The organism is Actinomadura macrotermitis, from assembly GCF_009604375.1.
Classification (GTDB): domain Bacteria; phylum Actinomycetota; class Actinomycetes; order Streptosporangiales; family Streptosporangiaceae; genus Spirillospora; species Spirillospora macrotermitis.
Genome location: NZ_WEGH01000003.1, coordinates 1,236,064 through 1,289,971, shown reverse-complemented (window position 1 = coordinate 1,289,971; position 53,908 = coordinate 1,236,064). Strand labels below are relative to the sequence as shown.

The 53,908-nt window shown below is 72.2% G+C and carries 58 protein-coding genes (2 of these 58 running past the window's edge); 37 read left to right on the top strand and 21 right to left on the bottom strand.

What is annotated here, in order from left to right:
- Window positions 1–1,064: the 3' portion of an amidohydrolase gene (locus tag ACRB68_RS27340; protein WP_153537135.1), read on the top strand. Its footprint begins 562 nt before the window's first position; the window shows 1,064 of its 1,626 coding nt (coding positions 563–1,626); its start codon lies off the left edge, out of view; its stop codon occupies window positions 1,062–1,064.
- Here ACRB68_RS27340 and ACRB68_RS42170 read toward each other — a convergent pair.
- The 5 genes from ACRB68_RS42170 to ACRB68_RS27320 form a co-directional block, all read right to left on the bottom strand.
- Window positions 1,061–1,189 (bottom strand): hypothetical protein, encoded by a 129-nt coding sequence (locus tag ACRB68_RS42170; RefSeq protein ID WP_268890451.1) that lies wholly within the window; start codon window positions 1,187–1,189, stop codon window positions 1,061–1,063. The two genes, ACRB68_RS27340 and ACRB68_RS42170, sit on opposite strands and share 4 nt — an antisense overlap.
- Window positions 1,190–1,201: 12 nt before the next feature.
- The gene (locus ACRB68_RS27335) at window positions 1,202–1,450 is read right to left on the bottom strand and encodes a hypothetical protein (protein WP_153537134.1); all 249 of its coding nucleotides are present in this window, start codon (window positions 1,448–1,450) and stop codon (window positions 1,202–1,204) included.
- Window positions 1,451–1,460: 10 nt separating this feature from the next.
- A complete protein-coding gene (locus ACRB68_RS27330; RefSeq protein WP_153537132.1) occupies window positions 1,461–3,116 on the bottom strand; it encodes a phospho-sugar mutase in 1,656 nt (551 codons plus the stop codon).
- On the bottom strand, window positions 3,116–3,916 hold the full coding sequence (locus ACRB68_RS27325) for a purine-nucleoside phosphorylase (protein WP_328594842.1): 801 nt from the start codon (window positions 3,914–3,916) through the stop codon (window positions 3,116–3,118). The genes ACRB68_RS27330 and ACRB68_RS27325 overlap by 1 nt, the downstream gene beginning before the upstream one ends.
- A gap of 78 nt (window positions 3,917–3,994) precedes the next feature.
- A complete protein-coding gene (locus tag ACRB68_RS27320) occupies window positions 3,995–4,447 on the bottom strand; it encodes a gamma-glutamylcyclotransferase (RefSeq protein WP_328594841.1) in 453 nt (150 codons plus the stop codon).
- 108 nt (window positions 4,448–4,555) lie between these two features.
- Between ACRB68_RS27320 and ACRB68_RS27315 the strand changes: the two genes are divergently transcribed.
- A complete protein-coding gene (locus ACRB68_RS27315; RefSeq protein WP_328594840.1) occupies window positions 4,556–5,941 on the top strand; it encodes an NAD(P)H-quinone dehydrogenase in 1,386 nt (461 codons plus the stop codon).
- Here ACRB68_RS27315 and ACRB68_RS27310 read toward each other — a convergent pair.
- From ACRB68_RS27310 to ACRB68_RS27295, 4 genes are all read right to left on the bottom strand, one after another.
- Window positions 5,938–6,261, bottom strand: a complete 324-nt coding sequence (locus tag ACRB68_RS27310; RefSeq protein ID WP_153537125.1) for a DUF5313 family protein — start codon at window positions 6,259–6,261, stop codon at window positions 5,938–5,940. The two genes, ACRB68_RS27315 and ACRB68_RS27310, sit on opposite strands and share 4 nt — an antisense overlap.
- A 22-nt stretch (window positions 6,262–6,283) precedes the next feature.
- Complete coding sequence (locus ACRB68_RS27305; RefSeq protein WP_153537123.1) at window positions 6,284–7,624, bottom strand: hypothetical protein; 1,341 nt, start codon at window positions 7,622–7,624, stop codon at window positions 6,284–6,286.
- A 137-nt stretch (window positions 7,625–7,761) separates the two neighbouring features.
- Window positions 7,762–8,847 (bottom strand): hypothetical protein, encoded by a 1,086-nt coding sequence (locus tag ACRB68_RS27300; protein WP_153537121.1) that lies wholly within the window; start codon window positions 8,845–8,847, stop codon window positions 7,762–7,764.
- Window positions 8,848–8,975: 128 nt separating this feature from the next.
- Window positions 8,976–10,742, bottom strand: a complete 1,767-nt coding sequence (locus tag ACRB68_RS27295) for an acetyl/propionyl/methylcrotonyl-CoA carboxylase subunit alpha (RefSeq protein ID WP_328594838.1) — start codon at window positions 10,740–10,742, stop codon at window positions 8,976–8,978.
- A 141-nt stretch (window positions 10,743–10,883) separates the two neighbouring features.
- Between ACRB68_RS27295 and ACRB68_RS27290 the strand changes: the two genes are divergently transcribed.
- Both ACRB68_RS27290 and ACRB68_RS27285 read left to right on the top strand, forming a co-directional pair.
- Window positions 10,884–11,876: an SPFH domain-containing protein gene (locus tag ACRB68_RS27290; RefSeq protein ID WP_153537119.1), complete on the top strand. Its 993-nt coding sequence runs from the start codon at window positions 10,884–10,886 to the stop codon at window positions 11,874–11,876.
- 10 nt (window positions 11,877–11,886) lie between these two features.
- Window positions 11,887–12,174 (top strand): hypothetical protein, encoded by a 288-nt coding sequence (locus ACRB68_RS27285; protein ID WP_153537117.1) that lies wholly within the window; start codon window positions 11,887–11,889, stop codon window positions 12,172–12,174.
- Window positions 12,175–12,225: 51 nt separating this feature from the next.
- Here ACRB68_RS27285 and ACRB68_RS27280 read toward each other — a convergent pair whose 3' ends face one another.
- Entirely contained in the window at window positions 12,226–12,468 is a 243-nt protein-coding gene (locus ACRB68_RS27280) for a type B 50S ribosomal protein L31 (RefSeq protein WP_153537115.1), read from the bottom strand.
- A gap of 128 nt (window positions 12,469–12,596) precedes the next feature.
- Between ACRB68_RS27280 and ACRB68_RS27275 the strand changes: the two genes are divergently transcribed.
- The 5 genes from ACRB68_RS27275 to ACRB68_RS27255 all read left to right on the top strand — a co-directional run bounded on the left by ACRB68_RS27275 (window position 12,597) and on the right by ACRB68_RS27255 (window position 16,637).
- Window positions 12,597–13,136, top strand: a complete 540-nt coding sequence (locus ACRB68_RS27275) for a hypothetical protein (RefSeq protein ID WP_153537113.1) — start codon at window positions 12,597–12,599, stop codon at window positions 13,134–13,136.
- Between the two features lie 268 nt (window positions 13,137–13,404).
- A complete protein-coding gene (locus ACRB68_RS27270; protein WP_153537111.1) occupies window positions 13,405–13,677 on the top strand; it encodes a WXG100 family type VII secretion target in 273 nt (90 codons plus the stop codon).
- A 154-nt stretch (window positions 13,678–13,831) separates the two neighbouring features.
- Window positions 13,832–14,065 carry a YciI family protein gene (locus tag ACRB68_RS27265; RefSeq protein WP_153537109.1) on the top strand — a complete coding sequence of 78 codons (234 nt, stop codon included), beginning with the start codon at window positions 13,832–13,834 and terminating at the stop codon, window positions 14,063–14,065.
- A complete protein-coding gene (locus ACRB68_RS27260) occupies window positions 14,065–16,062 on the top strand; it encodes a hypothetical protein (RefSeq protein WP_153537107.1) in 1,998 nt (665 codons plus the stop codon). Before ACRB68_RS27265 ends, ACRB68_RS27260 begins: the two co-directional genes overlap by 1 nt.
- Window positions 16,059–16,637, top strand: a complete 579-nt coding sequence (locus ACRB68_RS27255) for a hypothetical protein (RefSeq protein ID WP_153537105.1) — start codon at window positions 16,059–16,061, stop codon at window positions 16,635–16,637. Before ACRB68_RS27260 ends, ACRB68_RS27255 begins: the two co-directional genes overlap by 4 nt.
- On the opposite strand, the gene ACRB68_RS27250 is transcribed toward ACRB68_RS27255, so the two are convergent.
- Together ACRB68_RS27250 and ACRB68_RS27245 are read right to left on the bottom strand one after the other, a co-directional pair.
- Window positions 16,634–17,347, bottom strand: coding sequence for a hypothetical protein (locus ACRB68_RS27250; protein ID WP_153537103.1), 714 nt, complete (start codon window positions 17,345–17,347; stop codon window positions 16,634–16,636). The genes ACRB68_RS27255 and ACRB68_RS27250 overlap by 4 nt on opposite strands.
- Entirely contained in the window at window positions 17,344–17,841 is a 498-nt protein-coding gene (locus ACRB68_RS27245) for a hypothetical protein (RefSeq protein WP_153537101.1), read from the bottom strand. The genes ACRB68_RS27250 and ACRB68_RS27245 overlap by 4 nt, the downstream gene beginning before the upstream one ends.
- A gap of 120 nt (window positions 17,842–17,961) precedes the next feature.
- Between ACRB68_RS27245 and ACRB68_RS27240 the strand changes: the two genes are divergently transcribed.
- The 5 genes from ACRB68_RS27240 (at window position 17,962) to ACRB68_RS27220 (ending at window position 21,907) form a co-directional block, all read left to right on the top strand.
- Entirely contained in the window at window positions 17,962–18,372 is a 411-nt protein-coding gene (locus ACRB68_RS27240) for a nuclear transport factor 2 family protein (protein ID WP_153537099.1), read from the top strand.
- A gap of 67 nt (window positions 18,373–18,439) precedes the next feature.
- Entirely contained in the window at window positions 18,440–19,243 is an 804-nt protein-coding gene (locus ACRB68_RS27235; protein ID WP_153537097.1) for an alpha/beta fold hydrolase, read from the top strand.
- Complete coding sequence (locus tag ACRB68_RS27230; RefSeq protein ID WP_153537926.1) at window positions 19,243–20,535, top strand: PP2C family protein-serine/threonine phosphatase; 1,293 nt, start codon at window positions 19,243–19,245, stop codon at window positions 20,533–20,535. Before ACRB68_RS27235 ends, ACRB68_RS27230 begins: the two co-directional genes overlap by 1 nt.
- Window positions 20,532–20,861, top strand: a complete 330-nt coding sequence (locus ACRB68_RS27225) for an STAS domain-containing protein (RefSeq protein ID WP_153537095.1) — start codon at window positions 20,532–20,534, stop codon at window positions 20,859–20,861. Before ACRB68_RS27230 ends, ACRB68_RS27225 begins: the two co-directional genes overlap by 4 nt.
- Before the next feature lie 56 nt (window positions 20,862–20,917).
- Window positions 20,918–21,907: a hypothetical protein gene (locus ACRB68_RS27220; RefSeq protein WP_153537093.1), complete on the top strand. Its 990-nt coding sequence runs from the start codon at window positions 20,918–20,920 to the stop codon at window positions 21,905–21,907.
- Here the strand turns inward: ACRB68_RS27220 and ACRB68_RS27215 are convergent.
- Window positions 21,904–22,875, bottom strand: a complete 972-nt coding sequence (locus tag ACRB68_RS27215; RefSeq protein WP_153537091.1) for a helix-turn-helix transcriptional regulator — start codon at window positions 22,873–22,875, stop codon at window positions 21,904–21,906. The genes ACRB68_RS27220 and ACRB68_RS27215 overlap by 4 nt on opposite strands.
- Before the next feature lie 99 nt (window positions 22,876–22,974).
- Here ACRB68_RS27215 and ACRB68_RS27210 point away from each other — a divergent pair, with 99 nt between their 5' ends.
- Window positions 22,975–23,370: a RidA family protein gene (locus ACRB68_RS27210; protein ID WP_153537924.1), complete on the top strand. Its 396-nt coding sequence runs from the start codon at window positions 22,975–22,977 to the stop codon at window positions 23,368–23,370.
- A 97-nt stretch (window positions 23,371–23,467) separates the two neighbouring features.
- The gene (locus tag ACRB68_RS27205; RefSeq protein ID WP_153537089.1) at window positions 23,468–24,682 is read left to right on the top strand and encodes an MFS transporter; all 1,215 of its coding nucleotides are present in this window, start codon (window positions 23,468–23,470) and stop codon (window positions 24,680–24,682) included.
- On the opposite strand, the gene ACRB68_RS27200 is transcribed toward ACRB68_RS27205, so the two are convergent.
- Complete coding sequence (locus ACRB68_RS27200) at window positions 24,669–25,685, bottom strand: beta propeller repeat protein (protein WP_153537087.1); 1,017 nt, start codon at window positions 25,683–25,685, stop codon at window positions 24,669–24,671. The two genes, ACRB68_RS27205 and ACRB68_RS27200, sit on opposite strands and share 14 nt — an antisense overlap.
- 123 nt (window positions 25,686–25,808) lie before the next feature.
- On the opposite strand from ACRB68_RS27200, the gene ACRB68_RS27195 reads away from it, so the two are divergent.
- Window positions 25,809–26,528, top strand: coding sequence for a hypothetical protein (locus ACRB68_RS27195; RefSeq protein WP_153537085.1), 720 nt, complete (start codon window positions 25,809–25,811; stop codon window positions 26,526–26,528).
- 4 nt (window positions 26,529–26,532) lie between these two features.
- Here the strand turns inward: ACRB68_RS27195 and ACRB68_RS27190 are convergent, their stop codons facing one another.
- A complete protein-coding gene (locus ACRB68_RS27190; protein WP_328594835.1) occupies window positions 26,533–30,777 on the bottom strand; it encodes an FtsK/SpoIIIE domain-containing protein in 4,245 nt (1,414 codons plus the stop codon).
- A 552-nt stretch (window positions 30,778–31,329) separates the two neighbouring features.
- Between ACRB68_RS27190 and ACRB68_RS27185 the strand changes: the two genes are divergently transcribed.
- Genes ACRB68_RS27185 through ACRB68_RS27145 form a run of 9 tightly spaced genes read left to right on the top strand, consistent with a single transcriptional unit; the run spans window position 31,330 to window position 37,710 of the window.
- Window positions 31,330–32,151 carry a hypothetical protein gene (locus ACRB68_RS27185; protein WP_328594834.1) on the top strand — a complete coding sequence of 274 codons (822 nt, stop codon included), beginning with the start codon at window positions 31,330–31,332 and terminating at the stop codon, window positions 32,149–32,151.
- 2 nt (window positions 32,152–32,153) lie between these two features.
- Window positions 32,154–33,041 carry a hypothetical protein gene (locus ACRB68_RS27180; protein WP_235959896.1) on the top strand — a complete coding sequence of 296 codons (888 nt, stop codon included), beginning with the start codon at window positions 32,154–32,156 and terminating at the stop codon, window positions 33,039–33,041.
- Complete coding sequence (locus tag ACRB68_RS27175) at window positions 33,042–34,343, top strand: CpaF family protein (RefSeq protein WP_328594833.1); 1,302 nt, start codon at window positions 33,042–33,044, stop codon at window positions 34,341–34,343.
- Entirely contained in the window at window positions 34,340–35,299 is a 960-nt protein-coding gene (locus ACRB68_RS27170; protein ID WP_328594831.1) for a type II secretion system F family protein, read from the top strand. The genes ACRB68_RS27175 and ACRB68_RS27170 overlap by 4 nt, the downstream gene beginning before the upstream one ends.
- On the top strand, window positions 35,296–36,213 hold the full coding sequence (locus tag ACRB68_RS27165) for a type II secretion system F family protein (protein WP_153537081.1): 918 nt from the start codon (window positions 35,296–35,298) through the stop codon (window positions 36,211–36,213). The genes ACRB68_RS27170 and ACRB68_RS27165 overlap by 4 nt, the downstream gene beginning before the upstream one ends.
- A gap of 16 nt (window positions 36,214–36,229) precedes the next feature.
- A complete protein-coding gene (locus ACRB68_RS27160) occupies window positions 36,230–36,451 on the top strand; it encodes a hypothetical protein (RefSeq protein WP_328594830.1) in 222 nt (73 codons plus the stop codon).
- Window positions 36,448–36,876: a TadE/TadG family type IV pilus assembly protein gene (locus ACRB68_RS27155; RefSeq protein WP_153537079.1), complete on the top strand. Its 429-nt coding sequence runs from the start codon at window positions 36,448–36,450 to the stop codon at window positions 36,874–36,876. Before ACRB68_RS27160 ends, ACRB68_RS27155 begins: the two co-directional genes overlap by 4 nt.
- Window positions 36,873–37,301, top strand: coding sequence for a TadE family protein (locus tag ACRB68_RS27150; RefSeq protein ID WP_235959894.1), 429 nt, complete (start codon window positions 36,873–36,875; stop codon window positions 37,299–37,301). The genes ACRB68_RS27155 and ACRB68_RS27150 overlap by 4 nt, the downstream gene beginning before the upstream one ends.
- On the top strand, window positions 37,291–37,710 hold the full coding sequence (locus ACRB68_RS27145; RefSeq protein WP_235959892.1) for a TadE/TadG family type IV pilus assembly protein: 420 nt from the start codon (window positions 37,291–37,293) through the stop codon (window positions 37,708–37,710). The genes ACRB68_RS27150 and ACRB68_RS27145 overlap by 11 nt, the downstream gene beginning before the upstream one ends.
- Here ACRB68_RS27145 and ACRB68_RS27140 read toward each other — a convergent pair.
- Complete coding sequence (locus ACRB68_RS27140; protein WP_153537077.1) at window positions 37,707–38,081, bottom strand: hypothetical protein; 375 nt, start codon at window positions 38,079–38,081, stop codon at window positions 37,707–37,709. The genes ACRB68_RS27145 and ACRB68_RS27140 overlap by 4 nt on opposite strands.
- Before the next feature lie 222 nt (window positions 38,082–38,303).
- Entirely contained in the window at window positions 38,304–38,555 is a 252-nt protein-coding gene (locus ACRB68_RS27135; RefSeq protein WP_153537075.1) for a hypothetical protein, read from the bottom strand.
- A 193-nt stretch (window positions 38,556–38,748) separates the two neighbouring features.
- Between ACRB68_RS27135 and ACRB68_RS27130 the strand changes: the two genes are divergently transcribed.
- The 3 genes from ACRB68_RS27130 (at window position 38,749) to ACRB68_RS27120 (ending at window position 40,091) form a co-directional block, all read left to right on the top strand.
- Window positions 38,749–39,564 (top strand): DUF5753 domain-containing protein, encoded by an 816-nt coding sequence (locus ACRB68_RS27130; RefSeq protein ID WP_153537073.1) that lies wholly within the window; start codon window positions 38,749–38,751, stop codon window positions 39,562–39,564.
- Window positions 39,561–39,752: a DUF397 domain-containing protein gene (locus tag ACRB68_RS27125; protein WP_153537071.1), complete on the top strand. Its 192-nt coding sequence runs from the start codon at window positions 39,561–39,563 to the stop codon at window positions 39,750–39,752. The genes ACRB68_RS27130 and ACRB68_RS27125 overlap by 4 nt, the downstream gene beginning before the upstream one ends.
- 150 nt (window positions 39,753–39,902) lie before the next feature.
- Window positions 39,903–40,091, top strand: a complete 189-nt coding sequence (locus ACRB68_RS27120) for a DUF397 domain-containing protein (RefSeq protein ID WP_153537069.1) — start codon at window positions 39,903–39,905, stop codon at window positions 40,089–40,091.
- A gap of 252 nt (window positions 40,092–40,343) precedes the next feature.
- On the opposite strand, the gene ACRB68_RS27115 is transcribed toward ACRB68_RS27120, so the two are convergent.
- A complete protein-coding gene (locus ACRB68_RS27115; RefSeq protein WP_207709828.1) occupies window positions 40,344–40,832 on the bottom strand; it encodes a hypothetical protein in 489 nt (162 codons plus the stop codon).
- Between the two features lie 178 nt (window positions 40,833–41,010).
- A complete protein-coding gene (locus ACRB68_RS27110; protein WP_153537067.1) occupies window positions 41,011–42,384 on the bottom strand; it encodes an HNH endonuclease signature motif containing protein in 1,374 nt (457 codons plus the stop codon).
- Between the two features lie 535 nt (window positions 42,385–42,919).
- Here ACRB68_RS27110 and ACRB68_RS27105 point away from each other — a divergent pair.
- The 6 genes from ACRB68_RS27105 (at window position 42,920) to ACRB68_RS27080 (ending at window position 48,509) form a co-directional block, all read left to right on the top strand.
- Window positions 42,920–43,042, top strand: coding sequence for a DUF397 domain-containing protein (locus ACRB68_RS27105; RefSeq protein ID WP_153537065.1), 123 nt, complete (start codon window positions 42,920–42,922; stop codon window positions 43,040–43,042).
- Window positions 43,043–43,434: 392 nt separating this feature from the next.
- Entirely contained in the window at window positions 43,435–44,256 is an 822-nt protein-coding gene (locus ACRB68_RS27100) for a hypothetical protein (RefSeq protein ID WP_153537063.1), read from the top strand.
- A gap of 303 nt (window positions 44,257–44,559) precedes the next feature.
- Window positions 44,560–46,017, top strand: coding sequence for an FAD-dependent monooxygenase (locus tag ACRB68_RS27095; RefSeq protein WP_153537061.1), 1,458 nt, complete (start codon window positions 44,560–44,562; stop codon window positions 46,015–46,017).
- Window positions 46,018–46,177: 160 nt separating this feature from the next.
- Complete coding sequence (locus ACRB68_RS27090; RefSeq protein WP_153537059.1) at window positions 46,178–46,588, top strand: VOC family protein; 411 nt, start codon at window positions 46,178–46,180, stop codon at window positions 46,586–46,588.
- Between the two features lie 296 nt (window positions 46,589–46,884).
- Window positions 46,885–47,562, top strand: a complete 678-nt coding sequence (locus ACRB68_RS27085) for a hypothetical protein (RefSeq protein WP_153537057.1) — start codon at window positions 46,885–46,887, stop codon at window positions 47,560–47,562.
- Between the two features lie 641 nt (window positions 47,563–48,203).
- The gene (locus ACRB68_RS27080; protein ID WP_194293457.1) at window positions 48,204–48,509 is read left to right on the top strand and encodes a DUF4288 domain-containing protein; all 306 of its coding nucleotides are present in this window, start codon (window positions 48,204–48,206) and stop codon (window positions 48,507–48,509) included.
- 45 nt (window positions 48,510–48,554) lie between these two features.
- Here ACRB68_RS27080 and ACRB68_RS27075 read toward each other — a convergent pair whose 3' ends face one another.
- On the bottom strand, window positions 48,555–49,673 hold the full coding sequence (locus ACRB68_RS27075; protein ID WP_153537053.1) for an alkene reductase: 1,119 nt from the start codon (window positions 49,671–49,673) through the stop codon (window positions 48,555–48,557).
- Between the two features lie 56 nt (window positions 49,674–49,729).
- Between ACRB68_RS27075 and ACRB68_RS27070 the strand changes: the two genes are divergently transcribed.
- On the top strand, window positions 49,730–50,095 hold the full coding sequence (locus ACRB68_RS27070; RefSeq protein WP_153537051.1) for a MerR family transcriptional regulator: 366 nt from the start codon (window positions 49,730–49,732) through the stop codon (window positions 50,093–50,095).
- A 51-nt stretch (window positions 50,096–50,146) separates the two neighbouring features.
- On the opposite strand, the gene ACRB68_RS27065 is transcribed toward ACRB68_RS27070, so the two are convergent.
- Window positions 50,147–51,091, bottom strand: a complete 945-nt coding sequence (locus ACRB68_RS27065; protein ID WP_153537049.1) for a hypothetical protein — start codon at window positions 51,089–51,091, stop codon at window positions 50,147–50,149.
- Window positions 51,092–51,238: 147 nt separating this feature from the next.
- Here ACRB68_RS27065 and ACRB68_RS42165 point away from each other — a divergent pair, with 147 nt between their 5' ends.
- Window positions 51,239–53,908: the 5' portion of a BTAD domain-containing putative transcriptional regulator gene (locus ACRB68_RS42165; protein ID WP_153537046.1), read on the top strand. The gene runs 351 nt beyond the window's last position; 2,670 of the gene's 3,021 nt are visible here — the first part of the coding sequence; the start codon lies at window positions 51,239–51,241; its stop codon lies beyond the right edge, outside the window.

The following is a 53,908-nucleotide window of genomic DNA, read 5'->3' as shown; positions in this document are numbered from 1 at the left end:
CCGCGCTCGTCGGCCGGCACGCGCCGCAGGCCACGCAGGAGGAGCTGGTCGCCGCCCTGCTGCGGGCCCAGCAGCTGCTGCACTCGCTCGGCGTCACCGGCTGGCAGGACGCCATCCTCGGCGAGTTCGGCGGCCACCCCGACGTGTCCGGCGCCTACCTGGAGGCCGCCGGGCGGGGGCTGCTGACCGCGCGCGTCAACGGCGCCCTGTGGTGGGACCGCGAGCGCGGCGCCGAGCAGATCCCCGAGCTGGTGGAGCGCCGCGCCCGGCTGCGCGCCGGCCGCTTCCGCGCCGGCACCGTCAAGATCATGCAGGACGGCATCGCGGAGAACTTCACCGCCGCGATGTCGGTCCCCTACACCGACGGCTGCGGCTGCTCCACCGCCAACGCCGGGCTCAGCTTCGTCGACCCCGATGCGCTGAAGGGGCACGTCACCGCCCTGGACGCGCTGGACTTCCAGGTCCACTTCCACGCCCTCGGCGACCGCGCCGTCCGCGAGGCCCTGGACGCGGTGGAGGCCGCGCTGGCCGCCAACGGCCCGCGCGGCAACCGGCACCACCTGGCCCACCTGCAGGTGGTGCACCCGGACGACGTGCCGCGCTTCGCCCGGCTCGGCGCGATCGCCAACCTGCAGCCGCTGTGGGCCGCGCACGAGCCGCAGATGGACGAGCTGACCATCCCGTTCCTCGGCGGCGACCTCGCGCAGTGGCAGTACCCCTTCGCCGACCTGCTGCGCGCGGGCGCGGAACTGGCCGCCGGGAGCGACTGGCCGGTCAGCTCGCCCGTCCCGCTGGAAGGGATCCACGTCGCGGTGAACCGCGTCGCGCCCGGGGAGGACCTGCCGCCGTTCCTGCCGCACCAGCGGCTCGCCGTGGACGTCGCGCTGGCGGCGTACACGGCCGGTTCCGCCCACGTCAACGGCCACGACGACACCGGGACGCTGCGCCCGGGCATGCTCGCCGACCTGGTCGTGCTCGACCGCGACCCCGCCGCGGTCCCGCCGGAGGAGATCGCCGCCACGCGGGTCGGGGCCACCTACGTGGCGGGCGGCCGGGTGTTCTAGGTGGCGCGCCCGCTCGCGGCGCACTGGACGCCCTTGCCGCCGAGCACCCGGTTGTGGGTCTGGATCTTGCCGTTGACGACGGAGACGGTCTGGTTGCACTCGGGGCAGCGGGTCACATCGCCCATGGACTGGACTCCTTACCGGTTCGGGGGCCGCCGGCGTTCCTCGCCGGTGGCGCCGCAGGCGGTGCACGCGAACCCGAGCCACCGCCCGCACTCGGCGCACCGGGGCGCGCCGAGTTCGGCGGTGCCCAGGTGCGTCACGCGCTGCTCGGTGGCGGCCGCGCAGCGGCCGCACCAGAGCGTCACCGTGCTGTCGGCGCGGACGGCAGCACTCGCGGGAAGGCGGGGCGGATGGTCCTCGAACTCCGTGCCGCGCTCGGTCATGCCCCCAACCCTATGAGCGCGGCAGCCCCAGGACACTGGAGAGCGAGTTTTTCAAAGCGTCCAGGTCAGCGGCTGCGCGCGCGCGGGCCGGAGCCACATCTTCGGCCACCGGCAGCACGACCTCCAGGTAGCACTTCAGCTTGGGTTCGGTGCCGGACGGCCGGATCACCACCCGCGCCGGACCGTCGCCGCCGAGCCGCAGCCGCACCCCGTCGGTGGGCGGCAGGCCGTCCACACCGGCGGTGAGGTCCTCGAACGCCTCCACCGGCCGCCCGGCCAGCTCGGCGGGCGGGGCCGCGCGCAGCCGCGCCATCGCGCCCGCGATCAGCGCCAGGTCCGCGACGCGGAACGACAGCTGCGAGGTGGCGTGCAGGCCGTAGCGGCGGGCCTGGTCGTCGAGCAGGTCGCCCAGGGTGCGGCCGTCCCGCTTGGCCTCGGCGGCGAGGGCGGCGGCGGTCAGCGCGGCGCCGACGCCGTCCTTGTCGTGCACCACGTCGCCGACGCTGTACCCGAGGGCCTCCTCGTAGCCGAACACGCGCCGGTCGCCCGGCCCGCCCGCCTTCATGATCCACTTGAAGCCGGTGAGCGAGGTGGCGAACCGGGCGCCGTGCGCCTCGGCGATCCGGGCCAGCAGCGACGACGACACGATCGTGGTGACCACCAGGCGGTCGTCACCAGAGGTGTGCCGCAGCACGTGCTCGGCCAGCAGCCCGCCCAGCTCGTCGCCGGTGAGCGCGCGCCAGCCGTCCGGGCCCGGGACGGCCACCGCGCAGCGGTCCGCGTCCGGGTCGTTGGCGATCACCAGGTCGGCGCCGGAGTCGGCCGCCAGCGCCAGGACCAGGTCCATCGCGCCCGGTTCCTCCGGATTGGGGAACGCCACCGTCGGGAACTCGGGGTCGGGCTCGGCCTGCGCGCCCACCACGTCCGGCGCCGGGAACCCCGACCGCGCGAACGCCTCCAGCAGCACGTCCCGGCCGACGCCGTGCAGCGGCGTGTACGCCACCCGCACGTCCCGCTCCGCGCCGAGCGGCAGGCCCGCCAGGGCGTCCAGATAGGCGTCCACCGCGTCGTCGCCGAGAACGGTCCAGTCCTTGCCGAGCGGCAGCCCGTCCACCCGCCCGACCGCGTCGATCTCCGCCGAGATCTCCGCGTCCAGCGGCGGGACGATCTGCGCCCCGTCGCCCCAGTACACCTTGTAGCCGTTGTCGCGCGGCGGGTTGTGGCTGGCGGTGACGACCACCCCGGCCGCCGCGCCGAGATGCCGCACCAGGAACGCCACGACCGGCGTCGGCAGCGCGCGCGGCAGCAGCCACGCGCGCAGGCCCGCGCCGGTGACGACGGCGGCGGTGTCCAGCGCGAACTGCTCCGAGCCGTGCCGGGCGTCGTAGCCGATCACCACGCCCGCGTCCGGGCGGCCCTCGCGCAGCACCCGGGCGGCCAGGCCGGCGGCGGCGCGCATGACCGTCACCCGGTTCATCCGGTTCGGGCCGGCGCCGAGCTCGCCGCGCAGGCCCGCGGTGCCGAACTCCAGCCGCGCCGCGAACCGGCCGGCCAGCGCCGCCTCGTCGTCCAGGATCGCCCGCAGCTCCGCGCGGGTCTGCGGGTCGGGGTCCTGCTCCAGCCACGCCAGCGCGGCCGCGCGGTACCCGGCGGTGTTCCCGGCCATCAGATCTTGGGCAGGACGGTGCCGAGCAGCGCGCCCATCCGGGAGGCGGCGGCCTTGCCCGCGGCCAGCACCTCCTCGTGGTCCAGGTGCTGGTCCGACAGGCCCGCCGCGACGTTGGTGACCAGGGAGATGCCGAGCACCTCCGCGCCGCCCTCGCGGGCCGCGATCGTCTCCAGCACCGTCGACATGCCGATCATGTCCGCGCCCATCGTGCGCAGCATCCGGATCTCGGCGGGCGTCTCGTAGGTCGGGCCGCGGAACGCCGCGTACACGCCCTCGGCCAGCGTCGGGTCGGCCTCCTTGGCCAGCGCCCGCAGCCGCCCCGAGTACGCCTCGGACAGGTCCAGGAACGTCGCGCCGGTCAGCGGGTTCGCGCCGGTCAGGTTCAGGTGGTCGCTGATCAGCACCGGGTCGCCGATCCGCTGGTGCTCGGGCCGCAGCCCGCCCGCCGCGTTCGTCAGCACGAACGCGCGCACCCCCGCGGCCAGCGCCGTGCGCACCCCGTGCACGACCGGGTCGACGCCGCGGCCCTCGTACAGGTGCGTCCGGCCGAGCAGCACCAGGGCGCGGCGGCCGCCGACCTCCACCACGCGGATCCGGCCCGCGTGGCCCTCCACCGCGGGCGGCGCGAAGCCGGGCAGGTCGGTGACGGGCAGTTCCGCGACGGGGTCGCCGAGCGCGTCGGCGGCCGGGACCCAGCCCGACCCCATCACCAGGGCCACGTCGAACGCGTCGAAGCCGGTCCGGGCGCGCAGCCGGTCCGCGGCCTCCTGGGCGAGTGCAAAAGCGTCGTTGCTCACGCACCCGACATTACCGGGCCTGATCAGCGTCACTCTGGGGGGACGACCCCCCAGGCCCCCCGCCGGCCTGCGGCCGGATCAGTCACCCAATGAGGCGCAGGGCCGGTTGCGCAGCTCCTTGACGTAGTCGTCGGGCGCGCCCGCCGCCTCGGCGGCGTCGGCGAGGATGCCCAGGTAGCGGGCCGAGGGCAGCCCGCCCTCGTAGTCGTCGAGGACGTACATCCAGCAGAGCGGCTCGCCGTCCAGCGTCTGCACCCGCACCCGGATCTTGCGGTAGACGCCGAGCGCGGCGCCCTCCCAGGCGTCCAGCTCCTGCTCGTCCCAGTCGGGCACGTCGTACATGACGACGAAGACCTGCTCGTCCCGGTCCTCCACGACCGTGGCGAGGGCGCCCTCCCAGCCCTTGTCCTGCCCGCCGAAGGTGAGCCGCCAGCCGGTCAGCCACCCCGTCCCGCGCATGGGGGAGTGGGGCGCCCGGAGAGCCATCTGCTCGGGGTCCATGTTGGAGGCGTACGCCGCGTACAGAGCCACGATCGTCAAGCGTACGGCACGCGGCCGCCGGGGGCCCGCTCCGCCCGCCGCGACACCGCGCCGCCACCGGCGGCCGGGTCACCCCCGCGCGTGATGAACAATGGAGGGGTGATGCGCATTGTGATCATCGGAGGAGGCCCCGGCGGCTACGAGGCCGCCCTCGTCGCGGCGCAGCTCGGCGCGGACGTGACGGTGGTGGAGCGCGACGGCCCCGGCGGCGCCTGCGTGCTCACCGACTGCGTGCCCTCCAAGACCCTCATCGCCACCTCCACCCGGATGGCGGTGATGAGCGAGTCGGCCGGGCTCGGCCTGCGCTTCAACGGCGGCCCCGACGGCATCGTCGGCGGCCTGGAGGCCGACATGGCCACCGTGAACAAGCGCGTCAAGGACCTGGCCCGCGCGCAGTCCTTCGACGTCGCCGAGCGGCTCGCCTACGAGGAAGTCAAGATCGTCCGCGGTGAGGCGCGCCTGGTCGAGCCGCACGTGGTCGCCGTCGGCGACCGGCACATCCGCGCCGACGTGATCCTCATCGCCACCGGCGCCACCCCGCGGGTGCTGCCCGGCGCCGAGCCCGACGGCGAGCGCATCCTGAACTGGCGCCAGCTCTACGACCTGCCCGAGCTGCCGCAGGAGCTGATCGTGGTCGGCTCCGGCGTGACCGGCGCCGAGCTCGCCGGCGCCTACCTGTCGCTCGGCTCCAACGTCACCCTGGTCTCCTCGCGCGACCGCATCCTGCCGTCGGAGGACGCCGACGCCGCCTCGGTGCTGCAGGAGGTCTTCCTGCGCCGCGGCATGAACGTCATGTCCCGCTCCCGCGCCGCCGGCGTGGAACGCTCCGGCGACGGCGTGATCGTCTCGCTGGAGGACGGCCGCAAGGTGCACGGCTCGCACTGCCTGATGACCGTCGGCATGGTCCCCAACACCCGCGGCATCGGCCTGGAGAAGGCCGGCGTCAAGCTGAGCGCGCACGGGTTCGTCGAGGTCGACAAGGTCTCGCGCACCTCGGTCCCGCACATCTACGCCTCCGGCGACTGCACCGGCATCCTGATGCTCGCCTCGGTCGCCGGCATGCAGGGCCGCATCGCGATGTGGCACGCGCTCGGCGAGGCCGTCCAGCCGCTGAAGCTCGGCTGGGTGTCCTCCAACATCTTCACCGACCCCGAGGTCGCCTCGGTCGGCGTCACCCAGCACATGGTCGACTCCGGCGAGGTCAACGCCCGCACCGTCATGCTGCCGCTGTTCACCAACGCGCGCGCCAAGATGCAGGGCTTCGAGGACGGCTTCGTGAAGCTGTTCTGCCGGCCCTCCACCGGGATCGTCCTCGGCGGCGTCATCGTGGCGCCGCGCGCCAGCGAGCTGATCCTCGGCGTGTCGCTGGCGGTCCAGCAGCACCTGACCGTCGACCAGGTCGCGCACACCTTCGCGGTCTACCCGTCCCTGTCGGGCAGCATCACCGAGGCGTCGCGGCGCCTGATGACCGAGCACGCGTACTAGCGGCGGTCCTCCGGCGGGGTGAGGCCGTGGCGGCGCAGGCGGGAGCGGCGTAGGTCGTCCGAGCCGATCGCCACCACGAACATGCTGGTCAGCAAGGCGAGCAGGGCCACCATCAGCCGGACCGGCCAGGACGCCGGCAGCAGTGCCGGCAGCAGGCAGAACGGCACCATCAGCATCAGGTGCCGCAGCAGCAGCCGGCCCCGCCAGCCCGCGTCGGTCAGGTCGTGCCGGACCCAGTCGCGGTTCTCCGGCGGGAGCCGCAGGCCGAGGACGTACCCGGTCCGCCGCAGCGGACCGGGATCGCCCGGCAGCCGGGTCATGCCGGCTCGGCACCCGCGAAGATCACCAGTCGCCGCCGCCTCCGCCGAAGTCGCCCCCGCCGCCGAAGTCGCCGCCGCCGAAGTCCCAGCCTCCGCCGCCGCCGTCACCGCCGCCGTCGAAGCCGCCGCCTCCGTCGAAACCGTCCCCGCCGCCGTAGCCGCCGCCCCAGCCGCCGCCCATCATCGACCCGAGCATGGTGCCGATCATCATGCCGCCGATGAGGTCCGTGCCGCCGTAGGAGGAGTAGTAGCCGCCCGCGTAGGGCGCGTAGGCGGGCCCGGCGTCCCAGTACGGGCGGCGCCCGCCTTCGTAGGGCACCATCCGGAAGTCGGGGGTCGCGCCGCTCAGCACCGCCTGCGCGTCGGCCGCGCACGCCGGCACCGACCGCGCCACGCCGCCGGGCGGCGCCCAGGTCACGTCCTGCACCGACGGGCCGTGCTGCGGGTTGAAGAAGCAGGGCGCCCGCCGCTCGGGCACCGGCTCGCCGGCGAGGCGCGCGCGGGTCGCCGTCATGTAGTAGCGGCCGTCCTCCAGCGCCGTCGTGACGGCCGTCATGTCCTCGGGCCGGGCCGCCTTGTCGGTGGCGGACTTGGCCGCGTCGTAGGAGTTCAGCGCCCGCTCGTAGTCGGTGCGGGCCGCCGGGTCCAGCTCGGGGTCCATCACGTTCAGGTCGAGCGCGGCGATGTCCTCGCCGAGCATGGTCACGTCCTCCTGGACGCCCTCGCGCAGCTCGGCCATCCGCCGCTCCTCGCGGGCGCGGCGGCGCCTGCGGGCCACCAGCAGCGCGGCGACGACGCCGCCGGCCACCAGCACCAGCACGCCGACGACCACGAACCCGCCGATCATGCTGCTCTGGGCCTTGTCGTCGGCCTTCTTCTCGGCCTGGTCGGCGAACGCGATGATCCGGTCCTTCAGCGGGTCGCCGTTGGACCGGGTGGTGATCTGGGAGATCTCGCTGCCCGAGATCGGGCCGTCCTTCTTGACGATGCCGCCGAGCCGCTTGCCGTCGGCGGTCGCGGCCAGGTAGATCTTCCCCTTGCCGACCCGCTCGGCGACCTGCGCCAGCATCGGCCGCACGCTGGACGCCTTCACGTCGGAACCGACGACGACCACGCGGATGTCGGCGTCCTTGGCCTTGTCCAGCGCGCTGCGGACCGCCGCCTGGTCGCCGGGCGACAGCGCCGGCCCGGCCTCGCTGGTCAGGTAGAGCCGGGAGCCGAGCAGCCCCTTGGCGATCTGCCCGGGATTGTCGTCGGCCTGGGCGGGTGCGGCGAAACCGAACAGCAGCACGGCGATGGCGGCCAAAGCCGCGGCCAGGGCTCCACCGCGCGCCATCCGGGTGGGCCGGGATTCGGTTCTCATGATTACAGTCTGCCTCCTCAGCTGTTAGGACGGCTGAGTCGGATGCCCCGTTCCCTGCCGGAACATTCCGGATGCGGAGATCACCGCCGGACGCCGGACGCCCCCGGCCGGCGGCCGGGGGCGTCCGTCATCGTGGGTCAGCGGCCCTGCGAAGCGGGGCCCGCGGCGGGGGCGGTCAGCGGCGCCGGGCGGACCACCGCGCCCGGGAAGGCGGCCGAGGTCGCGCGGACGCCGCTCGAACGCAGCCGGCCGTAGGTGTTGACGTAGGTGTCGGCGGTGTCCGTCGACCAGGTGTCGGTGGCGCCCCAGAACACGACGGCCCAGTAGCTGTCGCAGTAGGTCTTGGAGTACCGGGTGTAGTGACCCTTCTTGTCGGTCTTCGCCCAGCCGCCGTTGTACCAGGTCTTGGCGCCCTTGCAGCGGAAGACCAGCTGGACCTTGCGGCCCGCGTACCCGACGTGCTTGCGCTTGGAGGGCGAATAGCGCAGCAGGGTGCCGGTCGCCTTCACCTTCTTGCCGACGTGCAGTTTGCGCGGCGAGAACTTGGCGGAGAGGCGGGTGTTCCACCGCAGCACGCTCTTGCTGCTGCTGGCGGCGGCCTTGAAGTCGCTGTCGCCCTTGTAGTACAGGCGATAGGAGCCCGAGTCGGCGTAGTAGTAGTTCTTGAGCTCGGCGGTCACGCTGCGGGCCGGGAACCTGCGGACGGTCTTCCAGGTGCTGCTGCCCCGGTAGGCGTGCTGGAGCTCCAGGCTGCCCCACGGGACGTCGCCGGCCCGGCCGCTCACCGAGAGCAGGCCGGACGGGGGCAGGGAGAACTTGCTCATGGTCAGCGTCAGCGGCCGCAGCGCGGTGGGCAGCGCGGTGACCTGGGCGTCGGCGGACTTGCCGTCGGCCGACGCGTGCACCTTGAACCTGGTGGTGCGGGTGAAGGCGAACGTTGTGGAGAACCGGCCGTCGGCGTCGTTGACCGCCAGGCCCCCGGACATGGTCTGGGTGAGCGCGTCGGCCTCGAAGCCCAGGCCGATGGAGTTGTCGCCGGGTTTCCAGACGCCGTCTTCGAGCTTCTCGACCTTGCCCGCCAGGACGGCCTGGGCGCCGGGGGCGGAGCGGGCGATCGGGTCGAGGGTGATCCTGAGGCCCTGGACGTCCGCCGACGCGGCGGGGACGGGGAGCAGGAGCATGGCCGGCGTCAGCAGGAGGACGCCGAGGGAGGTACGCCGCATGCGGCCGCCTTCGATGATCAAGAGGATGGGGACGCCTGATCGTAGGGCACCGGGCCGACACAACGGTCACAGGCTGCGAAAACGGCGGACGGCGCCCGTTCGGGCACCGTCCGCCGTCCGGCGTCCGGTCAGGCGTCCTTGATCTCGCAGATGACGGCGCCGCTGGAGACGGTCTGGCCGACCTCGGCGGACAGGCCGGTGATCGTCCCGGCCTTGTGCGCGGTGAGCGGCTGCTCCATCTTCATGGCCTCCAGGACCACGATGGCGTCGCCCGCCGCGACGGTCTGGCCGTCCTCGGCGACCAGCTTGACGATCGTGCCCTGCATCGGGCTGACCAGCGAGTCGCCCGACGCCGCCGCGCCGCCGCCCTTCTTGCCGGTGCGGCGCCTGGCCGGGCCCGCGGCCTTGCCGGCGCCGGCCGCGGCGGAGGCGCCGAGGCCCGCGGGCAGCACGACCTCGATGCGGCGGCCGCCGACCTCGACGGTGACGCGCTCGCGCTCGCCCTGCTCCTCCTCGTCGGCCACGGCGGCCTGGTAGGGGGCGATGGTGTTGTCGAACTCGGTCTCGATCCAGCGGGTGTGGACCGAGAACGGCTCGTCGCCGTCGGGGACGAACGCCTTGTCGTCCAGCACCACCCGGTGGAAGGGCAGCACGGTCGGCATGCCGTCGATGACGAACTCGTCCAGCGCCCTGCGCGCGCGCTCGACGGCCTGGCGGCGCGTCGCGCCCGTCACGATCAGCTTGGCGATCAGCGAGTCGAACTCCTGCGGCACCGTCTGCCCCGAGACGTAGCCCGAGTCCAGGCGGACGCCCGGACCCGACGGCGGCTCCCAGGCGGCCAGGGTGCCGACCGCCGGCAGGAAGCCCCGGCCGGCGTCCTCGGCGTTCAGCCGGAACTCGATCGAGTGGCCGCGCAGCTCGGGGTCGCCGTAGCCGAGCTCCTCGCCATCGGCGACCCGGAACATCTCCCGGACCAGGTCGACGCCGGCGACCTCCTCGGTGACCGGGTGCTCGACCTGCAGGCGGGTGTTGACCTCCAGGAAGGAGATCGTGCCGTCCTGGCCGACCAGGAACTCGCACGTCCCGGCGCCGACGTACCCGGCCTCCTTCAAGATGGCCTTGGAGGAGGTGTACAGCAGTTCGACCTGCTCGTCGGTCAGGAACGGCGCCGGGGCCTCCTCGACCAGCTTCTGGTGGCGGCGCTGCAGCGAGCAGTCGCGGGTCGACACCACCACCACGTTGCCGTGCTTGTCGGCCAGGCACTGGGTCTCCACGTGCCGGGGCCGGTCCAGGTAGCGCTCGACGAAGCACTCGCCGCGGCCGAAGGCCGCCACGGCCTCGCGGACCGCCGACTCGTACAGCTCGGCGACCTCCTCCAGCTTGCGGGCGACCTTCAGGCCGCGGCCGCCGCCGCCGAACGCCGCCTTGATGGCGATCGGCAGGCCGTGCTCCTCGGCGAACGCGATCACCTCGTCGGCGCCCGACACCGGGTCCTTGGTGCCGGCCACCAGCGGCGCGCCCACCTTCTGCGCGATGTGGCGGGCCTGCACCTTGTCGCCCAGCGCGGTGATCGCGGCGGGCGGCGGACCGATCCAGGTCAGCCCGGCGGCGCCGACGGCCTCGGCGAACGCGGCGTTCTCGGCCAGGAAGCCGTAGCCGGGGTGCACCGCGTCCGCGCCGGACTCCACCGCGATCTTCAAGAGCTTCTCGATGTCCAGGTAACTCTCGGCCGCCGTACGCCCGCCGAGCGCGTACGCCTCGTCCGCGACCCGTACGTGCAGCGCGTCGAGATCCGGCTCTGCGTACACCGCGACACTGGCGAGCCCGGCGTCGCGGCAGGCGCGGGCAATACGGACCGCGATCTCGCCACGGTTTGCGATCAGGACCTTGCGCACGTTGGGTCTCCTCCCTCAACCTCGCACGCAGTCTAGATAACCGCCCTCCGACGTAATGTAAGCCCCTCCTGAATTAGATGATCCGTACAGGCGGGCACCAGGCCGGGGCGCCTGCGGACGGCCGAAAGGAAGTACGGGCCCATGGTTTTGACAAGGATGCCGAGCCGGCGCACCGCCATCATCGCGGCGGTGCTGCTCGTCGTCGTCGGCGTGCCGGTGCTGACCGCCCTGCTCGGCGGCTTCTCCCGGACGGGCGGCGGCGAGGTCGCGGTGGTGCGCAACGGCGGCTTCTTCGACAACAACAAGATCCGCCAGCTCATCGACCCCGGATCCGGCCGCACCTGGGTCGGGCTGTACTCCACCGTGCACAAGTACCCGGCGCAGCAGCGCTTCTACACGATCACCTCGGACGCCAAGAAGGGCGAGCGCACCGGCGTCGACGTGGTCACCGTGCCGAGCTCCGACGGCGTCAGCATGGGCATCGAGGGCACGCTGTACTTCACCCTCAACCTCGACCACCAGGCGCTGCGGGCCTTCGACGACAAGTACGGCACCCGCAAGTTCCGCGGCGGCGACGGCGAGACCCGGTACGCCTGGGAGGGCGACGAGGGCTGGTCGGGCTTTTTGGACCAGATCGTCCGGCCGGTGATCGACAACGACCTGCGCGGCCAGATCAACAGCTTCCGCTGCGCCGAGCTCGTCTCCTCCTGCGCGCTGGTGCAGAACACCGCGCAGCAGCGCCCGGCCAAGGGCCCGCAGAACAACCAGCCGCAGAGCAACAACGGCAACATCGCCAAGGTGCAGGACGCGATCAACACCAGCCTGGCCGCGGACCTGGAGACCACGCTCGGCGGCAAGTTCCTCACCAACCTGCACTTCAACCTGGTCCGGGTCACCCTGCCGGACAAGGTGCAGGACGCGGTGGACCGCGCGCAGGCCGCGTTCGCGCAGGTCAGCGAGGCGCAGGCGAAGGTCGCCTCGGCCAAGGCGGAGGCCGCGGCCAACAAGGCCCGCCAGGACGGCTACAACAAGTGCCCGACCTGCGCGAGGATCGAGGAGCTGAAGGCGCTCCCGCAGGGGATCACCGTCTACGCGCCGGGCAACCCCAACGGCGCGCTCCTGCCCAAGAACTAAGGAGGGGAGCGTGCGGTTCCTGATCGTCCTCGCCATGCTGGCGGTGCTGGCCGTGGTCGTCGTCCTGGTGGTGTACGCGGTGCGCGGCAGGCCCGCCGCGGCGCGCTGGGAGACCCACACCGTGTCCGCCGGCGGCGTCACCACGGTGGCCGTCCGGCAGCTCACCGGGGAGCGTGAGACGGGGCGTCAGACGATCGCCGAGATCCCCGACGACGACGCCGACTGGGAGGCCAGGTACCACGAGGCGATGGCGCAGGCCCGCTCCCGGGTCGCGGCGCTGGAGAGCCAGCGGGACTGAGAAACGGCGAGGCCCCGCAGCGCGTGCGCTGCGGGGCCTCGCCGTGCTGTCTCAGCGGCCGTACCGCCGGTTGAACTTCTCGACGGCGCCGGTGGTGTCCATCAGGCGGCTCTTCCCGGTGTAGAACGGGTGGCTCGCCGCGGACACGTCCACGTCGACGACGGGGTAGGTGTTGCCGTCGGTCCACTCGACGGTGCGGTCGGTGACCGCGGTCGAGCGGGTGAGGAAGGCGTAGTCGGCGCCGCGGTCGCGGAAGACGACGGGGCGGTACTGCGGGTGGATGTTCTTCTTCATGAGGTCCTCCGTAGGTCTCGCGTCGTCGTACGGTGGGTGTAACACAGTGATAATCGTTTCCATTCCCGGTCCGGTCGCCGGGCCGGTGTATCTTCGCCACTGATCGGTCCGACCCCCGCGGGAGAGGCATGAGACTCCGCATCTGGGCGGCCTCGGCGGCCGTCGTCACCGCCTGCGGCGCGCTGCTGCCGTCCTCGGCCGTCCACCCGGGCCGCCCCGTCGTGGACGCCGAGACCACCCGGCAGCTCACCGCCGCCGCCCGCACCCTGATCCAGCTGCGCTCGGCCGCCCTGGTCCAGCGCGGGCACCGCGACCGCCGCCCGCCGGCCGAGATCCTCGGCGTGCTGATCTCGCCGGGCGTCGCGCGCGGGCAGGAGCGGGCCGTCCAGGAGCTGGAGAACCGCAACCGCGCCCCGGTCGCGGGCGGGCCCGTCTACACCGCCGCGCGCACCCGGCTGGACCCCGACCGGGCCGTCCGGCTCGGCGACCGGATCACCCTGGACGCCACCGAGCACACCGAGGTCCGCTACGAGACCGGCGCGCTCACCCAGTCGGTGCGGCGGCGGTTCGAGTTCACCGCCCTCGGCCCGCGGATCGTCCTGGTGCGCGAGGGCGTGCTGGACCCGGCCGCGCACCCGCTGAACGATCCGGCGGACCCGAACCGCTGAGCCCGCGTTTTTTCGGAACGCGCCGATTCGGTCCTGCGAATTCCTTGACGCGCCGTTATTAACGAGGGTAAGAGCGCTGCGCACAGTGACGTCCGCCCCTGCCCGTGGCCGGATCCGGCCACGTCACCAACACGTCAATCCGCCCATGACGCCGCGGCCGCATCTGGATTCTTGTGATCGGTGAGGCGTAGGCTGGCGCCATTCTGCGAAAGTGCAAGACCAGTCATGAGACGCCCGCCGAGCGGGCGGGGATCGGAAGGTCGAAGCGATGAGCGGTGACAAGCGGGGCGCGAACATCGGAGAGCTCGAGGACCTCTCCCGGATGTTCAGCAAGCACTCCAAGAACCTGGACGCCCTCATCAAGGACCTCAACGGCCGCACGGTGAGCAGCAGCGCCGCCTGGTGGGGGCCCGGCGCCGACCGGTTCCGCTCCGCCTGGGCCGAGGCCAAGACGGCCTTCGACAAGATGGCCCTCGCGCTGGAGCAGGGCAGCCAGGACATCAAGCGCTCCCAGCAGAACATCGAGGCCGCCACGCGCTGACGCCCTCCCCTGGACCGCGGGTCCCGGCCCATCCCCCCGAGGCCGGGACCCGCGCCATTTCCGGGCCTTCACCGTTGAGTCACGAATCGGCCACTGTCCGTGACTCCTCTCTCGCGCGATGGCAGGCTCGCCTCCACCAGGACACGGAGGCGACGTGGACGAGAAGTTCCGGCTGCAACTGCTGCTCACCCGCATACAGACCCTGTCGGACCAGCACCGGCACGTCCTGACCGGGCCGCGGCGGGCGATGGACGACCACGCGTGGGTCGGGCCGTCCGCGACCGGCTTCGCCGGCCGGCTCGCCGGCGCCGACCGGGACCTGCAGGCCCAGCTCGGCCAGGCCCGCGCACTGGTGGAGGCCAGGCTGCACCGGGCCACGCCGATCTGATGGGCGGCACCTGGCCCGGCCCGGGCACCTGCGGCGTCAGGCTCGCCGAGTTCGACCGGCTCACCCGGCAGATGACCAAGGCCGGGCCGGAGCTGGCCGACCTCGCCGACCAGCTCTGGCAGGCCCTGCACGGCGCGGGCGTGGACACCGGGCCCGCGCTGCGGATCCGGCGGCTGGCGTCCTGGGCGGCCGAGGCGTCGGCCGACCTGCGGCGCCGCAACCTGCTCGCCCACGACCTGGACCGGCAGCACCCGGCCTTCGGGATCTCCACGCCGGACGGCACCTACCTCACCCTGCCGGACCGCTACGGCGACCAGGCGGCCTACGCGGACGGGCTGCTGTTCGCCGCCCGCCTCAAGAAGGGCGGGCTTCCCCCGGTCCCCGCCGCCGACGTCACCCCCGCCTTCGCCCAGGCGCTGCTGGAGTCGCTCGGGCCGCGCGACCTGCTCCGGCTGCCCATGACGCTGTCCCTGCACATGCGGGCGAACCCGGACGACGCCCGCCTCGCCCGGCGGACCAAGGACGTCTTCGCCCTGCTCGGCCGCGGCCTCGCGCTGACGACCGACCCGTCCCGCCCGGCGTACCTCGGCCGGTCCTTCGTCCACGACCTCCTCGTGCTGGGCCGGACGAACACGCCGGAGCTGAGCCGCCCGCCGCACGGCACGGCGGGCTACCAGTCCCTCGCCACGCTGATCGGCGCGTCGGACACCCGCTTCTCGGCCTACTTCCTGGTGACCGCCGGCAGCGACATGATCGCCTTCGACAGCACCCTGCACACCCCGCGCCCGCTCCCGGACCTGACCGGGACCGGGGACTACCTGGCCCACCTGCTGAACGCCGCGGCCGCCTCGGGGCGCGAGGCGGCGCAGGCGCTCCTGGCGCACCGCCCGATGGGGCCGCACCCGCCGGGCCGGCCCGCCGAGGTCACCGGGTCGAACCTGCAGTACCTCCTGCACGACCGCCGCGACCTGTGGGCGCTCACCGACCACGGCACCGCCCTCGGCCGCACCGTCCAGGCGGCCACCTCCGGGCAGGACGCCGAGTCGATCCGGCTGGCCTTCCTCGCCGGCAAGATCGTCGCGGACGACACGCGCCCCTGCTACCAGGTCACCCAGGACCGGAAGCTGGAGATCAAGGACGTCGCGTCCCTGGACGCCCTGTCCGGCCTGCGCCCCGCCCTCGCCGAGGCCCTCGCCGCCCACATCGCCAAGGTCAACGACATCCACCAGTCGTTCCGCTTCGGCACCCGCGCGGGGAGCACCGCCATGAACGACCACGACCTGGACTACCTGCTGCTGGACATCACCCGCGACGCCGCCTCCTACACGGCGCTGCTGAAGGCCCAGATAGCCCACTCCCGTGTGGTGGTGGACCAGGCCATCGCGCACGGCTCGTCCCACCTCGACAGCGTGATCGTCGCCGAGGGCTGGATGTTCGGCCACCTGCTGGAGGCGCGCAACCAGAACCTGCCGGCCGAGGAGAGCCGCCTGGAGGCGTCCAACGAGGAGCTGCGCAACTGGGTGGAGAAGGGGGTGGGCCAGATCCCGGCGATGGAGGACAAGATCGGCGGCGCGCCCCTGGCGGGGGAGGCGTACTCCCTGCTGATCGAGAAGCTGCGGGCGGAGGTCTCGGCCTGGATCACCGAGCGGATGGCGGAGCGGCCGGACGAGTCGGTGATGGCGCCGACGACGAGCACGGAGACGCTGGAGAGGCTGTTCAACCAGATGATCGCCACCTCGCTGGTCACGCATGGCCGCTACAGCCACCAGGACTTGAAGGGACGGTCCTTCGTGACGCCGGGGCCCCATCCCAAGATCCGCCCCATCGCCTCGATGACGCCTGAGCAGCGGGAACTCTTCTTGCGCTGGGCGACCACGCATGCCGGTCTGAGCGACCTGCGGGATCGAGTGGTCTCCTCGACGCAGAACGGAATGATCGAGACCGCAGGGCACTATCGGAACGAGCACACCAACGTGATTCCGAGTTTCCGGCGATGATTGACTTCCGTATCGCGCGCATTGCGTTCTTGGCGGCCGCCCTGTTGCTCGCCGGCTGTGATCACCGCCAGCAGCGCCCTCCGCGCCGCCCGGACCTCATCGCGGTGGCCGAATCGGCGCCATACTTGTGCGATTTGGTTCCTGAGCAGGCCTTTCGTCGTGTTACTGGCTTGTCGATCCCTCTGAGGGGCAAGTGGGATGGTCCTCAGAGGGGCAACGGGCTCTGCCTGGCTTACGCGTCAGGGCGTGAAGCTCCGCTTGGGCTGGATTGGTCCTTCAATGCGGGTGAGCAGGCGCTTCGTCGGCAGGAGCGGATGTGGGAGGACAATTCGTCGCGTAAGCTCCCGGCCGATCTCGGGCGGGGACTTGCGGTGATTCGACCGACCGCAGGCGCGGACCCAAGACCCAACTTCGTCATTGCGCTCTTTCGCTGCGGCAAGCGGCAGCCGTGGATCAGCATCGACTTCGCCCCCGTCGTCAGGGGCCGCGACGCGCTCACGGACCTGGTGGGCTTCATCCGCATCGCCGAGCAGCGCTTCGGTCGGCTCCACAAGTGCGCCCCCAAGCCGTCCTAAGGCTGGTGGTTCCCCTGGCGGTAGCACTCTGGGGCGGCCGCGGCGATCCGGGCGGCCGCCTCCACCTCGGCATGCGCTTCAGGCGGGTAATCGGCGGGGTCGAGCGTGAACCGATAGGAGAGGTACAGGCGTTCCCCCGGGGCGTTGGAGGCGATGAACGCCCGCAGGCAGCCGATCCGGAAGCGTGGTTCCAGTTCGCGGTGGAGGGCGTGGGCTTCCGCGTTGGCGTCCGCTGGAGTCGGTGTCCCCGGGCTGAGGGAGATCCGGAGCGGGCCCTCGCCGGAATCCCGGTCGGCGCGTAACTCCTCCATCGTCGCGTACCGCACGGAAGGCGACGCCCAGTACCAGGCCATCGCCGCGCCCAGTTTCTCGGCGGACGAGCCGGTTTCGAGGTAGCAGAGGACGCGCTCCATGACCTGCCGCGCGCCGATGCCCAGCACGAGCGGCTCGATCAGCCGGCGATTGCCGCTGGGGCAGTGGTCGTGGGCGATGGCGTACATGATCTGGTCGGCATGTTCGCGCACGGCCTCCGGGGCGCTCCCGCACGCCTCGCCGATCTTGAAGCGCATGACCCCGCAGCGGTGGTAGGCGTTGAAGGCGGGGTCGTCGCTCGGGTCGGCGGGCCGCTCCTCGCCGGGCAGGAACACGGCCGCCAGGTCGTCGAGCAGCGGTTCGAACAGCCGCAGGCGCTCGGCGAGCTCCGTCGTCATCGGCCGTCCTTCGCGGCGTTCCCCGGGGCGTCCGGGCAGTCGGTCTCGGTCCAGGTGGCGGTGAGGTCCCGGCAGACGACGTGCAGCGTCCCCTCCCAGAAGGCGATCTCGTGGGCGCAGCCGTCCTCGTGGGGCAGCACCTCGTCGAGGATCACGCTCCCGAGTCGCTGCCAGACCGACCCGTCGGCGAGTTCGATGCCGAACCCGGTCACGCCCTCGTAGCGGATGGTCAGGTCCTCGTCGTGCTTCCAGCAGTTGTGGCGGAAGCGGAGCTCGATCCCGGAGTCCCGCTGCTCCTCGGAAATGATGTGGCTGAGTTTCAGGTCCTTGACGCAGCGCTTGGCCGTGAAGTCGTAGTGATCGCGGTCGGTGGCGAAGGCGCGGGCACCGGGGGGAAGGGACGCGGCCAGCTCGGGCAGCCGGTCCAGGTAGCCGGTCGGGTCGATGACGCCGGTCAGGTCGCCCAGCGTCGCGTTGAGATCGACGTACTCCATCGCCACCCCTGCCGTCGGGCCACCGGATCCACGGAGATCACCCTATATCGTTGGCGCGACCAATGAAGTTGCGTATAGTTGGCGATACCAATGTTGGAGTGCCCAACGAAAGAGGTCGCCATGCCCACGGACACCCTGCTCGCCGACCGCGTCGAGATCGCCGACCTGTTCGCCCGCCTCGCGCACCTGCTCGACGAGAAGCGGTGGGACGACGCGGCCACCGTCCACGCCGACGACGTGGCGATCTACTCGCCGCGCGGCGAGATCCACGGCATCGACGAGGCCGTCGGCCGGCTGCGGCGGTCCGAGGCCGCGGGGGAGCACACCCAGCACCTGACCACCGATCTGCTGGTGGACGTCGACGGGGACCGGGCGGCCGTCTCGGCGAACTCGATCGTGCACTTCTATCGCGACGGCCAGGCGCCCTACCTGACCAACGGCCTGCGGCTGGCCTGCGTCGCGGTGCGGACGCCGGCGGGCTGGCGGCTCCGCGAGTACCGGATCACGCTCGCCTGGTCGCAGCGGAACTGAATTTCCCGCCGGCATTCGGTGATCGTGAATACCGGAGCATGTTCGCCCAGGTGGCAGTATGACAAATATGGATATTCGTAGCAGGAACAACGTGACGATCACCGGGCTCGCCGATGCGCCGACGGTGATCCTGGCGCACGGGTTCGGCTGCGACCAGAACATGTGGCGCCTGATCGTGCCGGCGCTGGAGGAACGGTACCGGGTGGTGCTGTTCGACTATGTGGGGGCGGGCGGCTCGGAACCGTCGGCCTGGGATCCGGAGCGGTACTCCTCCCTGGAGGGCTACGCCCGCGACGTGGTCGAGGTCTGCGAAGAACTGGACCTCAAGGAGGCGGCGTTCGTCGGGCACTCGGTCAGCGCCATGGTCGGGGTGCTGGCGGCCCGGACCGTGCCGGAGCGGATCGGGGCGCTGGTGATGGTGGCGCCCTCGCCCTGCTACCTCGACGACGACGGCTACCGCGGCGGGTTCAGCGCGGCCGACATCGACGAGCTGCTGGAGTCGCTGGAGTCGAACTACCTCGGCTGGTCCTCGGCGATGGCGCCGGTGATCATGGGGAACCCGGACCGGCCGGAGCTGGGACGGGAGCTGACCAACAGCTTCTGCGCCACCGACCCCGACGTCGCCCGCGTCTTCGCCCGCACCACCTTCCTGACCGACAGCCGCGCGGACCTGGCGGACGTGACGGTGCCGACGCTGGTGCTGGAGTGCACCGAGGACGTCATCGCGCCCCGCGAGGTCGGCGCCTACGTGCACGCCGCCATCCCCTCCTCCCGCCTGGTCACGCTGGAGGCCACCGGGCACTGCCCCCAGCTGAGCGCCCCCGAGGCCACCGCGGAAGCGATATTGGACTTCCTCGCGGCGTGGCACTGATGCGCCGCCTGGGCGAGGAGCCCGCCCCTTCCGGCGCCGGAGGCGGCGCGAACGCGGCGTTCACCTCGCTGCTGGAGGACAGCGCCGAGGAACTGTACGAGTCGGCCCCCTGCGGCTACCTGTCCACGCTCATGGACGGCACCATCGCCAAGATCAACGACACCCTGCTGGAGTGGCTCGGCCTGGAGCGCACGGCCGTGGTGGGGCGCAGGCGCTTCGCCGACCTGCTCACCGTCGGCGGGAAGCTGTACCACGAGACGCACTTCGCGCCGCTGCTGCGGATGCAGGGCGAGCTGCGCGGCATCGCCCTGGAGCTGAAGACGCAGGCCGGCGCCCGGCTCCCGGTGCTGGTCTCCTCGGTGGTCAAGCGCGGCGGCCAGGGCGAGCCGCTGCTGATCCGCACCACCGTCTTCGACGCCGCCGACCGCCGCGCCTACGAAGAGGAACTGCTGCGCCGCCGCCGGGAGGCCGAGCAGGCCCGCGCGGAGGCCGAGCGGGCCCGCCGGGAGGCCGAGGCCGACCGGGCCCGGCTGGCCGACGCGCTGGCCGTGCTGCAGCGGTCCCTGGTGCCCGACTCGCTGCCCGACGTGCCCGGCCTGGAGACGGCCGTCCACTACCACACCGCCTCGGCCGACCGGCTCGGCGGCGACTTCTACGACCTGTTCCCGCTGGACGGCGAGCGCTGGGCGTTCTTCCTCGGCGACGTGTGCGGCAAGGGGCCCGAGGCCGCCTCCCTCACGTCGCTGACCCGCTACACCCTGCGCGCCGCCGCCCTGCACGATCCCGCGCCCGAGGCGGCCCTGACCACGCTGAACGCCGTCCTGTACGAGCGGTACGCCGTCGGCGGCGACCCCCGCTACTGCACCGCGATCTTCGGCGTCGTCGAGCCCGGCCCGGCCGGCGCCACCGTGCACCTGGCCTCCGGCGGGCACCCGCCGGCCATGGTCCTGCGCGCGGACGGCGGGGTGGAGCTCCTGCCGACGCCCGGCGGGCTGCTGGTCGGCGTCCTGCCCGACGCCCCGGTCGGCTCCGTGCGCACCACCCTCGCCCCCGGCGAGACGCTCCTGCTCTACACCGACGGCCTCACCGAGGCCCGCACCGGCCCCGGTGACCGGTACGGCGAGGACGCCCTGCGCGCCTTCGCCGCCGGCCGCGCCCCCGCCTCCCCGCAGCAGCTGATCACCGCGCTGACCGGGCTGCTGGACGGCTTCGGCGACGGCCTGGACGACGACACCGCCCTGCTCGCACTCGGCGTCCCCGCCGCCCGCCCGACAACGGAACTTCCGCGATGACCCCGCTGAACATCACCCGCCGCGACGCCGCCGCCGGCCCCGTCCTGCACGTGGCCGGCGACCTGGTCTACGGCCAGGCCGCCGCCCTGCGCCGGGAGGTCGAGCGGCTCGACCTCGGCGCGGGCCAGTGCCTGGTCATCGACCTGTCCGGGCTGGGAATCTGCGACTCCACCGGCATCACCGCCCTGCTGGCCGCCCGCCTGCACGCCCACGCCGCCGGGGCCGGCATCGCCCTGGCGGCCGTCCCCGCCGGCACCCTGAACGTCTTGACCATCGTCGGGCTGGACCGCGTCTTCCCCATCCGCGCCGACGCCGACACGGCCTGATCCCGGCCGCGCATATATCAGCGGAGTTTCCGGACCCGCCCCGCTAGCGTGGCGGAATGTCCAGTCCGGTCCAGTTCGTGATCCGCGAGGGCGGCACGGTGATCTTCCGCCGGATGTCCGGCGGTGGCGAGGCCGACGCCGAACGGTGGGTGCTGATCCCCCCGCTGCCGACGATCGAGGAGTTCGACGACTGGGGACAGGACCGCTTCCATCCCGGACCCGACGCCGCATTCTTGATCGACCATGACGAGCGCCGGCTGCTGGTGGAGTTCTCCCATTCGTACGCCTATGACGACTGGGATTCCTACCGGCGCGTCTATCTGCGGGTGCTGCAGCACATGTGGCCGGACTGGCGGACCGGCTGGGCCTACGCGGGCACCGAGGAGATGCTGCACCACCTGGGTCTGGAGCCGGCGGAGGTCTGCCCGCCGTACGTCCCTCCGCCGCCGACCCGCCGCGTTCACCGTCGCCCACCACGCCATCTGCGTCGGCGCCGCCCCAAGAACAAGCACCCGGAGCCGGAGGTGGAGAAGACATACGTGGCCAGAAACGAGCTCGACACGGGCCTGCTGACCGTCGATGACGGCACCGAAGTCCGGGCCTACGCGCTCAGGAGGAGGCTGCCGGAACGCCTGGCTTCGGGAGAGGAGATCCTGGCCCGTCTGCCGGAGGAAGCGCTGTGCGGCTCCAGGAAGGCGATGCCCGTGGACGGTATGCATCTGGACCTGCCCGCCCGCACCGGCGGTTACTGGACGACTTTGTCGAGCCTGCCCGTTCACCACGACGACCGTTTCCCTCGGTGGCCCGGCTGGAGCTGGGAGTTCTGGGAGGACGACCACCACCGGCAGCTCGACCTCGCCCGGGGCGCCGTGACCCTCCCCGAACCCGACCTGGACACCACGCTGCTGGACTTCGCTGAACGCCACCGGCAATGGCGGCTGGAGCCCGATTACGTCCGCGACCTGCTGCTGGAGCAGATCACCGGCTGCACCGAGGACGAGAAGTACGACGCTCTGGCCGCCCTCATCGCCGCCATGTACGGCTAATCCGCGCCGTAGCAGGCGGCGACCGCCGCCGCGCGGTCGCGCAGGGAGGCGCGCAGCCACTCCGGGGCCAGGACCTCCGCGTTCGTCGCGCTCTGCCACAGCGCCCATTCGGCATGCCGCGGGTCCTGGAAGGTCAGTTCCATCCGCAGCCGGCCGTCCGCTTCGGCCTCCTCGCCGAGGACGGCCAGCGCCGTGTCCACCAGCTCCTTCCGCCGCGCCGGGTTCACCCGCGCCAGCACGGCGACCTGGTCGCCGCCGGTCCGGAACCGGGTGCTGCGCGCCTGCCAGGCCCGGTCCAGGTCGACCCGGTCCGGCCGCTGCGCGGGTTCGGGGAGCTCCTCGGCGGCCGTGATCCGGGACAGCCGGTAGGTGCGGTCCTCGCCGGACCGGGTGGCCAGCAGGTAGCCCTGCTCCCGCACGGTGACCAGGCCGACCGGGTCCACCGTGCGCCACTGGGGGTCCTGGCCCGCGGCCGTGTAGCACATGCGCAGCCTGTGCCCGGCCAGCACCGCGCGCCGGACCTCGGCCATGACGGCGCCGGGCACCTCCTCGGCGGCCGTCCGGCGCGACAGGAGGTCGATCTCGGGGTCGATGAGCAGGCGCTGCGCCGCGCCGGCCGCGATGTCGCGATGCCCTTCGGGGAGGGCGTCGACCACCTTGAGCACGGCCGAGGCGAGCGCCGAGCCGAGGCCGAACGCCTGCGCGCCGCGCCGCGATCCGGCGATCACCAGGGCGAGCGCCTCGTCGTGGTTCAGCCCGGTGAGCTCGGTCCGGAAGCCGGGCAGCAGCGCGAACCCGCCGTGCCGGCCGCGTTCGGCGTAGACCGGGACGCCGGCCGCGGACAGCGCCTCGATGTCGCGCAGCACGGTGCGGGTGGACACCTCGAGCTCGCGAGCCAGCGCGGACGCGGACAACCGGCCGTGCTGCCGCAGCAGCAGCACCAGGGAGACCAGCCGGTCGGCGCGCATGCGAAAACCCTAGTGAATACACGACAGAGGGTGTCGTGATTTGCCGGGAGGCTGCTCCTGCAACGCAATCTCGACGAATCGAACGGAGCCGAAGTGGCGATGGAGCGAACGGCCGTCAACCCGTGGGCGTGGTCGGTGGAGATGGGATATAACCAGGGTGAGGCCGTCTCGGGGAGCACCCGGACCCTGTACTGCTCCGGGCAGACCGCGATGAGCGCCGAGGGCAAGCCCCAGCACGACGGCGACATGGCGTCGCAGCTGGCGCTGAGCTTGGACAACCTGGAGGCCGTCCTCGCCGAGGGCGGCATGTCCCTGGCGGACCTGGTCCGGCTCAACGTCTACACCACCGACGTCGACCTGTTGTTCCAGCACTACGGCGTGCTGGCGTCGCGGCTCGGCGCCGCCGGGGTGGCGCCGGCCACCACGATGCTCGGGGTGACCCGGCTGGCGATCCCCACCCTGATGGTCGAACTCGAAGGAACCGCCGCCGCCTGACGCGCCCGCCGTCGGGAGCACACGGTGGGTTTCCATGATCCAGCGCGGCCGGATGCCCGCGATAGGTTGATCCGTCGCCTCCCGCTGAGGAATCCCCATGTGGTCATCGCCCTACCGGCCGGTGCTCGCCCATCCGCGGTTCCGGCGGATCCTCCCCGCGCTCGCCGTGTCCGCGCTGGGCGACGGCATGTCCCTGGTGGCCGTCACCTGGCTCGCGCTGCAGCTCGCCCCCAGGTCCCACCACGGCACCTGGGTGGCGGTCGCGGTCGCGGCCTACAGCCTGCCCGCCGTGGCCGGGGCGGTGCTGTTCGCCCCTTTCCTGCGCGGTCGCGGCGGGGCGCGGCTCGCGGGCTGGGACGCCGCCCTGCGCGGGGCCGCGCTCGGGGCGATCCCGGTGGCGTACGCCTTCGACGTCCTCGGCATCGGGCTCTACACCGTGCTCCTGGCCGTGTCGTCGCTGCTGCGCTCGTGGGGTTCGGCCGGGCGGTACACCGTCATCGCGGAGCTGCTGCCCGGCGAGCAGCATCTGCCCGCCAACGCCGTGCTGACCGTCCTGACCGAGGCGGCGACCGTGATCGGGCCGCCGCTGGCCGGCCTGCTCATCGCCTGGTGGGGCGGCGCCGCGGTCATCGCCATCGACGCGGCGACGTTCGCGGTGATGGCGGCCACCTACCTGCTCGCGGTGCCGCGCACCGGCCCGGCCAAGGACGCCGTGGCCGAACGCGCCGCCGGCGCCCTCGCGGTGATCCGGCGGGACGGCGAGCTGGCCGGGCTGCTGGCCCTCACCTTCGGGTTCTTCCTGCTCTTCGGCCCGGTGATGGTGGCCCTGCCGCTGCACGTCACCGAGGATCTGCACGGGTCGGCGACGCTGCTCGGCCTCTACTACACCGCGTTCGGTCTCGGCGCGGCTGGCGGCGGTCTCGCCGCTGGCCACATGCGGCGCCGGCGCCTGTGGCCGACGATCATCGCCCTGGTGGCCGGGTTCGGCGGCGCCATGGTGCCGATGGGCCTGGCCGTGCCGGTCTCGGTCAGCCTGCTCTCCTTCTCCCTCGCGGGCCTGGCCTGGGGGCCGTACATGGGGTTGTCGATCGCCTTGTTCCAGCGGCGTGCGAGCGGGGAGGCGCTGGCTTCCGTGCTGGCGGCCAACAGCACGGTGGGCACGCTGTCGCTCCCGCTGGGCACCATGCTGGGCGGCGTCGCGGTCGGTGCCGTGGGCGCACGCGAGACCATGCTCGGGTGCGCCCTCCTCACCATCGCGCTCGGCGCCACCGCCGCCCTGGGACTACGCGGGGCAGGCCTCAGGAGCCGTTGAAGGCCGCCGGATTTTCTCCTTGCTCGCCGGTTCCCCAGACGCTGCCGGGCACGGCGGCGAGGTCGTGCACGGTGGCGCCGGCCGGGACCGTCACCTTCTCCCACGTGCCGCCGCTGTAGCGGTACGGGGCAGAGTGGTAGGCCGCGATCCAGGGGGTTCCGGAGGCGTCCACGGCCAGGTCGGTGAGGTCCGGGAGCCCGGCCGGGAGCGCGACCAGCGTCCAGGCGGAGCCGTTCCAGTGCAGCAGGCGCTTTTGCATGATGGCCCAGACGTCGTCCGTGGCGACCGGGACCACCTTGAGGAACCACCCGGGGCCCGTCTCCGCGGGCAGCGGGACCTGCTTCCAGGCCGTGCCGTCGTAGTGCGCGACGGCGGGCATCGAGCCGGGGTCGTTCTGGGAGCCGACCGCCCACGCGTCGGTGGCGGAGAGCCCCTGGAGGTCGAGGACGTCGATCCCGGGCGTCTCGACGGCGGTCCAGGTGTCGCCGGTGCGCTTGAGCAGCCGCTGCGCGGGGTCGGGGACCCAGCGGGCGATGAAGGTGCCGGCCGGGCTCGTGGCGAGCATGGTGAGCGTGTCGTTCTGGTCGATCGGGATCGCGACCTTCTGGAACGCCGAGCCGTCGAAGCGCGCCACGTAGGAGTTCCTGTCCGACCCGCCGGTGATCCACGTCTGCCCCGCGGACGAGGCGATCTGCCGGATCTGGCCCTGGCCCGTCCAGCCGTTGATCGGGTACTCCTTCCAGGACGAGCCCACCCGCCGCCGGACGACCGGGTTCCCGGCGCTGTAGACGGGGCAGTAGTCGGCCCAGCGCAGGCAGTATCTGCCCTGCGCGCCGCCGATCCAGACACCGCCCGCGCCGTCGGCGGTGACGTCGAGGAGTTCGGCCTTGGACCACAGGAAGGGCAGCGCGACCGGGCGCAGCTCGGAGGCGGCGGCGAAAGCGGGGGCGGGGGACGAGACGAGCGCGACGGCGGTGGCGGCGACCGCGAGGACACGTTTCATGGGGAGCACTATTCAACGATCTCCCAAAAAACGCCAGTGTTCACTGGAGCTTTCCGGCGCCGGGTTCGCGGCGCGTCCTGACAGCGGCCGGCCCGAGGCGGATGATGGTCGGCGGGAGGCAGGATGCGCCACGTCGTCCGGGTCGCCGGTGGGGCCGTGCTCGCGCTGCTGGTCTGCGGCGTGCTGTCGGTGCCGCTGCTGCTGTGGCCGGTCGGCCTCGGGATGGCGCCCGACCGGCGGTGGATGCCGGGGCCGCCCTCGCTCGGGCTGGTCGTCGCGGTCGCGGTCGCGTGCGCCGCGGTGTGCCTCGGCGGCGGGGTCCTGCTGGTCGTGCGGGGCGCGCTCGCGGCCGGGGCGGGGCTGGCCGGCGGGTGGGGCGTCGCGGTGCTGCTCAGCGGCGGGTGGCTGGCCGGGCTGGCGCCCGATCTGTACGCGCCCGAGGGCATGTACCGGGCCTACGCCGATCCGTTCAGCGCCCTGTCGGTGGACGAGGCGGCGCAGCGGGCGCAGGCCGAGCTGAGGGGCGCCACCGGGAGGGACCTGCCGGAGCAGAAGGCGCGGGTCGGCGGCTGCTGGACTTACGACGGCGGGCGCCGCGGCCTCGTCGAGCCCCCCGGCAGCGGCATGCTGGAGTACCGCGCCACGCTGCCCACGCCGCCCGGCCAGGGGCAGGACGAGGTCGACCGCATCGCCCGCCGGCTCGCGCGGGACCACAAGCCGACCGGGCGCAGCTACGAGGCCGCCTTCCAGAGCCGGGACGGCTTCGTCGTCCAGCTGCTCCCCGGCGACGGGGACACGGGCGTGGTGGTGACCGTCCGGTCGCCCTGCCTGAGGAGCGTCTGAGCGGTCAGGCGCCGCTCACCGGCGGCGGCAGCGCCACCTGGATCTGGGTCGTGGCGCCCGCGATGACGAACAGGCCGCGCCCGGTCGGCCCGCCGAGGGGGGCGTTGCGGGGCAGGCGCAGGCCGAACAGGTCGCCGTCGTCGGGGGAGTCCACCGACAGCAGCACGCCCGAGCGGGAGCGGCGGGTGTCGGCCATGAAGCCGCGGTAGCCGCGGGCCAGGTCCTCGGTGGTGCCGCCGAGGACGACGGCGTGCTCGCCGTCGCGGGCGGTGCGCAGCACGTCGCGCAGGGCGTCGTCGAGCTCGGTCTCGTCGAGCAGCTCGGCGTCGTCGACGATGACGGCGTAGCGGTGCTCGTCGCCGATGACGGCCTCCAGGTCGGCGGCCTCGGCGTCGGCGTTCAGCACGCCGAGCACGCCGGGCCGGCCCGCCAGGAGCCGCAGCGGCGACCGGCGCGGGGTGATCAGCACGACCGGGACCAGGCCGCCCGCGACCGCCGGGTCCAGCAGGGAGTGCACGATGGTGCGCAGCGTCGTGGAGCGGCCCGAGCGCGGCGGCCCGGCGACGATGAACCCCGGCCCCTCGTTGAGCAGGTCGACGCCGACGGGCGCGAGGGTGTCGCCGCCGACGCCGACCAGCGCCCACAGCGCCGACGGCGGCAGGAAGTCGGGGTCGAGCGTCATCGCCTCGCGGTAGGTGACGCGGACCGGCAGCTCGTCGACGTGCAGCGGCCGGCGCGCCCGCGGCAGCCGCCCGTAGCGGGCCGCGCAGCCGCGCGCGATCTCCTGCAGCGCGGCGACCTGCGCGGTGCCGGACGGGTCGTCGCCGAGCAGCCCGATCTGCGACTCGCGCGGCGGCAGCCCCGGCGCGACGACCTCCAGGGCGCGGCCCGGCGGCATGGCGGCCGGGATCTGCTTCTCCTGCAGCCCCGCGTACCCGTAGTCGTTCGGGTCGGCCATCCGCAGCACCAGGCGCCGGTCGAAGACGGTGGAGACCTGCCCGCTCAGCCCCGACCGGTCGCCGGTGACGACGGCGCGCAGCCCCACCGCGGCGCCCTCGCGCAGCAGCCGCAGGAACGTGTCGACGAGCCGGCCGTAGTCGTAGTGCTCGAACGCGCCGAGGAACCCCTCCCAGCGGTCCAGCAGCAGCACCATCCACGGCAGCCGGTCGGTGGCGGCGACGGCCCCGCGCTGCTCGGCCAGGGAGGCGAAGCCCGCCCCGGCCAGGAGCTGCTGGCGGCGCGACACCTCGGCCGACAGGGCGGTCAGCAGCCGCTCGCAGCGGTCGAGCTGGTCGCGGCCGACGACCGCGCCGGTGTGCGGCAGCGAGACCAGCGGCAGCAGCGCGTTGGCGCCGCAGTCGATCGCGTACAGGTGCACGTCGTAGGGGGTGCAGCCGCCCGCCAGGGAGCCGGCGATGCTGCGCAGCGCCGTCGAGCGGCCCGACTGCGCCGACCCGGCGAGGTACAGGTGCCCGCCCGCGGCCAGGTCCAGCGCCAGCGGCTCGCGGGACTGGACGGCGGGCAGGTCGGTGATGCCGAACGCGACCGGCGGCACGTCCACGACCGAGCCGCCCGCGGCGGTGCGCGGGGCGAGCCGGACCTGCTCGGGCAGCGGCGTCAGCCACGGCGACGGCTGCCGGGCGATGCCCGAGCGTCGCGCCGCCTCGTCGACGGCCTGCACCAGCACCGCCAGGTCGGTGACCATCGCCTGGTCGTCGGCGGCGTCGCGGGGCGCGGGCAGCGGGCGGCCGAGGCCCTGCCAGGGCACGGGCTGCACGAGCGTGCGCGCGGTCTGCGCGCCGGGCCGGCGGCCGCCGATCCGCGCGGACTGGACGGCGTGCAGCGAGGACGCGCCGGAGCGGACGTAGCAGCGGCCCGGCGTGGACTTGGCGATCTGCGCGGCCTCGGGGGCGTCCAGCACGTCGGTCGACTCGTCGGGGTCGGTGACGCGCAGCGCGATCCGCAGGTTGGTGTTGGCGCGGATGTCGGCGGTGACCACGCCGGCCGGCCGCTGCGTGGCCAGCAGCAGGTGGACGCCGAGGGACCGGCCGCGCCGCCCGATGTCGACCAGGCCGGTGACGAAGTCGGGCAGTTCGGTGACCATCGCGGCGAACTCGTCGATGACCAGCAGCAGGCGCGGCACCACGGCCAGGTCGCCGCCGGCGCCGCGCAGGTCGTTGTAGTCGTCGAGGTCCTTGGCGCCGGCGGCGAGCAGGATCTCCTCGCGCCGCCGCAGCTCGGCCGCGAGCGACTCCAGCGCGCGCTCGGTGGCGTGCCCGTCCAGGTCGGTGACCATGCCGACGGTGTGCGGGAGCCGCGCGCAGTCCTTGAACGCCGCGCCGCCCTTGTAGTCGATGAGGACGAACGTCAGCTCGTCGGGCCGGTTCGCCACCGCCAGCGACGCGATCAGCGTCTGCAGCAGCTCGGACTTGCCCGCGCCGGTGGTGCCGGCGATCAGGCCGTGCGGGCCGTCCAACTGCAGGTCGACCTCGTGGACGCCGTCGGTGCCGATCCCGATGGGCACGCGGGTGCTGCGGCCGCCGGTGCGGGCCCACGACTGCAGGACGTGCTCGGCGGTCGGGTCGGGCATGCCGAGCAGGTCCAGCAGGCGCACCTCGCTGGGAATGGCCTCTTCGGCGTCCTCGCGCGACACGTCCCGGACGGGTGCCAGCGCGCGCGCCACCCGGTCCGCCCACGACACCGAGACCTGGTCGGGGAGCACCGGGCCGATGACGTCCAGCCCTTCGCCTCGCAGCCGCATCGCCCCGGTTCCGAGGGAGGCGACCGCGCTGCACTCCTCCGGCAGCAGCTTCTCCTCGTCGTCCACGCAGATGGCGTAGATGCCGTGCTCGGCGCCGCGCGACAGCAGCATCGGCATGCCCGGGACGCGTCGCAGCGCGCGCGCTCCGTCCAGCACGATCAGGATGTTGTAGGGGACGGACTCCGCCGCCTTGTCCCGCCCGAAGAAACCGGCCTGCGCCTGCGCGGCGCGCCGCCGCTCGGTCAGCCGGATCGCCAGCTCGGTCACGCGGTGCGCGACCGACTCGGGGTCGCCGCCGACGAGCGCGGTGCACTCCTCGCCCTCGCGCGGCGCGCAGTGCGGCAGCCACCGCACCCAGTTCCACTCCTCGCCCGCCTCCGGCCCCGCGGTCAGCACGACGACGGCCAGGTCGCGCGGGCTGTGCAGCGCGGCGGCCTGCGCGACGAGCCAGCGGGCCAGGCCGCGCGAGGCGTCCCGCGGCCCGGTCAGCCCGAGCACGCCGAGCTCGGCCAGCGGCAGCGCGACCGGCACCAGCCGCGCCGCCGGCAGCTCCACCCGGTCCTCGCCCGGCTCGTTGCCGACCAGTTCGACGCGAGCGGGCAGGTCGGCCAGGCCGAGGCGCAGGTGCAGCCAGTCGGCGTCGGCGGGGCGCCGCTCCCACAGCCGCCGCCGCGGCCCGGTCGCGGTGAGCAGCACCTTGGCCGGATCGGGGTACAGGGTGCGGCGCTCGGCCTCGTCGCCGCGGCGCAGCCGGTCCAGCTCGCCGCCGAACCGCGCCGTCTTCTCCTCGTACTCCTTCAGCGCCTTCCGATAGGACTTGCGGCCGTGCAGCCGGTCGCCGAGCCACTCGCCGACGGTCATCACCGGCCAGGCCAGCGCGAACAGCGCCCACCACCACTGCCCGAGCCCGAACGCCATGACCAGGCCGAACGCCGAGAACAGCAGCGCGCCGAACAGCCGCAGCCGCTCCTTGGGGTCGCGGACGGGCCGCTTCGGCACCTCCAGCCGCCGGTCGCGCCGCGCCGGGCGCAGCCGGGGCGGCCGGTTGAACGCCAGGCCGCCGCCCGGCAGCGGCTCCAGGTGGGTGTCGGGCGCGGTGCTCGGCGCGAGCGTCAGCACGCCCGACCCGATCGCCAGCAGCGCGCCCGGCGGCCAGGGCACCGGGCCCTCCAGCGGGTCGCCGTCCAGCGTCGCGGCCGTGCCGGTCGCCGTCTCGACCTGGACGCCCTCGGGCGCGACCGTGACGCGCAGCGCGACCTCGGGGACGGCCGGGTCGTCCAGCGTGATGTCGACCTGCGAGCCCGACCCGAGCGTGGTCGAGCCGAGGCTGAGGCGGTGCACCGGCCCGGCCGCCGGGCCGCCCACCGCGCGGATCTCCACCAGCCCGGACGGCTCGCCGAGCACGGTCGCCGCGGCCGCGCCCCGGTCGACCGCGACCAGGGCGCCGTCGCGCAGCTCCTTGGCGGCGGGGGCCTGCGGGTCGAGCATCCGGCCGTCCAGCCAGAGCGGGAGCGGCTCGCCTTTCGAAAGCCGCGGCGCCGGAACGTGCGGAGCGTCGTTCGGCGGGGCGGAGCCGTCCAAAGCACGGAAAAGCGATTGTGCGACCCCGCCGACGGTCACTTCGGAATCGATATCGATCACGACGTCACGAGGGCCCTCACCGGTGAGCGCCGTGCACGAGATCCGCATTCCAGCCCCTTCATTTCGCGCCGCCGTGCGCCGCCGCACGCGTCCGGCCGCCCTGGCCCGGATGCCCGGGCCAGCTTATTGGCGTATGCCCCGCCGCGCCCGCCGCCGGGGCCCGCCGCCGCGCGAATGCCGGAGGCGGATCGGCGCGCGCCATTTCGCGCCCCTGAGGCGCGTTCTGTCAGACGTTCACTAGATCACTGGCCATAATGTGGTTGATCCACCAATTTTCCCGTCATCCTTACACGGGGAGTCACGGGACGGCTTCAACCGCCCGAATCCATTGACGCGGCCTCACCGGCCCGGCGAGCATGGATCGCTCCGGTCGTTCCGGGGATCTCGTGGAGGGAGCGCGTGGCCAAGGCGATGAAGTCCAACCACTCCGCCGGCGGCGTCTCGACGGCGCCCCCGGCAGGCGGCGCCGGCCCCGGCCGGCCCGGGCTCGGCTCGGCGGGCGGCCAGCGGCTGCCGGCCGCGCCCCGCGAACGCAAGCCCGCCCTCGCCGCGCTCGCCGTGCTGCTCATCCTCGGCGGCGCGCTGACCAGCGCCTACCTGGTGATGGCCAGCGGCCAGCGGGTGTCGGCGATCGCCATCGCGCGGCCGGTCGCGGCCGGCCAGCAGATCCCGGCCGACGCCCTGGAGGAGGTGCAGGTCGGCGACACCGGCATCCAGTTCGTCAGCTGGTCCGAACGCGCCAAGGTGGTGAACTACTACGCCTCGGTCCCGCTGGTGAAGGGCGCGCTGCTCACCAACTCCATGGTCAGCACCGGCTCCATGGTCAGCACCGGAAGCAACGCCGCCAAGGGCCGCGTCGTCGTCGGCCTCGCGCTGAAGCCGGGCCAGTTCCCCTCCGCCGGCCTCGGCATCGGCCGCCACGTCGGCCTGTACGCGGTCGGCTCCGGCGGGTCGGGCAGTGGCGGCGGGCCGCGCCCGGGCAGCGTGCTGTCGGCCGACGCCATCGTGGTCGGGGTGTCGCGCGGCGACCGGGACCGGCTGCGCGGCGACCAGACCACCGTCGACGTCGCCGTCCCGCCCGCCGAGGCGCCCCAGGTCACCCAGGCCGCGTCGGCCGGATCGGTGGCCGTCGCGCTGATCCCCGAGGGCACCAAGGTGCCGGCGGGCGGCGCGCCGCCGTCCGTCCCGGCGTCGCCCACCACCGGCACGGGCGGGAACTGACCGTGGCTCTCATCGCGCTCGCGGCGGACAAGGGGGCGCCCGGGGTCACCACCACCGCCGTCGCCCTCGGCGCCGTGTGGCCCCGCCCGGTGCTGGTCGCCGAGTGCGACCAGGCGGGCGGCGACCTGGTCTACCGGCTGCCCGCCGCGGCCGGCGAGCCCGGCGACGCGGCCGGCCCCGGCGGCATGCTCAACCCCTCGCGCGGCCTGCTCAGCCTCGCCGCCACCGCCCGCCGCGGCCTGCGCCCCGACCAGGTCGCCGAGCACTGCCAGCGCCTCGTCGGCGGCCTGGACGTGCTGGTCGGCATCACCAGCGCCGAGCAGGCGCAGGGCATGACCTGGCTGTGGGGGCCGCTCGGCCGCGCCTTCGCCGGCCTCGGCCAGGTCGACGTGCTCGCCGACTGCGGCCGGCTCGGCGCCGCCAGTCCGCTGACCGACCTGATGCGCGAGGCCGACATGGTCGTCCTGGTCACCCGCGCCACCCTCGAACAGGTCGCCCACCTGCGCGAACGCATCGCCGCGCTGAGCGGCGAGCTGCGCGGCGGCCCGCCGATCGGGGTGCTGGTGCTGGCCGACCCCCGCGACTTCCGCGCCTCCATCTCCGAGGTCGACCGCATCGTCACCGGCGCGCAGCAGCGCCGCCTGGACACCGCGCCGCCCGGCGGCCCGCCCGCGCCGCCCGTCAGCGTCATCGGCGGCCTCGCCCTGGACCCCAAGGGCGCCGCGCTGCTGTCGGGCCAGTGGGGCGGCAAGCTCGACCGGTCGCTGCTGATCCGCTCGGCCCGCGAGGTGGCCGGCGACCTGGCCGGCCGGCTCGCCGCCCGCCCCGGCCGCGCCCCCGCGGGCGCCGAGCCCCCACCCGTCCGGCTGCTGGAGGAAGGGAGGCTGTAGGTGGACCACGGCCTCGTCAAACGGCTCCGCCAGGAGGTCGGCGACCGCCTGGCCCAGCAGCGCCGCCTCGACGCCGCGCACGGGCTCGCGCCCATGTCCGGCGAGGACGAGCGGCAGTTCGCGCGCGCCCTCATCGGCCAGGTGCTGGAGGAGTTCGCCCGCGGTGAGATCACCGCGGGCCGCCGCCCGCCCAACGCCGAAGAGGAGGAGGCGCTCGCCGCGGGCGTGCACGCCGCGCTGTTCGGCGTCGGCCGGCTCCAGCCGCTGCTGGAGGACCCCGAGATCGAGAACATCGACGTCAACGGCTGCGACCGGGTGTTCATCGGCTACGCCGACGGCCGCGAGGTGATGGGCGAGCCCGTCGCCGAGAGCGACGAGGAGCTCGTCGAGCTCATCCAGATCCTCGCCGCCTACAGCGGCCTGTCCTCGCGGCCCTTCGACACCGCCAACCCCCAGCTCGACCTGCGGCTGCCCGACGGGTCGCGCCTGTCGGCCGTCATGGACGTCACCGTCCGGCCCGCCCTGTCGATCCGCCGCGCCCGCCTCGGCAAGGTGTTCCTGTCCGACCTGGTCGGCACCGGCACCTTCAGCGAGGACGTCGGCCGGTTCCTGCGCGCCGCCGTGCACGCCCGCAAGAACATCATGTTCGCTGGCGCCACCAACGCCGGCAAGACCACGCTGCTGCGCGCCGTCGCCAACGAGATCCCGCCGCACGAGCGCCTCATCACCGTCGAGCGCGCGCTGGAGCTCGGCCTGGACGCCTTCCCCGAACTGCACCCCAACTGCGTCGCGTTCGAGCAGCGCCTGCCCAACTCCGAGGGGCAGGGCGAGATCTCCATGGCCGAGCTGGTGCGCCGCTCGCTGCGCATGAACCCCTCGCGCGTCATCGTCGGCGAGGTCCTCGGCGACGAGATCGTCACCATGCTGAACGCGATGACCCAGGGCAACGACGGCTCCCTGTCGACCATCCACGCCAACTCCTCCATGGAGGTCTTCAACCGCATCGCCACCTACGCCATCCAGGCCGAGGAGCGGCTGCCGGTCGAGGCCACCCACATGCTCATCGCGGGCGCCATCGACTTCGTGGTGTTCATCGAGAAGCGCAACGAGTACGCGCGCGGCGGCCGGCTGCGCCGCTACGTCGCCAGCATCCGCGAGGTCACCGGCTGCGACGGCCGCGTCCTGTCGTCGGAGGTGTTCGCGCCCGGCCCGACCGGCGCGGTCGTGCCCGCCGCGCCCATCGCCTGCGCCGACGAGCTCGCCGAGTACGGCTACGACACCTCCCTCGGAGGCTCCTGGTGATCGCCCCCGACGTGCTGGCGGCCGTCCTCACCGGCGCCCTGGCCGGCGGCGGCGTGCTGCTGCTGATCGCCGCGCTGCGCGGCATGCCGGTCCGCCAGGCCCGGCGGCGCCGCAGCCGCGAGGACGTGATCAAGACCCTGACGACCCGCGGCGCCCTCGCCGCCATCACCGGCGCGCTGGTGCTGGTCGTCACCCGCTGGCCGGTCGCCGCCGCCGGCACCGCCGTGCTCGTCCTCGGCTGGAACGGCCTGGCCGGCGGCGCCGCCGAGGAGCGCCGCGGCATGGCCCGGCTGGAGGCCCTCGCCGCCTGGACCGAGTCGCTGCGCGACACCATCGCCGGCGCCGTCGGCCTGGAGCAGGCCATCCCGGCGTCCCAGCGGGCCGCCGCGCCCGCGCTGAAACAGCCGCTGCGCGAACTCGTCGACCGGCTGCACACCCGCGTCCCGATGCCCGACGCCCTGCGCCGCTTCGCCGACGAGCTCGACGACCCCTCCGCCGACCTGGTCGTCGCCGCGCTCATCCTGAACGCCAAGCTGCGCGGGCCGGGCCTGCGCGACATGCTCGGCGCCCTCGCCGGATCGGCCCGCGCCGAACTGGACATGCGGCGGCGCGTCGAGGCCGAGCGGCGCGCCACCCGGCGCAGCGTCCGCATCGTCGTCGCGGTGTCGGTCGGCACCGCGCTCGGCCTGGCGGTGTTCAACCACTCCTACGTCGAGCCCTACGACGGCGTCCTCGGCCAGCTCATGCTGTGCGTCGTCATCGCCCTGTACGCGCTGGCGTTCCTGTGGCTGCGGCGGCTGTCGCGCTACGAGCTGCCGAACCGGTTCCTCACCGACCCCGGCGACCGGCCCGGGGTCCCCGCCGAGGTCCCGACCACCGTCGCGGGCTGGCAGGGCCGCGCGACGGCGCTGCGCGGCCGGCACACCATGGACGCGGGCGGAGGGGGCGGCTCATGACCGGCACGATGATCGCCGGCGCCGTCGTCGGCCTCGGCCTGTACCTGCTGGTCCGCGCCCTGTTCCCGGCCCGCCCGGGCCTGTCGGCGCGCCTGGCCACCCTGGACGCCGCCCGCCGCCGCGACCTGGAGGACGCCCAGGCGGGCCGCCTGTCCCCGACGCTGGAGAAGGTCGGCGGGCTGCGGGCGCGCGTGGGGCGGGAACTGGTGCGGCTGTGCGAGGCCCGCGGGTGGCAGCTGCGGTCGGTGCGCGCGGACCTGGCCGTCACGGAGCGGTCGCTGGACGGGTTCCTGGCCACCAAGTTCCTGCTGCCGGCGGCGGCCCTGTTGTTCCTGCCGGTCCTGGTCGCCTACTTCGCCTTCCTCGGCCTTGGCGTCTCGATCCAAGCGCCTGCATGGATCTGCCTGATCTTCGCCGGCGTGTTCTTCTTCCTGCCGGACCTGCAGCTCCGCCAGGAGGCCAACGCGCGCCGCCAGGACTTCCGGCACGTCGTCGGCGCGTTCCTGGACCTGGTCTCGATGAACCTGTCGGGAGGGCGCGGCGTGCCCGAGGCGCTGATGACGGCGTCCACCGTCGGCGAGGGCTGGGGCATGCACCGGCTGCGCGACACCCTTGCCAACGCCCGCATCACGGGTCAGACTCCGTGGCAGGCGCTCGGCCGGCTCGGTGACGAACTGGGCGTCACGGAGCTGAAGGACCTGGCCGGAGCGCTCTCCCTGGTCGCCGACGACGGCGCGCAGATCCGCAAGTCCCTCGCGGCCCGCGCCGCGTCGATGCGCAGCCGGCAACTGTCGGACCTGGAGGGCAAGGCGGGCGAACGGTCCCAGTCGATGATGATCGCCCAGCTGATGTTCTGCCTGGCCTTCCTGGTGTTCCTGGTCTTCCCCGCCCTGATGAGAATGCTCGAGTCATGACCCCGAAGGAGCCCCCGTGAATCCCCTGGACAACCCGGCGATCATCTATCTGCGCGCCATGCTCGGCGTCCGGCTGGACCGGGCCCGCGACGAGGACCTGTCCCGCGGTGCCTCGGCCATCGAGTGGGCGATCATCACCGCCGTCCTGGCGACCATCGCCCTCGGCATCGGCATCATCATCACCCAAAAGATCATGGACAAGGCGCACAGCATCGACGTGAACGGAAAGAACGGATGATCCAGCGGCTCCAGGACGAGCGGGGGGCCTCCTCCATCGAACTGGCGCTGCTGACCCCGATCATCATCCTGGTCCTGCTGGCGGTCGTGCAGTTCACGATGGTCTTCCACGCGCGGCACGTCGCGCTCGCCGCCGCGCAGTCCGGCGCCCGCGTCGCCCGCACCGCGCCGGTCGGCGGCGGCTGGCAGGACGCCGCCGAGGGCAAGGCCCGCCGCGACGTCGTCCAGATCGGCCGGAACCTGATCACCGGCCTGCAGGTCCGGTCCGGCGAGGGCGGCGACCAGCGCTGGGTGCAGGTCAGCGGCGAGGCCATCAGGGTCATCCCGTTCATGACCTTCCACGTGTCCCAGCGCTCGGAAGGGCCGATCGAGTGCTTCCGCCCCGACGTCGGTGCCGGCACCGCCTGCGAGGGGGCCGCGCAATGAGGCGCGACGACGGCTCCATGTCGCTGGAGATGGTGCTGGTCACCCCGCTCTTCGTGATCTTCCTGCTCTTCCTGGCGGGCGTCGGCCGGATGGTGGACGCGCAGAGCCAGGTGGACGGGGCGGCCCGCGACGCCGCCCGCGCAGCGTCCCTGGCACGCAGCGAAAGAGACGCCGTCGACATGGCTGAGAAGGCCGGTGACGCCAGCCTGAAGGGCCGCAACTGGTGTACCGGCGGCCCGCAGGTCAAGGCCGACACCTACAACTGGCGCCCGGGCGGCACGGTCAAGGTGAAGGTGTTCTGCGACGTCGACCTCTCCGACATGTCCTTCATCGGGCTGCCGGGCACCAAGGAACTGACCGGCGACGCCCTCGCCCCGATCGACTTCTACACCTACCGCGGAACCGAGACCGCCGATGAACCGTGACCGGGGCGCCATGGCGCTCTACGTGGTGCTGTTCACCCCGACCGTCCTCATGCTGGCGGGCCTGCTGGTGGACGGCGGCCTGGCGATCCACGCCCGCCAGCGCGCGGCCGACATGGCCGAGCAGGCCGCCCGCGCCGGCGCCAACCAGATCGACACCGACCGCCTGCGCGAGACCGGCAAGCCGATCCTGGACCCCGCCCGCGCCCGCGCCGCCGCCTGCGCGCTGCTGGACGACTACGACGACAAGATCACCGCCAGCCGCTGCGACGCCACCGACCAGGCGGTCGACGTTCAGGTGGAACTGACCGTCAAGCCCCAGATCCTGGGCATCATCCCCGGCCTCGGCTCCTTCACGATGAAGGGCAGCGCCACCGCCGCCCCCATCACCGGCAACGCCCCGGCCCCTTAGGGCTGCGCGGCCTCACCACAGATCAGCCGCCGGGCCTCGCGCACGAAGCGGGAATCCGGCGCATCGACGGCGTCCACCTGACGAGCGCGCTTGTGTGCCTCGTCCCGGATGGCGTTGACCGCGTCCGGCAAGTGCTCCGTCTCGCCCAGCAGCCGGCGGACGATGCCGCTCACCACGCTGAAAGCAGCATCCAGCGCCTCCCGGGCGGGCGCCACCGGAACATCCGCAAGCGCTTCCTCGGCTTCCCCACGCGCGGTGTCCGCGACATAACGGATCATCGACGCAGGCCGCCCCTGAAGGGCCATGGCCTCCTCGAACGCCGCCACAGCGGTCTGCGCAAGCCGCGCGGGCCGCATCATGGTGGGACTCATGCGCCCATCACCTGCCGGTCCATCGGGCAGCACCGCTCGATTCGCGCATGCGTCTGCGAGCGGGCCGTCGCACAGAGCCCACGCGCATCTCATGCCGCCCCCTCTTTCTGGATGAAGGACGCAGCGTGAGCGCGGCAAAGTACGCCCCCAGGGCGGCCCCGAGCAGCAGCAGCGCCACCGCGGCCAGCGCCAGCCACGCCACAGCATGTCCGGTCACAGGGGCTACCCCGGGCATGTCCCGGCCTTGCCCACGAGCACGCGGACGAGTACGCCCACGGCCCCAACGGGATCGTCGGCCGGCCCGATGATCCGCCCGTGGTCTTCGCCGGTGTGCCACGCGTAGTGCGGCGCTCCGTCCGCCATCACCACCGCCACCCGCACCAGGTGCGCGGGCGAGCCGTAACGCACCACGCTGAGGAAGACGTGCCCGTCCGCGTGGACCACGCCGCCCGCGAGCAGCGGATGAGCGGCCATCACGGAATCAAGCGCGCGCAGCCGCCGTTCGCATTGCTCTGGCGTGGTCTGCGGCCTTTCAGGCCTTTTGAAGGTGGTTGCCATTGCCGTGCCTCTCCGGAATGATCGATTGTGAATCCATGCCTCCAGCGTGCACTCTGCGGATTAGGCTCGCTACGTTCGCGAATCAAATGCATGGAACGGAGGATGATCGATGGCAGGCTACGACCCGCTGGACCCTGATCGGTCGATGTGGGACTTCATAGCCGTTGAGCTGGCAAGACAGCGCCGAGCGCGGAACGTCTCCGGGTCCGACCTGGCACGGCTTATCGACCGTGATCGTTCGATCGTTTCACGCATCGAATCCGGTCATATCCCCCTGCAGTTGGTTCATGCGGAGACCATTGATCGTGAATGGGGGCTGGATCGGCTGTTCACGCGTTTGGTGAAGTTCGCCAAGGAACGCAAAGGCGACGAATGGCAGCTGGGAGACCTGGCAGAGCAGGAGGAGCGTGCAACGCGCATCCGTACGTGGGAGGTCGGTCTGGTTCCTGGATTGCTCCAGACGCCGGCCTACGCCCGGGCGGTGTTCTCCGTGGGGCTCGTCAGAGATCTGGAGGCGGAGGTCGAGAAGCGCCTGGCTCGGCAGGCGGCGGTCTTCGAGAAGGACCGGCCGCCGGAATTCTCCGTGATCATCAACTGGGTCGTCCTGGAGCAGCTCGTCGGCTCCCCGGAGATCATGCGCGAGCAACTCGCGCGTCTGGTGGAAATCAGCGAACTTCCGCACGTCAACGTGCGGGTGGTGGAGAAAAGTGCGGGTGTTCACGTCGGCTATGACGGGTCGCTCGTGATCCTTACGGTGGATGCGCGCGACATCGCATACGCCGACGCGACCCATGGCGGCGAACTGGTGACCGACCCCAAGGAGGTGGAGGACTTCGCGATAAGATATGACCGTATCGGCCATATCGCCGCCCCCGTCGGCCCGTCGCGAGCGGTGATCCTTCGAGCCATGGAGATGTACCAATGACGGAGTGGCGCAAGTCCAGCCGGAGCACTACGTCGGAGAACACCAACTGTGTAGAAGTTGCAGCGCTCGCGTGCAACATCGGCGTGCGTGACAGCAAGAACCCGGACGGGCCCAAGCTCGCGCTGCCCTCCACGGGCTTTCAGTCGCTGGTGACTGCGATCAAGCGCGGCGACCACGACCTGCCCTGACCGTCACGGATTCCAGGCCTAGGGACAGGCTGGTGGTCAGCCTCCCCAAGGTGTATGGAGCTCCGTCGGAGGAAATGACCGTCTCGGCCGCATGGCCGTTCCTGTCTGTCCGTCGCGAGTGGTGGTCCTTCGAGCCATGGAGATGTGCCAATGACGGAGTGGCGCAAGTCGAGCCGGAGCGGCACATCCGGCGGAGACTGTGTGGAAGTTGCGAACCTTGCACGCAACATCGGCGTGCGCGATTCAAAGAACCCCGACGGGCCCAAGCTCGCACTGCCCTCCGTGGGCTTCCGTGAGCTGGTGGCTGCGATCAAGCGCGGCGATCACGACCTGTCCTGACCGTCACGGATCCCAGGCCTTGGGGACAGGCTGGTGGCCAGCCTCCCCAAGGTGTGCGGAGCGCCGTCGGAGGAAATGACCGCATCGGCCACATCGCCGTCCCCGTCGGTCCGTCGCGAGCGGCGATCCTTCGAGCCATGGAGATATACCGATGACGGAGTGGCGCAAGTCGAGCCGGAGCGACTGCTGGGCGTCGTTCCGCCGAGCGTGCCTTCATATGGCTGCACCGGTTCGAGCGGCCCCGAGCGATCATCAGGAGTTCGAGCGCAGCCCCAAGGCGCTGTGCTGAATCAGGCCGGCAGGGGCATCGGTGGCACCCGACCCCCGACGCGTCAACTCCACCAGCTTCGAGCGGAGGTCGGCCGCCGGCTCACCGAGCACGATGGCGCTGATCACCAACTCGAGCATGACGCAGTCGTAGGCATCGTCGGTGCCTCGATAGCGCTCGGCATCACGTTCGACCATGGCGCTGACGATCCGCCATCCGCCGTCGGCAACCGGCGCGAAGGTCGCCGCGAAGACACCGTTACCGGTCCAGCTGCGGTGCAGGAAGACAACCTCGCCCTCCGCGAAGACGTCCCACTTCTCGTCCATGTCCTGCGACGCGTAACCAAGCCGGATCCGCCTCCAGTCTTCATCCGACCAGATCCGCTGCGGCAACTGCGGCATCGGCCGGGGAACCGATATCGGCTGTACACCACCGGAGAACGCGGACCGGGTCACGGGTTCGTCAGCAGGCATGGCGTGATCCTACGGAGGAAGCCGAGCCGGAGCACTACCTCGGAGAACTCCAACTATGTAGAAGTTGCAGCGCTCCCACGCAACATCGAGCTGATCTCATCGAGCTTTAGGTAGGTGGCCATGTCCCTTCAGGGCTGCTGCCATCGGGGCGGGGTGAGTGATCTGTCTCCGGCAGGGGTTATTGCCGGTTGGGGAGGGTGATGTGCCAGGTTCCGGCGGGGGTGATCCAGATCAGGACGCCGGGCCAGGGCTGGAACAGGCGCCATCCGGTTGTCTCGTTGGTCTGGGTTGTTTGTTTGGTCCGGTGGTGGCGTCGGCACAGCGGTGCGAGGTTGCATCCGCAGGTTGTTCCCTGCGCGCTGTGTGTGCCGTAGGGGGTGGTGTGGTCGATGTCGCAGTGTTCGGAGCGCCGGTTGCAGGTGGGGAAGACACACGTTGCGTGGCGGGTTTCGATCTGGCGGCGTAGTGCGGCGGGTGGCCGGTAGCCGGGCTTGCCGTGGTCGCAGGCGGTGTCGCGCAGCGGGGCGAGCCGCTCGTGCAGGTCTTCGACGGCGCGTGCGGCCAGGCGGGGCAGGTCGGCCAGCCGCCCGTGGAACTCCACATGCGCGCGCAGCTCTTCCAGTTTGCGCCGCGCAGCGTGACCGACCATCTCAGCGACCGAGTCACCGAGATCTTCAACCGTGTCCGCGGCAGTGGGCGCCGGGTCCGTGCTCTTGGCCTCTGCTGGGGGCGCGTGGACGGCTTCGGGGAGCGGGACGCCGCGCAGGAGTTGCAGGGCCAGGTCGGCGCGGATCTGGTCGATCAGCCGGGCGTCGCCGTCCTGTTTGAGGCCGTGGGCGGCGGCGGTGAGCTTGTTGTGCACCGCGGCCACGTCATCGGCGGGGATGTCGATCAATGCCAGGCCGGCGGCGCCATGCCCGGACTCCCACAGCTCCAGCCGCCGTCCCTTGACCGTCTTGCGGGTCTGCTCTTCCAGTTCGGTGGGTGCCAGCCGCCGCACCAGGCGCTTGATCTTGGCGCGCAGCTGTCCCGTCGTCCGCTCCTCGGCCCCGTCCAGGACGGTGTCCTCGACGCGGGCGCACAGCGAGTCGGGCAGGTGGTCGGTGGCATCGCAGATGGCACGGGCCTTGGCCAGATCGATCCGTCCGGCCTGCAACGCCTCCCGCGTCCCAGGCAACTGATGCGCCAGACGTTCGGCCAGGTGCACCAGGGTCGCTGCGGCATTGCCCGTCACCGCCAGCGCAGCGGAGACCTCTTCCAGCAGCGATTCGCGCGCCGACAGGACCCGGTAATCGGGATCCTGCTGCTCATCCTGAGCGTGGCGGCGAGCGGCGAGCTCGGCGATGGCCGCGAGTTCCTGTGCCTGGGCCCAGGAGGCCTGGCGCCGCGCCGCGGCCATCCGCTCACACAACTCCGCATCACTCAGGTCGCCCAGCCGGTTCTTATCGCCCGACAGGCACACCGCCAGCTGCGGACCGGGCGGGAACCAGGAACGGTCCTCCCACTCCCGCTCCTCACCGCGAAACGCCTTGACCTCAGCCAGAGAAGCCATTCCCGCCTACCCCCTTCCACGTCCATCTACATTCTAAAGACGGCGAAGATCATCCACAATCAATCACCCTGGCGAGTGCCATTCTTTACCTTTGTCATTTTGTCGGCTTTATGTATCGCGTCCAAAACGCCTCAGCCGTGCGCCGGTGATCCGCCCCACCGCCAGGCGAGAAAGCGAAACTCGGCCTGCCAGCACCGGCCGCCGCGCCGCCGGCTGACTTTTCCATCACTCCGCAAAGCGATGCACTCGCCCAAGTGCGGCATGACCGCAACGACCAATCGCCTACCGACCAAGGCATGGCCGCCAAGGCGCAACAAGCGAATCCTCGGCGCTTCGCCCTAGCCATGACCGGCCCTCGGTGAGCTTTTCGGCTCCCGTGAGGCAAAAAACTCAGCCCAAGCGCTCAAGCAGTCGCTGCTCATCCCCGCAATATGAGCACTCAGGCCAACACCAAAAGCCCGCTTCGTGTCCTTGGGCGTCGAATGCCGAGAGCAAGGGCGGCCCCGACGGCGGGGCACTCCTTGCCTCCGCCGGAATGAGATCACTCATCGGCATGCGCGACGGTAAGAACCCTGACGGGCCCAAGTTCGCGCTGCCTCCCGTGGGCTTCCAGTCGCTGGTGGCCGCGATCAAGCGCGGCGAGCACGACCTGCCCTGACCGTCGCACCACATTGGGGTCTCGGTAAGAGCCGTGCAAGCCGGACCAGGGGATCGAGTTCGTCCAGCCCGGCGATGTCATCCCGGTCAGCCTCAGGTTCCTGTCGTCCTCGCAGGCCGCTCAACGACGATCGCACGGTGGCCGGCCTGGTGATCCGTGAGCGGCCGGGTGTCCGCGCTCGGCGCGGCGGGTAGGAGATCACAACGTTGGAGGCGCCTGGCAGGGGGCTTGTTCGGCGGCTTCGGGCGCAATCGGGGGCAGGCATGGCAGAGATCGTGACGCGGGACAACTTCGTGGAGGCCGAGACCGCGCACTACTTCAACGAGCAGTTGAAGAAGGCACCGGTCAACGAGTAGTACCACGACCGGATCCCGGTGAATGTGGACAACCAGGTGATCGCCAGGTCGAACGTGGACCTGATCCATTCCTATGCGGTGGTGGACGTCACCGAGGAGGCGACGTTCTCGCTCGCGGCCTCCCAGGAGTATCAAGTCGCCCAGATCATCGACGAGAACCATTACATCGTCGACGTGGTCTACCCGGGCCAGACCCGGACGGTCCGGCGTTCGGACCTGACCGGTGGCAGCCACGTGTACGTGCTGGGACGCACCACCACGGCCGGCGGCCTGGAGCGGGCGCACGAACTGCAGGACCTGCGCACCATCTCGGCCAAGACCGCCAATCCCTACATCAGCCGCGATTTCGACGACGCGAGCCGGCAGGCGGTCGGCGAGGAACTGGAGACCCACGCCGCCGAGGCCGACTTCAGCAAGGGTTTCGGCACGCCGCAGTCCACCGACCCCTACCAGCATCTGCTGGCCGCGCGGCTGGGCTGGGGTGGCTTGTCTCCCGAGCACGCGCAGTACTTTCAGATGTTCGCCACCAGCACGGGCGCCGACGTGTGGACTCTGGAGGTCCCCCCGTTGGACTACGACCACAGCGGCTACTTCTCGATCATCAAGTACGACAAGCTGGGCCGGCTGTACGTGGCCAAGGCGTACCTGCCCGGCAGCGACCTGGTCCGCAACGACGACGGCACGATCAGTGTGTGGTTCGGCGACGAACGCGTCGCCGGCCGGCCCAACGTCATCGAGACGACCCAAGGTGAGCAGTTCTACTACGGCATCGGGCTGTACCAGCCCTTGGACGCCGAACAGACCCGCCAGTACTTCGACAGGCTCCGCGCCCGGCCCCTCACTCCGGTACAGGCATGACCTCGGGCATCGGCTCGGCGACCTGCTGCCCTCGGCGGCCGGCGTCGCGCTGAGCCCGCTCCCGATCATCGCGGCCGCGCTGATGCTCATGTATCGGAGCCCCACCCCACACCAGCGGCACAGCCCGGGAAAACCCTTTGGCGGGCCTGAACGGCTGCTGGTAGCTTTCGCGAGGCCGTGCGAGAGACCGAGGAGGTGGTACCCGTGAACACAGTTTCGTCATGGGTGCTCCCCTCTGGGGCCACGGTCGGGCGATAGGTCGCCCGGGAGCGCCGTCACGAGCACTCCCGAAAGGCAAGACCCATGGATTCTCCGCGTTCTCCCGAGTCGTCGAACGACTTCGATGTGATCATCGCCGGGTGCGGGCCGACCGGCGCGACGCTGGCCGCCGAGCTGCGGCTGCACCAGGTGCGGGTCCTCGTGCTGGAGAAGGAGTCCGAGCCCGCGTCGTTCGTCCGGATCGTCGGCCTGCACATTCGCAGTCTCGAGCTGCTGGCGATGCGCGGGCTGCTGGACCGTGTGCTCCAGCACGGACGGCGCCGCCCGGCGGGCGCCTACTTCGCCGGCATCGCCGCACCCGCGCCCACGGGCCTGGATTCCGCGCACGCCTACCTGCTGGGCATCCGGCAACCGGACATCGTCCGGCTGCTCGAAGAGCACGCGGCCGAGCTGGGCGCGCTGGTCCGGCACGGCCGCACGGTGACCGGCCTTGAGCAGGACGACGAGGGCGTGACGGTCGAGCTGTCCACCGGGGAGCGGTTGCGTTCGCGCTATCTCGTCGGCTGCGACGGCGGGCGCAGCACGGTCCGCAAGCTGCTCGGCGTCGGCTTCCCCGGCGAACCGTCGCGGACCGAGTCGCTGATGGGCGAGATGGAAGTGGGCGTGCCGCCGGAGGAGGTCGCCGCCACGGTGGCCGGACTCGGCGAGCCCCACCACCGGTTCTGGCTCAGGCCGTTCGGTGCGGGGATCTACAGCGTCCTGGTCCCTGCCGCGGGCGTCCGCGACCGCTCCGAGCCCCCCACCCTCGACGATTTCAAGGAGCGGCTGCGTGCCGTCGCCGGAACCGATTTCGGCGTGCACTCCCCGCGCTGGATGTCCCGCTTCGGTGACGCCACCCGGCTGGCCGAACAGTACCGGGCCGGCCGGGTCCTCCTGGCTGGCGACGCGGCCCACATCCACCCGCCCACCGGCGGCCAGGGCCTCAACCTGGGCATCCAGGACGCGTTCAACCTCGGCTGGAAACTGGCCGCCCAGATCCGCGGCCGGGCCCCGGAAACCCTGCTGGACACCTACCAGGCCGAACGCCGTCCGGTCGCCGCGGACGTGCTGGACAACACCCGCGCCCAAATGGGGCTGATGTCCGCCGACCCGGACGCCCGGGCCGTCCGCAGGCTGCTCACCGAGCTCATGGGCATCGACGAGGTCAACCGCCGCCTGACCGAGAAGATCAGCGCGATCGGCATCCGCTACGACTTCGGCGAGGGCCCCGACCTCCTGGGCCGCCGCCAGCCCGACATCCCCCTGAAGCAGGGCCACCTCTACGACATCCTCCACCGCGGCCGCCCCCTCATCCTGGACCGCACCGAACGCCTGTCCGCTGGCGCCTGGTCGGACCGCGTCGACCACCGACCCGACCCGACCGCCCCCTTGGCCGCCCCGGGCGTCCTCCTCCGTCCCGACGGCCACATCGCCTGGCTCGGCGACGACCAGCAGGACCTGAACACCCACCTCGCCCGCTGGTTCGGCGCCCCCGCCCTCTGATCCGCCGTCGTCCCGGTCGTCCGGTCGGCCGACCGGGACGACGCGCTGGCGACAAGGAGCCTCGCTCCGCGCAGCGCTCAAGGCGCCCCGGAAGCCCCCTGCCTGGCAACATCGCCATCCGACAGGATTCCGCGTCTGAACCCTGTGGCAGGATCGCAGAATGCTGCGACTGACCGATTTCATCATCGACTGCCCGGACACGATGAAGCTGGCGGCCTTCTACGCCGAGGTCACGGGGCGGCCGGTCAAGGAAGGCAGCCACGGGGACTGGGCCGGCATCAAGTTCGGCGAGATCGAGCTGGCCTTCATCCGGGTGGACGACTACCGGGCTCCGCAGTGGCCCGGCAGCGAGCATCCCAAGCAGTTCCACCTCGACTTCGAAGTGGACGACATCGAGGCCGAGCAGCGCCGCGTCCTGGACCTGGGTGCGACGCTGAAGCAGGACTTCATCGGCCCCGAAGGCTACGGCTGGCGCGTCTACACCGACCCGATCGGCCACCCGTTCTGCCTGTGCCGCAACAAGGGCGTCACGTGGACCGACCAGGGCCCGGTCTGGCCCGAGCACGGCTAGGGCGCGTTTCCTGGATCTCTGGCGTGACATGCTGACTTGACGTTCAGCGGTCGGCCCTGCGCTGCCTGGGCGAGCGCGGGTTCGCCCTGCTCACCGGCCGTTGGGCCGACCTGCGCCACCCACGCGCTCGTCTTCTGCGAACACCGCAGAGCCACATGGGAAGTCAACGAGAAAACCTCAGTGGCCCTGAACCGAGTATTGATCTTGGTCAGTGATCGTTTTACTGTGTGCCCATCCGCCTGTGGATCTTCCGGGGCGTCCGGTCGCCAGGGCGGATCCAAGGAGGCTCCACCCCCATGCCCTCCCCTTCTCTGCCCTCGGGCACCACGTCCCCGCGCCGTTTCCTGGCGCGCCGCGCCTTGCCGGCCGCCGTCGCCGCGGCCGTCGCACCGATGGCGCTGGCCGCACCGGCCGCGCACGCCGCCACCAGCACATGGCACGTCACCACCACTGCCGACGCCAGATTCAACGCCGCCGCCACCGACGTGACACTGCGCACGGCAACCGGCGCCACCTTGTTCACCTGCGCCAGGACCAGCCAGTACGGCACCGTTCCCAGCCTGACGTCCACCGCTGCCAGCCCGGTCGTCGTTCAGACCAGTGCCGTGACCGGCGAATGCACGGACTCCAGTGGCGTGCGGAGTGTCGTCATCGGCGGCACGAGCGCTTACGGGACCATCGGCTATACCGCGACCGGCTACAACGCCACCACCGGTACCACCACCCTCACCGCCGCCAACACCAGCGGCATCCCCATCACCGTGGTGTTCAGCACCCCCGACTGCCAGATCGTCCTCACCAAGCTCGCCGCGACCTACACCAACAGCACCCACACCCTGAAGCTCACCCGTGGCACCGCCGGCAGTGTCACCGCCGGCTGCTTCGGAGGCACTGTCAAGGTCGGCGACGCCCTCACCCTCACCGGCGGCTTCAAGCTGGACCAGGCCGTCACCATCACCCGCACCACCGCCTGACACATCTCGGCGCTGGAAGACCGCTGAAGATCTTGGGTTCTGGCCCCGCCGTGGATGCGGCGGGGCCAGTGTGGTGACGGGTGAGCGGGCCGGGAGCTGGCCTCGGCGGGGAGCGTGTTCGCGTTCCTGGCCGGCCACCGACTACCACCGCTGGCGACCACCGGTCGAACGCGCCGTCGCCTGGCTGGTGCACCACGGCGACCGCCGCCTGCGCCACCGGGGCACCATCGCAGCCGACACTTGTCCGCACACCCGAGCAGCCACCCTCAAGGTCCGCTAGGCCGTGCCTCGAAGCTTGGAGGGCGACGGTGTGTCATGAACGCTAAAAGGCTTACAAATGCGTATGTAGCGCGGCACGTGGTGATGAGCAGGTGCATAGGGCGAGCAGTCTCAGTGGATCGTGCCCGGCAGTCTGGGGAGCGCAGCGAGTCGCTGCCGCCGAAGGCGGAACGCCGCAAGCGGCGTAGGCACGATGAGAGTGGCCGGCAGGTGGCGAAGCGGTAGGGCGCCATCGTTCTCGGCCGCCGCGGCCGGCGCATGGGTACCGATGCTCAAGTTTCCTGGGGCAGGGCTTGGGATCCTCCGCAGAGACCGTGGGGGAAAGGCGGGATATGGAGGAACGACGGCCGTTCATTGCGATCATGCTGTTCGAGGTGACCTCGGACCGGCAGTGGGAACCGTTGATGTTCAACGAGGAGACCATGCTCATCTACGCGGCGTCCGAGGCCGGGGCCCGGGCGAGAGCGGAGGAGGCCGCGAAGGAGAAGGAGGTCACCTATCCGAACATCGACGGCGAGAACGTCACCTGGCGGTTCCAGCGCCTCGTGGACATCCGGGAGACCCTCTACGAGGACCTGTCGCAGGACGTGGACCTCTACAGCCGCTCCTTCGAGCGCCTTGAGCCCTACGAGGAGCTCTTCCCCGCCGCCGAGCTGGACGGCACATAAAGGAGGCCCGCCGCCGTTGCGGCAGGGCCTCCTTTCGCGCGGCGCTCAGGACGCGGCCAGCGCGGCGTCGGCGAGCACCGGGTAGTCGGTGTAGCCGGTCTCCTCGCCCGTGTACATCAGGTACGCGTCCCGCACCGGGTTGAGCGGCGCGCCCGCGCGCAGGCGCTCGACCAGGTCGGGGTTGGCCAGGAACGCGCGGCCGAGCGCCACCAGGTCGGCTCCGGCGGCCAGCAGCCGCTCGCCCTCGCTCCGCCCGCCGTCGGCGGGCAGCGGCCCCGGCCACGGCAGCGCCGGGTTGGCGATCAGCGTGCCCGGCCAGGACGCGCGGATGCGCCGGAACAGCGGCTGCCCGGGGTCGGCGTGCACGACGTGCAGGTAGGCCGGCCCCGAATCGGCCAGGGCGTCGACGAGTGCCGGGTAGAGGTCCTCGATGTCGTCCTCGCGCATGGCGTTGGCGGTGCCTCCGGGGGAGATGCGCAGGCCCACCCGTTCCGGGCCGATCGCGGCGGCGACGGCCCGGACCACCTCGACCGTGAAGCGGATGCGCCCGGCCACCGAGCCGCCGTAACCGTCGGTGCGGCGGTTGGTGTGGCCGGAGAGGAACTGGTGCAGCAGGTAGCCGTTGGCCGAGTGCACCTCGACGCCCTCGAACCCCGCCTCGATCGCGTTGCGCGCGGCGGCGGCGAAGTCGGCGACGGTGGAGCGGATCTCCTCGGCGCTCATCTCACGGGGCACGACAGCGGGCTTGGGCCCGTCAGCCGTGTGGACCGTGCCCGGAAGCGGGACGGGCGACGGCGCGACCGGCGTCAGCCCGCTGTTGTCGGGATGCCCGACCCGGCCGCCGTGCTGGAGCTGCAGGAACATCCGGCCGCCGGCCGCGTGCACCGCGTCGGTGACGTCCCGCCAGCCGGCCACGTGCTCGGGGGCATGGACCGCCGGGATGTTCGGATAGGTCTGCCCGACGGCGTTCGGGGTGGCGGCCTCGGCGATGATCAGTCCGGCGGAGGCCCGTTGCGCGTAGTAGGTGGCCATGAGTGGTCGTGGGACGCCGTCGGCTCCGGCGCGGTTGCGGGTCATCGGCGCCATCACCAACCGGTTGGGCAGGTCCAGGGAGCCGAGGCGGGCGGTTTCGAAGAGGCCGGGGGTGGTCGCTGCGTTCGTCATGCCGGTACCGTAGAACCTGACATCAATGTCAGGTTCAAGTGCCTGTGAGGTGGATCATGCGGATCGGCGAACTGGCCCGGCGCACCGGCGTCAGCGAGCGCTCGCTGCGCTACTACGAGCAGCAGGGACTGCTGGCCGCCCAGCGTACGCCCGGCGGCCACCGCGACTACCCCGAGGCCGCGGTCGACCGCGTCATCCGCATCCAGGAGCTCTTCGCCGCGGGCCTGACCAGCACGAAGATCGTGCAGCTGCTGCCCTGCATGCGCGACGCCGACGGCGGCCCCTCCGAGCTCGCCGACGCCAAGCTGGTCGACGAGCTCACCGGCGAACGCGACCGCATCGACCGGATGATCGCCGACCTGGTCCGCTCCCGCGACGTCCTGGACGACGTGATCGACGCGGCCTCGCTCACGAACCGCTGAGCCGGGCACCCGGAGTGCCGCCCGCGCCGGCCGGCGCGGGCGGCACCTCGGCTATTTCACGATCTTGAAGGTGCCCTTGGGCTGGGAGAGCTTCTTCCGGAAGAAGGCGCCGACGATCCCGGTGTCGCTCTTCTTGTTCTCGTTGAAGTAGAAGAGGAGGTCGCTTCCGGAGAGTGTTCCCTGGGCCAGCCGGTAGCCACGGAACTGCTTGGCGACCTTGTCGGCGTATGCGCGGTCGGTGATGAAGTACTGGCCGTACGCCGCCCCCTTCGGCATGGGGAACTTCTTGGTCTTCTTGATGCTCTTGGCCTGGGCTGACGTCACCCACTTCCACACCTTCAGCGTGCGGGGCGCGTTGTGGTTGCGGCCATTTTTAAACAGGAAGAGTGAAGCCTCACCATAAGCGCTGTCTCCCTGGTCGAACTGGAAGGCCATGGAGCCGCTCGTGCAATTATCTGTCGGCCTGGCCCCATAGAGCGTCTTGACCGGTACTGGAAGCGATGCCGGGTCGTGGTTCACCGCACCACGTATGTTGACCCAGGTCCAAGCGGTCGCCTTCACGTACTCGGCAGGCAGAAAGCAGTGGATGTCCCAGCGGTACCGGATGCGACTGGGGCGGGACGTCGACCCGACGGACAGCGTTGTTTGCAGGTGTACGTTCTTCCGGCTGGGGAGGAAGTAGCGCTGCGTATACGGGGCGGCGAACCAGTCGGGAGGGACGCTTTTCTTAAGGAAAGAGCGATCAGGAAGTGTTTGCAGCTCGCCCGTAGCGCCGAACCATGAGATGTAGGCCTCACAGCAGCCTGTCTTGGCGTGCTGCTCGGCGGCGGACGCCGAGGCGGGAGCAGCGGCGGCCAGCGTGACGAGAACGGCGGCGGCAGAGGTGGCTGCACGGAAAGCATGGCCATGAAAGGACGAACGCATCGACTCTTTCCCAGTGTTGGGCGGGGTGATGGAACGTGCTTTGACGACTGGCAAAATTTCACAGGTGAACATCTCGTGTCAAGGGCGATATTTCCCGCCCCTGAACGGGCGCGTGACAGGTTCGCAATGGGGTGCTTGACAGCTTGGCATTGCGGCCGGGGGTGACACGTCTACGATGTCCCCCAAGACGTCCGCTCATCGGAAACCGGCGGGGATGTGATGGCGACCCGACAGCCAGTGAAGATCCGGCATCACCGCAGCGCGGCGGACGTGCTCGCCGGGGTGGGGGCCATCGCCGCGCTGGCCGCCCTGCTCCTCGGGGTGCCGTACGCGCTGCTGACGCTGTTCGGCTCGCCCGTTCCCGACGAGCTGCCGAGCATGGGCGATCTGACCGGGCAGGTCGGGCCGAGCGCGCTGATCCCGGTGCTGGTCGGCCTGGTCTGGCTGGCGTGGCTGCAGCTCGCGCTCTGCGTGGTGGTGGAGGTGTACGCCGGGATCCGCGGGGTCGGGGTGCCCGCGCGGGTGCCGCTCGCGGGCGGCACGCAGTCGCTGGTGCACCGGCTCGTCGTGGCGGCGCTGCTGCTGTTCACCGCGACGACGGCCGTCATGCCCGCGTTCGCCGGCCGCGGCCTCTACCAGCAGGCGCCCGTCATGCAGCCGCAGTCGCAGGAGTTCCACCAGGTGCCCGCCGAGGCGCCGCAGCAGAAGACGGCCGACCTGATGGCGGCGGAGCTGGCCGAGCAGCCGGTGGCCAAGGAGCGCACCACCAAGATCTACCGGGTGCACCCGCCCGAGGGGCGGCACCACGAGAGCCTGTGGGAGATCGCCGACAAGTGCCTGGGCGAGGGCCGCCGGTACAAGGAGATCTTCGAGCTGAACAAGGGCCGGGTGCAGCCCGACGGCACCAGGCTGCACATCGCCAGCCTGATCCGCCCCGGCTGGGTGCTGGAGATGCCCGCCGACGCCAAGGGCGCCAAGGTCGTGCCCGTCGCCGATCTCGACGACTACTTCCGCCACGGGCACGCCGTCCCGGACACGCCGCCCGCGCACCGGGAGACGCCCCCGCCGCCCCGGCACGAGCAGCCCGCGCCGCCGCCCAAGCGGCAGGAGACCCCGCCGCCCGCGCAGCAGACCCCGCCGCCGCCCAAGCAGCAGGAGACGCCTCCGCCGGCCAAGCAGGAGACGCCGCCGCCCGCCAAGCACGAAGAGGCCAAGCCGCCGCCCAAGCACGAAGCACCCGCCCCGGTGCCCGCGCCCAGGCACGAGGCCCCCGCCCCGGCGCCGAAACCGGCCCCCAAGCCGTCCCTCGGCGGCGACGCCGGCACCGGCGGCGCGACGGTTCCGGCCCCGCGCCATGAGGCGCCCATGCACGTCAAGCTGGAGTGGCCGCACGGCCTCGCCGCCGCGTCGCTGCTCGCCGCCGGCCTGCTCAGCGCGCTCGGCCGCCGCCGCCGCACCCAGATGTGGGAGCGCGCGTTCGGGCACATGATCCGGCGCCCGGCGGGGCAGGCCGCCGCCACCGAGCACGCGTTGCGGGCCGGCGCCGACCCGGACGCGGCGCGGCTGCTGGACCTCGGCCTGCGCCAGCTGTCCAAGCAGATGGCCGCCGGCGGCCGCGCCCTGCCGACGGTCTACGGCGTGCATCTCGGACCCGGCAGCCTGGACCTGTGGATCGCGCCCGCCGACCGCAACCCGCCGACGCCCTGGCAGGCCCACGACGAGGGCCAGGTGTGGCGGCTGGACGCGTCCGCGCTGCCGGCCCTGGACGCCGCCGACCTGTCCGACGTCCTCGCCCCCTACCCGGGCCTGGTGTCGATCGGCACCAACGACAACGGCCGCATCCTGGTCGACCTGGAGGCCGCGCACGGGCTGATCGCGGTCAACGGGCCGGGCGGCACCCGCCGCGCCGTGCTGGCCGCGCTCGCCCTGGAGCTGGCCACCAACCGCTGGTCCGACCACATGCGGATCACCCTGGTGGGGTTCGGCGCCGAGCTCGGCGAGGGCCTGGCCTCGGTCGCGCCGGACCGGATCCGCGCGGTGGCGACGCTGGAGGAGGCGCTGCCCGAGCTGGAGGGCCGCAGCGAGGAGGTGCGGCAGGCGCTCGCCGCGAGCGGCGTCGACTCGGTCCTCACCGGCCGCTGCCGCGGCGTGTTCGGCGAGGCGTGGATGCCGCACTACCTGATCATGGCGGACGAGCCGGGCGAGCGGGCGGCCGACCGCCTGGTCGCGCTCGCCCGCACCGGCACCCGGATGGCCGCCGGCTACCTGGTCCCGGGCCCGGTGCAGGGCGCCACCTGGACCTGGGAGGTCGACGACGAGGGCCGGCTGCAGGCCGGTGTGCTCGGCTTCGAGGTCGACGCCCAGCTCGTCCCCGAGGACCACTACCGCGGTGTCTTCGAGCTGTTCCGCACCGCGGGCGAGCTGGAGTCGGTGCCGCTGCCGGCGCGCCGCGACGACGAGGCCGAGCCGCCGTCGGCGCAGCAGTCGTCGGCCGACATCCGGCTGCTCGGCCCGATCGAGGTGGACGCGCCGGGCCCGATGGAGGACGCGCGCCGCGAGCTGTGCACCGAGGTGCTGGTCTTCCTGGCCACCCACCCGAACGGCGTGCACCCGACGGTGCTCGGCGGCGCGATCTGGCCGCGCGGGGTGTCGACCGGCGTGCGGGACGCGACCGTCGCGCGCGTCTCGGACTGGCTCGGCCGCGACGCCCGCGGCCGCCCGAACCTGTACTACGACGACCGGGGCCGCATCCGGCTCGGTTCGGAGGTCCGCGTCGACTGGGCGGTGTTCCGCTGGCTGGTGTGGCGGTCGGCGGCCGAACCGGCGTCCGAGGCCGCCTACATGTCGTACGCGCTGGACCTGGTGCGCGGCCCGCTGCTGGCGGGCCGG

What these genes read in the sequence shown, in the direction of transcription:
- ACRB68_RS27130 (WP_153537073.1), top strand. Translation starts at nt 38,749, where the DNA reads ATGGCAGGCTACGACCCGCTGGACCCTGATCGGTCGATGTGGGACTTC.
- ACRB68_RS27120 (WP_153537069.1), top strand. Translation starts at nt 39,903, where the DNA reads ATGACGGAGTGGCGCAAGTCGAGCCGGAGCGGCACATCCGGCGGAGAC.
- ACRB68_RS27290 (WP_153537119.1), top strand. Translation starts at nt 10,884, where the DNA reads ATGGTTTTGACAAGGATGCCGAGCCGGCGCACCGCCATCATCGCGGCG.
- ACRB68_RS27165 (WP_153537081.1), top strand. Translation starts at nt 35,296, where the DNA reads ATGACCGGCACGATGATCGCCGGCGCCGTCGTCGGCCTCGGCCTGTAC.
- ACRB68_RS27205 (WP_153537089.1), top strand. Translation starts at nt 23,468, where the DNA reads ATGTGGTCATCGCCCTACCGGCCGGTGCTCGCCCATCCGCGGTTCCGG.
- ACRB68_RS27110 (WP_153537067.1), bottom strand. Translation starts at nt 42,384, where the DNA reads ATGGCTTCTCTGGCTGAGGTCAAGGCGTTTCGCGGTGAGGAGCGGGAG.
- ACRB68_RS27140 (WP_153537077.1), bottom strand. Translation starts at nt 38,081, where the DNA reads ATGAGTCCCACCATGATGCGGCCCGCGCGGCTTGCGCAGACCGCTGTG.
- ACRB68_RS27135 (WP_153537075.1), bottom strand. Translation starts at nt 38,555, where the DNA reads ATGGCCGCTCATCCGCTGCTCGCGGGCGGCGTGGTCCACGCGGACGGG.
- ACRB68_RS27255 (WP_153537105.1), top strand. Translation starts at nt 16,059, where the DNA reads ATGATTGACTTCCGTATCGCGCGCATTGCGTTCTTGGCGGCCGCCCTG.
- ACRB68_RS27220 (WP_153537093.1), top strand. Translation starts at nt 20,918, where the DNA reads ATGTCCAGTCCGGTCCAGTTCGTGATCCGCGAGGGCGGCACGGTGATC.
- ACRB68_RS27300 (WP_153537121.1), bottom strand. Translation starts at nt 8,847, where the DNA reads ATGCGGCGTACCTCCCTCGGCGTCCTCCTGCTGACGCCGGCCATGCTC.
- ACRB68_RS27280 (WP_153537115.1), bottom strand. Translation starts at nt 12,468, where the DNA reads ATGAAGAAGAACATCCACCCGCAGTACCGCCCCGTCGTCTTCCGCGAC.
- ACRB68_RS27150 (WP_235959894.1), top strand. Translation starts at nt 36,873, where the DNA reads ATGAGGCGCGACGACGGCTCCATGTCGCTGGAGATGGTGCTGGTCACC.
- ACRB68_RS27230 (WP_153537926.1), top strand. Translation starts at nt 19,243, where the DNA reads ATGCGCCGCCTGGGCGAGGAGCCCGCCCCTTCCGGCGCCGGAGGCGGC.
- ACRB68_RS27125 (WP_153537071.1), top strand. Translation starts at nt 39,561, where the DNA reads ATGACGGAGTGGCGCAAGTCCAGCCGGAGCACTACGTCGGAGAACACC.
- ACRB68_RS27115 (WP_207709828.1), bottom strand. Translation starts at nt 40,832, where the DNA reads ATGCCTGCTGACGAACCCGTGACCCGGTCCGCGTTCTCCGGTGGTGTA.
- ACRB68_RS27235 (WP_153537097.1), top strand. Translation starts at nt 18,440, where the DNA reads ATGGATATTCGTAGCAGGAACAACGTGACGATCACCGGGCTCGCCGAT.
- ACRB68_RS27190 (WP_328594835.1), bottom strand. Translation starts at nt 30,777, where the DNA reads ATGCTCGACCCGCAGGCCCCCGCCGCCAAGGAGCTGCGCGACGGCGCC.
- ACRB68_RS27085 (WP_153537057.1), top strand. Translation starts at nt 46,885, where the DNA reads ATGCCCTCCCCTTCTCTGCCCTCGGGCACCACGTCCCCGCGCCGTTTC.
- ACRB68_RS27275 (WP_153537113.1), top strand. Translation starts at nt 12,597, where the DNA reads ATGAGACTCCGCATCTGGGCGGCCTCGGCGGCCGTCGTCACCGCCTGC.
- ACRB68_RS27305 (WP_153537123.1), bottom strand. Translation starts at nt 7,624, where the DNA reads ATGAGAACCGAATCCCGGCCCACCCGGATGGCGCGCGGTGGAGCCCTG.
- ACRB68_RS27260 (WP_153537107.1), top strand. Translation starts at nt 14,065, where the DNA reads ATGGGCGGCACCTGGCCCGGCCCGGGCACCTGCGGCGTCAGGCTCGCC.
- ACRB68_RS27335 (WP_153537134.1), bottom strand. Translation starts at nt 1,450, where the DNA reads ATGACCGAGCGCGGCACGGAGTTCGAGGACCATCCGCCCCGCCTTCCC.
- ACRB68_RS27240 (WP_153537099.1), top strand. Translation starts at nt 17,962, where the DNA reads ATGCCCACGGACACCCTGCTCGCCGACCGCGTCGAGATCGCCGACCTG.
- ACRB68_RS27245 (WP_153537101.1), bottom strand. Translation starts at nt 17,841, where the DNA reads ATGGAGTACGTCGATCTCAACGCGACGCTGGGCGACCTGACCGGCGTC.
- ACRB68_RS27330 (WP_153537132.1), bottom strand. Translation starts at nt 3,116, where the DNA reads ATGGCCGGGAACACCGCCGGGTACCGCGCGGCCGCGCTGGCGTGGCTG.
- ACRB68_RS27210 (WP_153537924.1), top strand. Translation starts at nt 22,975, where the DNA reads ATGGAGCGAACGGCCGTCAACCCGTGGGCGTGGTCGGTGGAGATGGGA.
- ACRB68_RS42170 (WP_268890451.1), bottom strand. Translation starts at nt 1,189, where the DNA reads ATGGGCGATGTGACCCGCTGCCCCGAGTGCAACCAGACCGTCTCCGTC.
- ACRB68_RS27155 (WP_153537079.1), top strand. Translation starts at nt 36,448, where the DNA reads ATGATCCAGCGGCTCCAGGACGAGCGGGGGGCCTCCTCCATCGAACTG.
- ACRB68_RS27075 (WP_153537053.1), bottom strand. Translation starts at nt 49,673, where the DNA reads ATGACGAACGCAGCGACCACCCCCGGCCTCTTCGAAACCGCCCGCCTC.
- ACRB68_RS27195 (WP_153537085.1), top strand. Translation starts at nt 25,809, where the DNA reads ATGCGCCACGTCGTCCGGGTCGCCGGTGGGGCCGTGCTCGCGCTGCTG.
- ACRB68_RS27225 (WP_153537095.1), top strand. Translation starts at nt 20,532, where the DNA reads ATGACCCCGCTGAACATCACCCGCCGCGACGCCGCCGCCGGCCCCGTC.
- ACRB68_RS27090 (WP_153537059.1), top strand. Translation starts at nt 46,178, where the DNA reads ATGCTGCGACTGACCGATTTCATCATCGACTGCCCGGACACGATGAAG.
- ACRB68_RS27250 (WP_153537103.1), bottom strand. Translation starts at nt 17,347, where the DNA reads ATGACGACGGAGCTCGCCGAGCGCCTGCGGCTGTTCGAACCGCTGCTC.
- ACRB68_RS27065 (WP_153537049.1), bottom strand. Translation starts at nt 51,091, where the DNA reads ATGTTCACCTGTGAAATTTTGCCAGTCGTCAAAGCACGTTCCATCACC.
- ACRB68_RS27270 (WP_153537111.1), top strand. Translation starts at nt 13,405, where the DNA reads ATGAGCGGTGACAAGCGGGGCGCGAACATCGGAGAGCTCGAGGACCTC.
- ACRB68_RS27095 (WP_153537061.1), top strand. Translation starts at nt 44,560, where the DNA reads ATGGATTCTCCGCGTTCTCCCGAGTCGTCGAACGACTTCGATGTGATC.
- ACRB68_RS27080 (WP_194293457.1), top strand. Translation starts at nt 48,204, where the DNA reads ATGCTGTTCGAGGTGACCTCGGACCGGCAGTGGGAACCGTTGATGTTC.
- ACRB68_RS27310 (WP_153537125.1), bottom strand. Translation starts at nt 6,261, where the DNA reads ATGACCCGGCTGCCGGGCGATCCCGGTCCGCTGCGGCGGACCGGGTAC.
- ACRB68_RS27145 (WP_235959892.1), top strand. Translation starts at nt 37,291, where the DNA reads ATGAACCGTGACCGGGGCGCCATGGCGCTCTACGTGGTGCTGTTCACC.
- ACRB68_RS27105 (WP_153537065.1), top strand. Translation starts at nt 42,920, where the DNA reads ATGAGATCACTCATCGGCATGCGCGACGGTAAGAACCCTGACGGGCCC.
- ACRB68_RS27215 (WP_153537091.1), bottom strand. Translation starts at nt 22,875, where the DNA reads ATGCGCGCCGACCGGCTGGTCTCCCTGGTGCTGCTGCTGCGGCAGCAC.
- ACRB68_RS27200 (WP_153537087.1), bottom strand. Translation starts at nt 25,685, where the DNA reads ATGAAACGTGTCCTCGCGGTCGCCGCCACCGCCGTCGCGCTCGTCTCG.
- ACRB68_RS27070 (WP_153537051.1), top strand. Translation starts at nt 49,730, where the DNA reads ATGCGGATCGGCGAACTGGCCCGGCGCACCGGCGTCAGCGAGCGCTCG.